Below are 57671 nucleotides of genomic sequence, written 5' to 3'. Positions count from 1 at the left end.
CTTATCTCTGTGATGCTAGCACCAACACTCGTCACTATCGTATGGATGACCATATTTGGACAAACGGGTCTCAGTCAATATACCAACCAAGTTGGAGAATTGTCAGGCGGCATTAGTGACGCCTCTCTCACCTTATTTCAGATGCTGGATAACTTGCCATTGGCTACGTTTACCTCATTAATTGCCATTGTTTTAGTGATGGTATTTTTTGTGACTTCATCAGATTCAGGATCACTCGTCATCGATACGATTACTGCTGGAGGCAAGCTTGAATCACCTATGTCGCAGCGCGTATTTTGGGCGATTGCCGAAGGCTGTATCGCAGTCGCTCTACTCTATGGTGGTGGTACTGAGGCGCTTACAACCATTCAAGCCGGCTCTGTTAGTACCGGTTTGCCCTTTACTCTCCTCTTGATTATTATGTGTGTTAGTCTGTGGTTAGGGCTACGCCGTATTTATAAAGTTCGTGAGCAGATGCTTTCTGAGTTAGAAAAGTATTAGTATTTCTGTTTAAGGGCTATTGTCTAACAAGCTATAGAACTAAAAAGCTATAGCCTGTTTAAACGTAAAAATCCCAGCCTATTAAAAGCTGGGATTTTTATTTTTTATAGCGCTATATTTTATATCAACTAACAGAAGCACTGTTAATTCCTTAGTTTCAGTAAGTTTTAATTTTAAGCTTTTATTATATGAGAGGCTTATCGCTAGCAATCATACCGTTGTTATCGGCATAAATGAACATACCTGAATTTAAGGTTAAATCACCGAAGCTAATTTCAATATCGGTCTGGCCTTCATCGCGGCGCGTTGATTTACGCGGGATACAACCTAGCGCCATAACCCCAATCTCCATCTGTGCCATATCATCGACATCACGGACGCAACCATAGACCACTACCCCAGCCCAATCGTTATCAATCGCCGCTTGTGCAATCATATCGCCTAGTAATGCGCAGCGCATTGAGCCGCCGCCATCAACGACCAATACTTTACCATCACCATTTTTATCTTTACCGTTACTATTTAGAAGCTCTTTAACGCGGCTATTGTCTTCAAAACATTTTACGGTCACGATTTCACCGCAGAACTTGTCTTTAGCACCGAAGCTATAAAACGATTTACCTTCGATGTTCGGCAAGCAGACTTGCGACTCAGGATTGGCATCCAATAAATCACAGGTAACAAAGTTTTCTTTATTTATAGTGGTCGATTCTGACATAATTATCTTCCTTGTTGTTTTTTAATAAAATATACTTAGGCTATTATTTTCGAATTAAAACTGCTTTTGATCTAACGCAACTTAGCTTACTGTTTTGCACGCGTCATCGCAAGCATCTGCTTATTCTCAATAATAGTAGTGTCAGCAGACATGGTGTCAGAATAATATTTACGACGCTCATAGGCATCTTGTGCAGTCACTGCCATAGCAATTGCCACGCGCTTGGCGGAAATGGGGTGAAGCGGTAAGGACTCTGAAACCAAGGGAGAGATGAGCTGAAAAGCTTTCTGGCTAATGCTCTCAAGCGGGCGACCTTTATGCTTACCTAGTAATAACGACGGGCGAAAAACAACCAACTGAGTAAAGTCTAACGCCGTAATAGCCTGTTCAGTTTCCGCCTTCACACGATTATATAAAAACCGGCTATCGCTATCAGCATTCATAGAGGACAATAAAAAGAAATTCTCGACCCCTTTATCTCGGCACAGCGTAGCAAAAGTGACATTATAATCGTAATCAACTTTGCGAAAAGCGTCATCGCTGCCGGCCTGCTTTTTAGTAGTACCCAAGCAGCTAAAGGCATCAGTCGTTCGACCAGCGCCCACACTAGCAAACACTTCCGTTAGATTATCAAAATCATTGACCTGATAAAAGCGCATGCTGGCATTGATATAGCGCGGCGGGCGCCGCGCAATCACAATCAAAGTCTCATAAAGCTCGCTAAGCTGTTTGATAAGGTATTGCCCTACAAGTCCTGTGGCACCGATTACAATTGCTTTTCGCTGCATATCCCATCCATCTTTTTATAGTTATGAATTACAATCATGACGTTTACAGTCATGAAATGTCATAAAGCTAATACATCGTTTGGATGTAAGTTATTTTATTATAATATATCTGCTAGCATCAATTTCATATTCTATATAAGGTACGCTATAACTGACGCTATCATTCATAATTTATTGTAAGATATTTTGTCAGATTGCGCTTTCTGAACGCTATTGGCGTCCATCAACACAACTTCTTTGAGCATTGATCATCAAATATATTGTCCTAAGCGCAATAATTTGCTAAGATAACCGCCTTTACACGTTGAAGCTGTTTAATTATTCCAAACAGCCTTGGCGCAAGCGATGACTTATCATCGACATCATATTTGACGAGACGGCTGCTCGTCATCGATGATTGTACAATTTATTCTTTATTACAATCAACTTTCATATTTTTATCTGTCTTTCATAAAGGAGATACGCGTGGCTAATACTGCACAAGCTCGTAAACGTGCCCGTCAAAATACCAAACGTCGTCAAAACTCTGCATCACAACGCTCAATGGTTCGTACTTATTTGAAGCGTATTGATGCAGCAATCGCAGCTAAAGATTACGATGCGGCAACTGAAGCTTATAAAAAAGCGGTACCAGTTCTTGATCGTATGGCTGACAAAGGTATTATTCATAAGAATAAAGCTGCTCGTCGCAAGAGCCGCCTGAACAAAACAATCAAAGGCTTACAAGCTTAAGATTCGTTTGGTTTAGATCGTACGCACAAAAAAACCTTGTCTTAGTGACAAGGTTTTTTTATATCTGTTTATAAACACGCAGACTTAGAAAAAATTATTGACAACAATTCCATATTAAGTTGGGTAAACTAGGTCCACTTTACCTCTGGCGGTAGCAGTAATTTGCTAGAATGAAATCCTGCTGCAAAATAACCCTCTAATAAAGCACTTACGGGCCGGATATAAATCTTGCCGCGCCAGACAAAATAAGCATTGGCCTTCCTAAAAGGCTTGTCATCAAACCATAAAAACACCCCTTCCATCATCTTTGGCCAGTCATTCCAATCAATCTCAGGCACATCAAGCATAACTGCTAAAAATGCAGACAATAGAGTGTCATGACTGACTGCCAGCATTAGGTGCCCTTGTTGCGGCTGATGCTGATAGAACAAGGATAAGATATCAAGCCCGCCTTGATATGCGTTTTTTGTACCCTCAAGACTGCCCTGTAAAAATCTATTGATAAAGTTAAGGACACCAATCTCTTTAAATACCACATTGGCGAGTTCAGGCTCAGTGACCAAACTCCCAGGCTCGACTAATAAAGACTGATGGGCAATATGACGCTGTAAACCGGCACCTTCTTGCATCAGCTGTGCCGTATCGATACAACGGCCAATAGGGCTTGAAATGCTGTCGACATCAAGAGAATACGGCAGATGACCTGATAGCCATCGCCCCCAAGACTTAGCCAATACGCGGCCTTTGGGCGTCAATGGTAGCTGGTAGCTGGCAAAGCCATTACCGTCGGAGCGCTCACGTAGTGAATGCCTAGTAAATAATATCAGGCGCTTATCTGTAGGCAATAGGCTAACCGAAGATATCATACTATCCGGCAGGTGTGCAGGTGCCGTCACGCTTGGACTAGGTGCTATTCGAGGCTCTGCTCGCAGCTCAGGATTAGGAGAATCAGAAAGTTTACTCATGGTAGCTAGCGTAGCAGATTTTTTGTCCAGAGTGAACGAAATACAAATTTAATAGCAATAAAGTTATTAATTGCAGAGTCATTCACTGTAAAATTGTTAGCTATAACAACAAGCTTCCTAATAAAAGCTAATACCTTAGTCAATATCAACCACCTTATCCCATGCAAATTCTATCGCAGTACTACTCACCTCATTTGGATAAGCGCGTGGATTGACGACCACTCGAGTTTTATCAATTCGATAGTCAAAGGCCTCATGCGTATGACCATGTACCCACAGTGTAGGTGCCCAAGGTTCATGCATCCAGGCTGAGAAGTCACTGACAAAGGCGGCATTGCTTGGCAAGCTGGCATACTTCTCGGAGACTGATAATGGGCTGATACTATGATGGCTCATCACCACTGTTTTTTTACCCAGCTCTTTCGATGTTATCAATGCCTGCTGTAACCATTGACGCTGCTCATTATGTAAGCGCATAGACATCTCAGGTGAGAACAAATCGCCACCGGCATAGATTTGCTTATAATCACGCATAAAACGCTTAGCAACCGCCATGGTGTCTTCATTCGCTTGATACTGATAGTCAGTCCATAAGGTACAGCCTAAAATCCGTACTTCACCAATATCAATGTGCTGGCATTGCAGGACGCGAACGCCTTTGTTATCAACCACACTATAATTGTCCCACATCGCCAGTTTTTTATCAAAATGCAGCACATCTTCATTAAAGTATTCATGATTCCCAGCGATAGTAATGACCGGCACTTGCAAGCGTTCGGCTTGTTCTTGTAGCCATGGCATCCCACTATCACTGTTTGCGGTGTCACCAGCAACTAAAACCACATCAGCATCAGTCTTAGGAATATGGCCCAACGGATGTGATTGTCTGGCATAGCTATCGATGTGCAAGTCACTTACAATTTGTAATTTCATACGATCCAATATTAATAATAAAATATAAGTTAGTGAATTTATCTAGTGTAGCATTTATCTATCAGATATTAAAAAGTAAAAAAAGACAACGTAACGGTTGTCTTTTTCACTACATATTTGAGAGCAGCTACCTATTTCTAATAACTTATCTTTAATTATAATAGCTTGTCTTTGATAGATATCTCTAACAAAACGGCTTCTTATAGACTAGATACTTTGTAGTATCTTCTGTAATTTTACTGCTGGGTCATTGGCTTGAGTAATTGAGCGCCCAATAACCAAGTAGTCAGCACCATCGTTTAGGGCTTGCTTAGGCGTACAGATACGATGTTGATCATCAGCGTTGTCGTCTGGCAGACGGATACCCGGTGTTATCAACTTAAAATCAGCACCACAGAGCTCTTTGAGTACTTTGGCCTCTTGTGCCGAACACACTACCCCATCAAGACCGGCTTGCTGAGTCAACTGTGCTAAGCGGCTGACTTGGGTATCTAATTCATCAATAACACCAATCTGTGGCAATACATCACTGCTCATAGAGGTTAATACCGTTACTGCAATCAGTAGCGTCTCATAGTTACCATCCAACAGGCGCTGCTTGGCTAATGACAGGGCATCATAGCCGGCACTGGCGTGAACATTGACCATCCAAACGCCTAAATCAGCCGCAGCCAATACCGCTTGCGCAGTTGTATTAGGAATGTCATGGAACTTTAAATCCAAAAACACTTCAAACTGACGCTGTTGCAAGGCTTGCACGACTGCAGGTCCAGAGCGCGTAAACAGCTCTTTGCCCACTTTTAACCGGCATAACATTGGGTCTAGCTTATCTGCCAATGCCAACGCCGCATCCATCGTTAGATTGTCTAAAGCGACGATAACTGGAGAAGTCATTAAGTTAGGTATGCTCGAATTGGAAGTGCTGGTATTAAAACTGTCCGAATTATTAGTCATGGATTTACCATTTTATATCGAAATTTTATATTGAAGTCGTCAAATAATTATAAATATCAGCTGTCATTACTATTGAGCTTATTTATACCTAAACAAAACTATTTATTCTTAGTCACGTTTACGTTTCGTTAATACTGCAGATTCAGCAGGATAGACGTCATTTAAACGCGAGTTATCCTCTTCTATGTGAACGGCTGTCGCACCATAAACAGCCTCTTCTACAGTAGGAGAATTAGCCTGACGGTCGATAACGGTATTGGCTTGAGTAACCTGTTCCTGCAAGTTCTTATTGAGTTTTTGCAGCCGTGAAATTTCCCACTTATTCTGTAAGACACGAAACATCAATAATGCCAGTAGCACACCAATGATAATACCGAGCATTAGGCAAAGTATTAACAATAACCCTAAGTTCATGGTCGGTGCTTGTAAAAAAAGCAGGTTCACCCCAACGTCAGTATTATTTACTAATACTAAACCAAGGGCATAAGCAAAGCTCAAAAACAATAATACAAACAGTAAAAAGCGCATCATGCATATACCTCAGTTTTAAATAAAGTAGCCGTTTATCGATAGGATATCGCTACAAGTAAGCCGCCGCAAGTGGTGAGTAGCATTTATACCATTACTTTGACATTTATGACATTGCTACTTTGTCGTTCACCGCTTCACGCAGTGCTTTACCTGGCTTAAAGTGCGGAATAGCTTTGGCCGGAACTGGTACGCTCTCACCTGTTTTTGGGTTGCGTCCTGTACGGGCACGGCGGTGGTGGAGACAAAAACTACCAAAACCGCGTACTTCTACTCGACCATCATTTGCTAAGGTATTTACCATCAAGTTTAAAATTTCGCGTACGGCGTCATCAACCACCATATCGGTTATGTTGTCACAGTTAGCACTCAAATTGTCAATAAAATCGGACTTATTAATCGCTTGCTGCATTGTTACGCTTGCCTTATTGATTGATGTTTATCATAACTATCAGGTGAGTTCAACATTGAACAGCTGATATCCACCATGTATTGAAAAACAGTTAGTGTGAATGCTCCGCTTAGGGTGTTCTCATCGACATACCTTATTATCGTCACTTAAGAGTTCACAACGTTTCAAGCACTTAGTGCTATTTTACATTTTGTTACTCGATCTTGCAAATGATAGCAGCAATTAAAACAGATAGCAGTTGAATGCTGATTATATAAGTAGAGAACTTACTCCTAGTTGTTCAAGACTTAATAAGTGATAAAATTCGGGCACAAAAAAAAGCGACCGAAGTCGCTTTTTTATTATATTGCTATCTATTAAAAACTTATTAATGATTAAGAAAGAACGGCTTACTGCATTTGTTCTTTAATCAAATCACCAATTGTTTTTGGTTGGGCATCAGTAGCTTGTGGTGCGGCAGCGCTGCTACCACCCAAGTCTTTAATCGCTTGACGCTCTTCAGCTTCGTCTTTAGCTTTGATTGACAGGCTAAGGCTACGAGATTTACGATCGACGCTAATGATTTTAGCTTCAACATCATCACCAACAGACAGATGCTTAGTAGCATCTTCAACACGATCACGCTGGATTTCAGAGGCACGCAAGTAGCCTTCGACTTCCTCAGCAAGCTCGATAATAGCGCCTTTAGCATCAACTTCCTTCACTTTACCATTCACGATAGCACCGCGATCGTTACCGACTAGGTATTCGTTGAATGGATCTGAGCTTAGCTGTTTCACGCCTAGGCTGATACGGTTAGCTTCTGCATCTACAGACAATACCATCGCTTCTACGGTGTCACCTTTATTGTAGTTACGGATAGCATCTTCGCCAGTTTCATTCCAAGAAATATCAGACAGATGTACGAGACCATCAATACCGCCGTCTAGACCGATAAAGATACCAAAGTCGGTGATTGACTTGATAGTGCCAGTGATTTTGTCACCGCGCTCGTGTTTCTTATCAAACTCATCCCATGGATTAGCTAGAGTCTGTTTGATACCTAAGCTAATACGGCGACGCTCTTCGTCGATATCAAGAATCATTACATCAATATCATCACCAACTTGTACTACTTTTGATGGATGGATATTTTTGTTGGTATGATCCATCTCTGACACGTGAACTAGACCTTCAACCCCTTCAGAGATTTCAGCGAAACAACCATAATCTGTCAAGTTAGTTACGCGTGCTTTAACAATACTACCTACTGGATAGGTTCCGCCAACGTTATCCCAAGGATCAGTACCAAGCTGTTTTAGACCTAAACTGACGCGATTGCGTTCACGGTCAAACTTCAATACTTTAACTTTTAGGTCTTGACCAACTTCAACCACTTCAGATGGGTGCTTGATACGGCGCCATGCCATGTCAGTGATGTGCAGAAGACCATCAATACCACCAAGGTCAACGAACGCACCGTAATCAGTTAGGTTCTTAACGATACCTTCGATCTCGATACCTTCTTCAAGCTTGTTCAATAATTCTTCACGCTCAGCTGAGTTTTCAGCTTCCATAACAGCGCGGCGACTTACCACAACGTTGTTACGTTTTTGATCAAGCTTGATGACTTTAAATTCCAGCTCTTTGCCTTCTAGATGCGTGGTATCACGGATAGGGCGTACATCTACCAATGAGCCTGGCAGGAACGCGCGTACTGAACCCACGTCTACAGTAAAACCACCTTTTACTTTACTAGAAATAATACCTTTTACAATCTCATCGTTATCATAGATTTTTTCAAGGACATTCCACGTCTCGACGCGTTTGGCTTTTTCGCGTGACAGTAAGGTTTGACCCATACCGTTATCGACCGCTTCAACCACAACATCAACACTATCACCAATTTCTACTTCAAGTTCGCCTTCTTCGCTTAAAAACTCTTCACGAGCGACGATGCCTTCAGATTTTAGACCGGTATCTACAGTGATCCAGTCGCTATCAATGGCCACAACAGTACCTGTAATAACCGAGCCACGCTCGATATCCAGACCCTGCTCTTCAATGCTCGCTTCAAATAGTTCAGCAAATGATTCCATTATGTCTACCTTTGTATAGCCGTAGCCTGTCCAGCACAGTACGGATCAAATTTATGGTCATATAAAATGAAAGACTGGTTTTATATCTCATATCACCATATAAAAAAAACGGTTGTTATTAATAAGCTAATATTAACTTTAAAAAATTACTTAGCTGGCTTACTAACAACAACGGTCTTATTGATTAGGATGACAGCTATCCTATCCTGATCACTGTGATTTTATACTAAAATCAGACTCGATGGGTACTTTTTTATTTTTTTACGCATCGAGGTGACGCTTATCTTTTTGTTCAATTGATTGTTACTTACATATAAACTTCAGTTTCACTATTAAGAATTATCCTGAATATTGATAAACTAAAAATAAATTCCTTTCGCCTGACAATGTGCTTTAATTTTCTGATAAACCACATCTGCATTCAACGTTGAGCTATCGATTAATAGCGCATCCTCCGCAGGCTTTGATGGTGCGGCCGTACGATTTTCATCACGGTCATCACGCTCTTTAATTGTCGTCAAAATCGCTTCAAAATCTGCTATCTGTCCCGCATTGATAAGCTGAATAACACGGCGCTCGGCACGCGCTCTAGCACTAGCTGTCAAAAATATCTTAGCATCCGCATCCGGAAAGACGACCGTACCCATATCACGACCATCTGCAACCAATCCTGAACGAGTCGCCATATCTTGCTGCAATTTTAACAAGGCTTGGCGTACTTGTGGAAATACTGCCACTTGTGACGCGTAACCGCCAACGGTCTCATTACGAACCTGCTCACCTATCGTTTCATCATTAACGATAATATCAACCCGACCTGAGTCGTTATTGAGCTGAAAGGTAATCTGCAAACTTTGGGTCAGCTTTGATAGTGCTACCTCATCAATTAGATGTTGCGCGTCGGCAGTAATTAATCCTGCTGTAAAAGCTTTTAAACCGACAATGCGATACAACGCCCCTGAGTCCAGCAATCGATAGCCTAATGCTTGCGCTAATCGCCATGCCGCTGTGCCTTTACCCGCACCACTTGGCCCGTCAATGCAGATAACCGGATAACGTAACATTTGATTATCAATAGCGTTAGCATCAGTGGCTTTATTCGGTGACGTTAAGGCGGTCATAGTTAAGGGCTTATATTTAAGTATTGATATTTTTTATTTAGGTATTAATACACTGGCGCTTAATTATTTATTGAATGGCGTATTTTCAGATCACTAAATAGGGCAATATTATAGCAAATAATCGATGCTACCACTAGCGTTGTGGTTAATATCTTATGTATCAGCAATATATTGAACACCTTTCAAATATATTATGAAAGGCTTTGCTTATTTTTCTTCGTCAATTGCCGGCGCTTACGAAAAAAGTCTTTTAATATCTGACTACTATGCTGCGCACATAACCCTTGATTGGCTCGCATATAATGATTATAAAAGGGCTGTACAGGCAGATTCATTTGACTGCCAACCATGCCGGCACGTGGCTCACTCGCTGCATATACCAATCTATCAACACGCGCATGAATCAGCGCACCAACACACATCGTACACGGTTCTAAAGTGACATATAAGGTGGTGTCTGAAGGCAATCGGTAGTTATTTAGGTTCAAACATGCAGCCCTTAATGCCACAATCTCAGCATGAGCCGTCGCATCATGACGACCGATAGGCTCATTAAAACCGCTACCAATAACTTCGTGTTCATGTATCAACACGGCACCGACCGGTACTTCCCCACGCTCGCCACCGCGCTGAGCTAAAGCTAATGCACAACCCATCCACTTAACATCCTCTAGCGTCCAAAAAGTACGGTGGCTTATCTCGTCGTCAGCAGCAGCAGTATGATAAGGTTTTAGAAACTGATACGGTGGCAAAAAATGACTCCATTGCTATTGTTAACGACTACTATTATCGACTACTGGGGCAGCTGCCAATCGATCGCTTTTTGACCATGTTGCACAAGATAATCATTGGTTTTAGAAAAAGGTTTGGAGCCAAAGAAGCCACCGCGATTGGCTGCGAGTGGCGACGGATGTACCGCCGTCAAAATCAAATGCTTATCAGTATTGATATACTTACCTCTTTTCTGTGCTTTACTGCCCCAGAGGATAAATACGGTATGTTCTGTTTGCTCATTAACAATATTAATTACTTTATCGGTAAACGATTCCCACCCAGCGTTCTGATGGCTATTTGGCTCGCCTTCACTAACCGTCAATGAGCTGTTCAATAGCAATACCCCTTGCTGCGCCCAATAAGTCAAATCGCCATGCGCTGAGTAGCTGGTATTAATATCATCTGCCATTTCTTTGAGCACATTATTAAGTGACGGCGGCTTTGGAATTGTTTTCGGTACTGAAAATGACAATCCCATCGCCTGCCCCGGACGATGATAAGGGTCTTGACCCAATATTACCACTTTAACCTCTGATAAAGGCGTCAAATTAAAGGCATTAAACATTAAATTCGTGGGCGGGTAAATACTCACGTCTGACTGATAAGCTTGCTTTAAAAATGCCCGTAAGTCATCCATATTCTCTGAGGTCAGCTCATCTGCTAACGCTGTTTTCCAGTCTTCTGGCAGGCGTACGTTGTCCAAAATAGCTTGTTTTTGGTCAGCGGTTTTATTGGTCTTATCATCTGACTGCTCATTATCAAATAATTGCATTATAATTTAACCTTATTTTTAGTTGTTTTATAGCTGGTTGCTTTTATCTAATGGCTTTATGAAAAGTTAGGATACAGGGAACTGTGGTTTATATCGCTATAGTAGCATTGGAACTGCTATCAAAACGCCTGTCTATCTCGCAATGGTAGCAAAGAATTGTATTAAGTTTCGCTATAAAATAGGCTACTAGCACAAATAATCGCGTTAAACTGTTTATAAATGACCATAAAAAAACGGCTACTAATGATAGTAACCGTTTTTTATTTACTGAATAAGCTGATAAAAACTATTTTAGCTTAAAAGTAGCTTCTGTACATTAAAAGTAACTTCACATTAAAGACAATTCTACCTAGCTGGCTAATGATTCAGAGTCTGAGTGCGGCTCATGAGTCTCAACCACTGTTAAAACAATCCGACTATCGGCTGAGCCTTTATCGCTATTTTTATCAAGGCTAACTATGTCTTGTTCATCATCAGTTTGCTCTGGCTCTAAAGTAAGATGTACCACACCGCCATTGACCAATTCACCAAACAAAATCATACCTGCCAATGGCTTTTTAATCTCATCTTGAATGAGGCGCTGCATTGGACGCGCACCCATCAGACGATCATAGCCCTTCTCGGCTAAGTATTCGCGTACATCATCGTCAATCTCTAAGGTCACTTGTTTGTCATCAAGCTGTACTTGCAGCTCAACCAAGAATTTATCAACAACTGACACCACAATCGAGGTATCAAGCGGGTTGAACTGAATAATAGCATCCAGACGGTTGCGGAATTCAGGACTAAATACCCGTTTGAGTGATTCATTATTATCACGGCTATGATCTTGCTGAGTGAAACCCATAGACGAGCGACTGATACTCTCTGCACCTACGTTGGTGGTCATGATAACGATGACTTGTTTGAAGCTAGCAACACGGCCATTATTATCTGTCAATGTGCCATGATCCATGACTTGTAGTAATAAGTTAAAAACGTCAGGATGCGCTTTTTCAATCTCATCAAATAATAAGACACAATGCGGATGTTGATTAATCTTCTCAGTGAGCAAGCCACCTTGATCATAACCTACATAGCCAGGGGGCGCACCAATCAGACGTGAGGCAGTATGCGCCTCCATATATTCTGACATGTCAAAACGTACCAATTCAACACCTAATAGATTTGCCAATTGCCGTGACACTTCCGTTTTACCAACTCCTGTTGGGCCTGCAAACATGAAGGAGCCAATAGGTTTTTCTGGTTCTTTAAGGCCAGCCCGCGATAATTTAATCGCATCAGCAAGAGTCGCAATCGCCTCATCTTGACCAAACACGAGATGTTTTAAGTCGCGATCTAAATGCTCAAGAACACCTTTGTCATCACTTGATACTGACTTGGGCGGAATACGCGCTAACTTCGCAACGATCGCTTCGATATCTGCCACACCGATTTTCATAGGTGGTTTTTTGTTTTTAGCTTTCTCCGAATCATCAGTTTTAGACTTATCATTGGCTTTAGCAGCCGCTGCCTCATCTTGCATTTCATTATCTGTAGCGGCATCATCGTCGATATCATCAGCATTAAGCGCTTGCTCTAAATCAGCAATTAAACTCTCCTCTGCATTGATATCATCAGCGTCAGGGACAACACCCAAGCGCTTATAAGCGCCGGCTTCGTCGATAACGTCAATAGCCTTATCCGGCAAGAAGCGCTCATGAATATGCTTAGATGATAACTGTACCGCAGTAATTAACGCTTCATCGGTATATTCAACGTTGTGGAACTCTTCATAGCGGGGTTTAAGACCACGCAGGATATCGATACTCTCATCAACACTTGGTTCGTTCACATCGATTTTTTGGAAACGGCGTGATAATGCATGGTCTTTTTCAAATACTTGACGATACTCGGTAAAGGTGGTCGAACCCACACACCGCAGCTCACCATTGGCAAGGGCTGGCTTGATAAGGTTGGACACATCCATATTACTGCTCATGGAAGAGCCTGCACCGATAATCATATGAATCTCATCGATAAATAAGATGGCATTGGGTTTATTTTTGAGCGCATCAAGTAACGATTTCATACGTTTTTCAAAGTCGCCGCGATACTTAGTACCCGCAATCAAAGAACCGATATCTAGGCTATAAATTACACAGCCACTCAATGGTTTTGGCGCTTTATCATTGATAATCAACCAAGCTAAACCTTCAGCAATAGAAGTTTTGCCAACACCTGGCTCACCAACTAATAACGGGTTATTTTTGCGGCGGCGACACAATACTTGAGCAGCACGCTCAATCTCAGGACCACGGCCAATCAATGGATCAGTTTTGCCTTCGGCAGCACGCTGGTTCAAGTTACTGGCAAATTCTACTAAGGGATCTTTACTGGTTTTCTCTGACGCAGTACGGCGCTCACCTGACATCGAGGCACGTGGTTCAGCAGGTTCATCTTTATCCTGACCATGTGATAGATATTGGGTTAGCTCTAAGCGGCTAATGCCTTGTTTTTTGAGCAAGTAAACCGCATAGGTATCATGTTCTGAGAACATAGATACTAAGATATCTGAGCCTTCAACCAAACGACCACCACCGATAGATTGCACATGGAAAATGGCACGTTGCAGAATACGATCAAAACTTTGAGTAGGCTGCGGTGACTGTTCCATATCTGCATCTACGGTTGGCGTGTGCTTATCAATATAAGCTTCAAGCTCCATGCGTAGACTCGAGACGTTGGCATTACAGGCAGTTAAGGTATTGGCCGCGTGTGTATTCTCTAACAGCGCCAATAATAGGTGTTCAACAGTGAGATACTCGTGCGACTTTTGGCGCGCAAGCGTCATTGCTAAACGTAAAGAGACTTCAAGATGACGACTTAACATAACGAATTCCTACGGTTATACATATCTTTATAATTTATTTAAATACTTCTTATTTAAACACTCATTAATTAAATACTTAGTTACTAAATCAGGGCGGCAGCTGGATTGTTCAAGGGCAATATTTGGTTAGTAGCGACATTATTAGAGATTTACTTATTGATCAATAACGAATATTGGGCAATAACGGTATGACGGATAATAGTTGTAATGGTAGTTGTAGTAGTGTCATTTTTAATAATAATTAACGTTAGCTTTTCTTAATATCAACATGATAGAGATTCATAGTCAATCCATTAACAGCTATTAAAATGTATCAAACTTTATAAGGGCTGCCCAGTATACGATTCAAACAACCTCATTAGGCTACTATATTGCTACGTACTGAATGAGTTAGATTAACTGGACAGTCAATAACCAGCACATGGCCTATATAAATAATGATGTATGAGCAGTAAAATATGAGCAATCAAGAGAGCATAAGTAGTTAAGTATAATTAACAGCATATAAGTAATGAGTTAGAATGTGTCAGAAAAAGCGATAAGCAATTAATAAAGGTCGGACTAATAGAAGTCAATCATTAATAATAGTTAAGACTAGATCGAAATTCACTTACGACAATATCTGTATAGCATAAATATAGACTATATATTTATATGTTAGATATCTATATATGGACAATTGTGATAAAAATCAAGTGTATCAAGTTGATTAGGAGATAAAAACAGAAGGAAATATAGAAGAAAGCATAGGAAGGAAAAGAGAAAAAACTTAGATAGATTTTACAGTGAGGTAAAGCTAAAACGCCCTACCTTATTCACCTTGGTGCGGTTCTATTTGCGTTAATAATGGATAGCCTTCACGGTGCGCCAAACTGTTGACTTTTTTGGCTTTGGTTTCGGCGATATCTTTAGGATAAATACCGGCAACCCCCTTACTAGCATTATGAATGGTCATCATAATCTCAAATGCCGTTTCAATATTGTGCCGAAATTCTGACTGCAAAATATAGACCACAAACTCCATCGGCGTGTAATTATCGTTATACATCACCACTGCATACATTGGCGGCTTAGCCACTTCAGGCTCCGCGACCATAACATCCGCTTGCGGTGAGGTGTCGCCATCAGTATCATTATCTTGTGCACGGGGCCCTGCTGGCATACTTGGAAGATGCCAGTCGCAGACTGTCGGATAAGTCGTTAATAACACTTGTTTCATAATATTATCTGTTTCATCATAGTAGGACAGTTTCAAAAAAGTCGAGTTTGAATAAAAAGTTCAGGTAGCAGTAAAGTTATTTAAAAGCAATTTGTTACAAAGGTATTTTATTAACATCCTATTATTTAGAAGTTTCTTTTATTTAGGTGTTTCTTTCTTATCGGTCACTTTATCAGCAGCAATAGGGCTGGCATCAACTTCTGGTAAGTCTAGTAATGATAATGGCATGTCATCAACCCGATCACCGAGACTCCAGTCGTATAATTGTTCTACTTGTTGATCACCAGCTTCTAAACTAAGCTTAATTTGTAATGGCTTGAACCTTGCTGGCATTACAAAGCGACCACGGATACGTACAATGCCTTCGATCACATAATTCGCAGGATCTAGCGGTACTTCTATAAAGTTATCTTTATCCTGTAAGGTCATGATTACTGTTAGATTTTTCGCCTGACCGTCATCACTAAGCATTCCCACATCGAACCCGTATTCAAAGGCACTTTCAGGTAGGGGATCAATCTTAGCACCGAGAACCTGTAGCGGCATACCGCCCTTTTCAATGAGTAATTTTGCGTATAACTCATTGAGCTGGGAGACTTGCTTATTCTCTACTTTTAACGCTCGCTGCGTCTGACGTAGTTCATCTAAATTCGTCAAACTAATCGTCAGTTCTTGCTTGGCTGTAGCCACTTGATTGGTTAGGATTTTATGGCTGATACGTAGGTCTTTAAGCTCTTTACTGGCCTGCTCATTATTAACAGCTGCTTCTTTGGTTTCATTTTGTAATGAATAATAGCCACGTTGATAGCCTAGCTTATGACCAAGCATCAACCCAACTATCGCGGTCACCAGTACTGCTACCACAAATAATGCCAGTAGCCATGTTCCTGCGCCCTGTTGACTACCGCCAACAGATTGGAAGCTTATCATACGGCGTGTGTGCTTGGGAACCAACGGTAATGGCTGTTGAGGTAAGTCAGTGGTCTGAGATAAACCAGTTGACACAGATGCGGGCACAGGACACGGAAATCGTGGCAGCTGAAAGCGCAAGCGAGGGGCATTCTTAACACGCATCTAGACAGTATCTCTTAACAGGAAAGGCGAGATATTATAACGGAATCTACAGCTAATACCTAGCATGGCGCTGTAAGCATGCTGACTTCACAGTAAAGATTCTGTGATAAATAGGCATTAGACCTTGTATTAAATACTCGATTAAATGTTATTTATTGGAGATTATTTATTAATCATGACTTATTTTAGTGTATTAAATTAGTATTATTCATGACCGTAATTGAGTGATAACCGTTATTACATAGATGACAGTTAACAAAAAAATTAAGGAACGATAGGCGCACAGTTTAACCCTAATGTCTCATCAATCCCGAACATAACATTCATATTTTGCACCGCCTGTCCTGCCGCTCCCTTGACTAAATTATCCTGCACCACTAGCACTGTCAGCTCAGCGCGGTCGTTATCTTGATGCACCGCTATACGTAAGCGGTTGCTAGCACGGACACTGCGAGTATCCGGATAAATGCCGCTTGGCATCACATCAATAAAAGCCTCTTTGGCATAATTGGTTTCAAACTCTTGTTGCCAGTCAATGTCTTTTCCGGCCTCAGTCAGCTCCATATGAATCGAGCTAAACATGCCACGAATCATCGGTACTAAATGCGGCAAAAAGCGTACGCGCTGGGTAAATTGGCTATCTAATAATTGCGCGATACCTTGCTCTATTTCTGGCAAATGACGATGACCTGTCACCCCATACGCTTTAAAGTTATCAGTGGTTTCAGCATAATTAAGCGCGATACTTGCTTGGCGACCAGCTCCTGATACGCCCGATTTAGCATCAATAACAATACGGGCCTCAATCAGGCGCGTAGCTTGCTGATTTTGCGCCTTTATAATAGGTTTTAATCCTAAAATAGCGGTGGTCGGATAGCAACCAGGATTACCGACAATTAAAGCGTTCGCCAGCTTATCACGGTTTAGCTCAGTCAAGCCATAAACGGCTGTTTTGAGCAATTCAGGACAAGCATGCGGCTGCTGATACCAATGTTCAAAATCTGCTAGTGACTGCAAACGAAAATCAGCGGCCAAGTCGATAACTTTGACCCCAGCTTGGGTTAAAGCCTCGGCTTGCTTCATTGCAACCCCATGCGGCGTGGCAAAGAATACCACATCACATTGTTGCAAGGTAGACAAAGTCTCGTCCCCTAAATCACTAAAGACAATATCAGAGATACCGCGCAAACTTGGAAATATCTCATCAGCACGAGTACCCGCCTCACTACGCGAAGTCAATAAATCAATGGACACCTCAGGATGCGCAGATAGCAGACGAATAAGCTCGATGCCTGTGTATCCTGTCCCCCCAACAATGGCTGCTGAAATCATAAGATGTCCTTGTTTAGCAAATAAACTCTACATTGAATAAATATTAACTGTTAAACAAATATCAAAGGTAGCAATACGTCAATAGCATATTAAGCATACTCATTTTTGATAAATTTTACAGCTTTTATCTTTTACAGCTTTTATATTTTATAATCATGCACCGCATCAATAAAGACTTTAGCATGATCAGGGTCAACCCACTGAGTAATACCATGACCTAAGTTTGCGATATAGCCCGTCTTTTCGCCATCAGCATAGGCACTATCAAGCATCAACTTTACTTCAGCACGGATAGTTTCCGGTGAACCATAAAGCGTTGCAGGGTCTAAGTTACCTTGAATGGCTTTACTACGCTGTATTTTTTGATGCTGTTTGCTTAAGTGACCTTGGCTTGCAATTAACACTTTGCGTGCACGGTCTAGCGGCATCGTCCAGTCAAGTCCCAACGCATCGGCTTCACTATCCGCTTGAGTATCCAGCCACAGACCACCGCCTTTGGTAAATAAAACCACTGGAATATCAGGATGACGTACTTTCAACTCAGCAACGATGCGCTTATTGTACGCATGTGAAAACTCAATAAACTGACGATGGCCTAACGCTCCACCCCAACTATCAAATATCTGTAAGATTTGCGCACCAGCAATGATTTGCGCATCTAGATAGTCAATCACAGAAACCGCAATCTTATCAAGCAGCTGATGCAAAAACTCAGGTTTGCTATATAAAAAGCCTTTAGTATAACGATAGTCTTTTGAGCTGCCACCTTCAATCATATAAGTAGCCAATGTCCAAGGGCTGCCTGAAAAGCCAAATAATGGTACTTGTCCGTTTAGTTCTGTACGGATACTCGTCACTGCACGCATGACGTAATCGAGTGAATCATTGACGTCAAGTGTCGGTAGCCGATCAAGATCTGCTTGTGTACGTATAGGATATTTAAACTTAGGACCTTCACCAGTCTCAAAGTATAAGCCTAAACCCATGGCATCTGGAATGGTCAAGATATCACTGAATAAAATCGCTGCATCTAGATCCATACGTCGTAACGGCTGCATTGTCACTTCCGTGGCGCGGGCAGTATCTTTGCACAGGCTCATGAAGTCACCTGCTTCCGCACGAGTGGCTTTATACTCTGGTAAATAACGGCCAGCTTGACGCATCATCCATACTGGCGTGGTATCTACCGGCTCGAACCGTAGCGCGCGCAGCAGTCTATCGTTTTTGAGGGGAGCAAAGTTTTGCTTAGGCGAATTATTGTTGTCTGAGGCGCTCATGCACAAATCTCCAAAATAATACAATATTGATTATTGTTAAACGTAAATAGGGGCAGAAAAAATAGATGAATTAGGTTTAAAAAAGACGAAAGTAATTATAAAAAATATAAATCTTAAAATGCCCATATGTAATTAATGCCATAAAGATAAACTCTGTTATGGCATTAATGTCTTAATATTTATTACACGTAATTGTTATTAGCTTAACCAATAATAACTGGGTTTCATAGTTCAGCTATGTATCTACATGACTTAAAAACCTTTATTACATTGGAAGATATTACATAGACAGCGCTAAGTTATCACGGTGTACCATGACCACACGTTCCTCATTATTACCAAGAATCCTATCGAACTGCTCAGTACGCTCACGAGCAACACTGCGCGCATCTGTAGACGAGAAGTTAACTTGGCCAACGGCTAAACGCTCGCCAGTATCTTGATGAATAATTTCTACCACATCACCTTCATCAAAGTCACCGCGTACTTCTACCACACCAACAGGCAACAAGCTTCTGTTGTGCTCAGTCAACGCTTTGGCCGCACCGGCATCCACAATCAGAGCGCCTGACATCCGTAAGTGAGCCGCTAGCCACTGTTTTCGGGCTTCGAGTTTGTCCTCATCATTGGTGGTTAATAATGTTCCGACTGCCTCGCCTGACACCACGCGAGTGATGACATCGTCAATAGCGCCACTGACAATAACCGTCGGACAACCGCCCATTGCTGCTAAGCGACCGGCACGGATTTTAGTCAACATCCCGCCACGGCCAAGCTTGCCACCGCCGCCGGCGATATCAAACAAATAATCGGCCAGCGCGCGCTCTTGACGTATCATTCTGGCATCAGGATCGTTGCGTGGGTCTCCTGTGAACACACCCTCTTGATCCGTCAGAATAATGTATAAATCTGCATTGACCATCGCCGCTACCATCGCGCCTAAGGTGTCATTATCCCCAAATTTAATCTCATCAATGGTGATGGTATCGTTTTCATTAATCACCGGCAGCACATGCCATTCTAATAGCTGAGTCAGCGCGCTAGTAGTATTCAGATAACGGCTACGGTTGGACAAATCATCATGCGTCAACAGCAGCTGCGAGCTCTGTATACCGTGTTGAATGAGCGCCGACCACCAAGTCTCAATCAAGCCCATCTGACCGATAGAAGCACAAGCTTGTAGGGCAGCAAGCTTCTTAGGCCGCTCTTCCAAGTTCATGCGCACAACCCCTTCAGCGACTGAACCAGAGGACACCAACAGCACCTCCACCCCTTGATTATGTAGCTTCGCAATTTGCTTTGCCCACCCGTAAATGGCAGTTCGATCCAGCCCTCGACCGTTATTGGTTAATAACGATGAGCCAATCTTGACAATAACGCGCTGAATATCAAAGTTACGAGTTTGCTTAATAAACCTTGCTTCTTCGGTCGGTTGTTCCATGTCACCTGCCATAAAAACTCCTTTATATTGCGAGGATTAATTTAAAAATGAATAGTTCTATAGGTAAGTACTTCTATAAATAAATGGATAAAAGATTCATCAAAAGAAAATGCGAGCAAACCAGCTTACACTTTCTTTAAATGAGAGTTTTCTTTAAATGGTTATTTTCTTTTAATAAAGATAATTTAAGGGGCGTAGACCACTTCGACATCATCATCGTCATCAAAGCCTTCACCATCAAAGCTATCGTCACCTGGAAGATCAGTACCTTCACGTTGCGCTTTACGAGCAGCACGATACGCTTCGCGTTGTGCTTCAGTATTACGGCGTACTTCTACTTCTAAGCGCTCAAAACGAGATTTTTGCTCTTCAGCAAAGTCTGAATCTTCTTCTTCACGCTCGCGCTCAAGCTCAATATCATTCATTAAATGATACTTTACTGGATCTACACCTGCGCCTGTTAAGGTTGAGGTGCGAAATACCATACCAGTCCAACCAAGCTCGGCTACGATATGATTGCATAGCTTATCTAATTCTTCTGCATCAATAACCTGATCGATTTTATTCAGTACTAGAATCTGTGGTAAGTTGGCCAATTCAGGTGAAAAACGTTCAAGTTCATTTAAAATAATACGCGCGTTATTAACTGGATCCGTAGCGTCAATAGGCTGTACATCAACGATGTGTAGCAAGCGGCGCGTACGTGCCACGTGCTTTAAGAAGCGAATACCCAGACCGGCACCTTCTGATGCGCCCTCAATAAGTCCTGGAATATCAGCCATTACAAACGAGCGATGGCGACCAATATCAACCACGCCCAAGTTTGGCACGATAGTCGTAAAAGGATAATCCGCAACTTTTGGCGTAGCAGCAGATACTTGACGGATAAAGGTAGACTTACCAGCATTAGGTAAACCAATCAGTCCGACATCAGCCACAACTTTTAACTCAAACTTAAGTATTTTCAGCTCACCTTCAAAACCCGATGTGGCCTTGCGTGGTGCCTGGTTGGTCGAGCTTTTAAAATGAGTATTGCCTAAACCACCATCACCGCCTTTAGCGATTAATAGCGTCTGATCAATTTCGATCATGTCACCGATAACTTCATCCGTTTCGGTATCAATAATGGTAGTACCAATGGGCACAGGTAAGAATATATCGTCAGAACCTTTACCGGCACAGTTCTTACTGTGGCCGTTTTCACCGCGCATCGCATCGTAGCGGCGGGTGTAGCGATAGTCGACTAAGGTATTGGTGTTGTCATCAGCGATAACATAAACGTCACCACCAGTGCCACCATCACCGCCATCAGGACCACCGCGCGGGACGTATTTTTCTCGGCGAAAACTGGCGATACCGTTGCCACCGTCACCTGCTTTTACCGTTACGACGGCTTCATCAATAAATCGCATGCTACGTTCCTTAAGTTACAATCTGGAGTTACAATATAAAGCTGCGATATAAAGTTACAATATGGATTCCAGTCATCGACTGTTTTTGTATGCGCGTTTACGGTCGCCTACTTTATATAATCATACTTATGCTATTACAGGTCAACGTCTACCAGTTAAGATCAGCCCACATTTATGGCAACAGCACCCGATAACCAATCAGACTATCGGATGCTGTGTGTGCGACTAGCGCTATACTCTTATAACTTTGCATATTACAAGTAACGGTAACGTCCAGTATAACATTTAAGGGCAACATTCAAACCATGCTTATAGCGCAATATCTAATATCATAGTGTCTAATAGCGCAATGCTTTATGCTGGGATTTGGGTATAACTGATACCTGCCATTTGCGTGGCTAAGCGTAGTACTTGGGTGCTATAACCCACCTCGTTATCATACCAAATATAAACAGTAGCATGGTTGTCAGTCACGATAGTGGCTTGCGCATCCACAATGCCGACATGCTTAGTACCCACAAAATCAGTCGATACCGCTTCTGTTGCATCAGTATACGCAATTTGTGACTGCCACGTATGGCTATTAGCTACTTTACGCATAAATTCGTTTAAGGCATCGGCGCTTTTTGGTGCGGCTTTTAGATTTAAGTTCAAAATCGCTAAGCTAACGTTAGGCGTTGGTACACGAATCGCATTACCGGTCAATTTACCGCTCAATTCTGGTAGTGCTTTGCCAACGGCTTTGGCAGCGCCGGTGCTGGTGATAACCATATTCAGAACCGCACTACGGCCACGGCGATCCGCTTTATGATAGTTATCAATTAAGTTTTGGTCATTGGTAAAGGAGTGAATCGTTTCTACATGACCGTTTTCGATACCATATTCATCATTTATTACTTTTAACGTTGGCGTAATAGCATTGGTCGTACAGCTTGCAGCACTAACGATAGTGTCATCGCCAATAGTGTCATTATTAACGCCATAAACGACGTTTTTAATATCACCGCCAGCTGGTGCTGTTAGCAGAACCTTCTTCACGCCTTTTGATTGCAAGTGCTTGCCAAGACCGGCTTCGTCTTTCCATATACCAGTATTATCGATGATTAAAGCATTGTCGATACCATAATCAGTATAGTCAATATCGCTTGGGTCATTGGCATAAATAACTTGTACAAAACGGCCGTTAATAAGCATGCCATTATTGTCATCGTCGACACTAACACTGCCTAAAAAGCTACCATGAATCGAATCACGCTCAAGTAATGAGGCGCGTTTGGCTAAGTCGCCAGCGGCAGCAGGACGTACTACGATTGCTTTTAGTTGTAAGCCTTTCGCACTTGATGCTTGCGAAAGTAACAGACGGGTTAAGATACGACCGATACGACCAAAGCCATATAATACTACGTCAGTCGCACCATTTACCGCGCTTTTATCATGGCTACTCGCTTGCAAAGCTTGTTGAATATCACTGTCGTTAGTAATCAGTTGTCCAACATCAACGCTCGCGGATCGAATATCATCGCTCGCAGCCAGAGCTTTGACCATTGCTAAAGTATCTGCAATAGCGATAGGTTTACTATCTTGATGACGAATGGCCGCTTTTTGATGCAAGGCCAAGACTTGACCCACTGAAGTGGTATCGATAGCTTCACCGAATAAAGTGACTTGCACGTCTTGTTCGTTATATAACTTATTAAGTAGGCCCATCAATTCGATGGCTTGTTGTTCTTGATTGTTATATTGTCTTAAACGGTCTTGATGTAATTGGCGTAAGGTATCAGCGTTGCTCACGAGAAACATCCTTATGGTCAGTAAAAATTGAGGTCAATAAAAACAATAACGTAGAAAAAATAATAGGTAGAAAAAATGGGATAAATCACTACCTAAATATGACAAATGAAATCTAGCGTTGCCGTTGTTACGATTAAATCGTCTAGATTTTAGCTCAAAACGACCCATTTTGCCAGTGATAACCGTTATTACTACTGGTGATACCAGTTACAAGTGCCTTTATTGCTACTTCCGTTGATAATCTTACGATTGACTATTGATGCTGTTGTTAATAACCACTAAACAATGAAACAGCCCCATGAGCTGTCTTTTATCATTTGCTAAATCCTATTAACTGGCAATCATCTATATAATACCCTATCAAATATCATATTAATCCGAGTATTAGAGTAATTCAAAACACTAAATCAAGGTGCTAGAATCAAGGTACTAGATTAACAGTCTGATTGGTTTGTGGTGTCAGCGTAAACTCTTTTAGGTTGTAGCCTTGTTGCTGAGCAATTTGGCGATACTTTGCATAGGTTTTCTGGCTGATATTGGGCGAGCGCGCCAGTAACCACAGATAATCTTTATTGGGCGTCCCTACCAAAGCAGTTTGATAATCACCATCACGTGCCAGCACCCAATAATCAGCATGTCCTACTGGCAACCAACGAATCCATGACGGCAAAAAAGAGACTTTTAGCTTACTGCCGGTGTTATCAGCAGGTTTTGCAAGCCCTTCAGCTTTAATACCAACGCCGTCTGCACCAACACATTGATTGAGTACTGTAATTCCTGAGCCATCACTTTTCCCCGTGTAAGTGGCGGTCACATCACGCGCACAATTACGTTGAAAATACATCGGTAAACGACCTATCTCATACCACTTACCTGCATATCGCTTCAAGTTGACATTATCGACGGTAGTTGGCGTATTTGCTGGTTTGTGAATAATTGCTGCCGGCTCTACTGCTAGCGCTGCAGTTTTATTAAGGTTGGCTTGAGCAGGCGTAGTATTAGCTGGTAATACTTGCGGGGCAGCATCGGCATAAGCAGAAAAGGCAGCTAACGGTATGATAATGGCTAATGCAATCGCCGTATGTTTAACTAGCCCATTCATAAATACTCGCTCTGGAATTTTAGTGGCGTTATCATGGGTTGTAGCCAATGAGATATTCTGATTGTTATCTGACTTATTTTTAGGTGCTTTTGTCTTATATAACTTTAATTCATAGGGCTTTGATTGGTCTTGTAGAAAGCCCTCTTGATCTTTCTGTATCTGTTCATCAACTGGAGTCGACTTTATCTCGGTAATAGCTTTTTTGTAACCATTATTGATATTGGAATTGCTTGTATGTGGACCTTCTATATTCATAGCTGACTCTTTCGTCTTGATAACACTACATTCCAGACTATTGTATGCAGCATGGGTATCTCTTAAATACAGATGTTCTGCAGGATGATGTAAATCTTCACTGACATAGTTTTTGTCATTACTTGCGCAGCCGGTCTGTTGCGTTTTATCGCGGGTTAGATAAGGAGTATTCGACTGATTAACTGGCTGCGACTGAGAACCGGTTGCCTGTTCGTCATTCCATAATGACTGAGGTAACTTATTGGCTTTCATAGTAATTCCATGGATGTTTGTGTAGATTAAAATTTTTATTAAATAATGTATTTTAATGATTCTAATTTATATTTATAATAAGGCCATCAGCTCTCTTAAAACAGTGTAGCAATGTAGGAAAACGCAACGGTTTGTAAGCAATACTGTCGTTATTCGCCACATCAAATACAGTGTAACGCTCATACAAAGTTTATGAAAAACAGTTACTTATACAGAAGCGTTATATTGCCTCATTGTTTTCTAACCCGATAGTTTCGATTTATTTTTTAGCGTAATAGCTCAAGGTTTCACCTTAATCTAGACACAGTGCTAACCGCTTAATTTATTACTCTATAAAAACTGCCGAATACCCGCAATACTGGTGGCACCGTACTGCGTCGCTTGCTTACCTTGTGCCGGTGACAGACCGCCTAATGCGATAACTGGCATATCAGCCAATTGTGCTAATGATGACCATACCTCCCATCCTAATGGCGCGTCATCAGGATGGGTTTGAGTCGCTAATACTGGGGATAAAAATATTCCAATAACGGGCGATTGTTTTTTCTCTAAGCGTATAGCAGCAAGTTGGTTGGCAACGGTAATACTATCTGCATCATGACAGCTGATTATTAGCGGTCGGTTTGAGGATAGATAGCATGAGTATTGATAATCTTGCTGGCTGCATTTGAGCGCATCTCTAGAGTAGTCAAACCACTGCAGTAATTCAGTATGCGTTAGGTGACTGGCTTTTATTGGCTGACCGGCTTGCTTATTCGTTGCTAAAATCTGGCTAGCCATATTATTAGGCAATATACTATGAATATCAGGACGTAACTCCAGCAACTGCGCCGCAATCTCTGCTGAATGTTCAGCCTTTGTGCGCACATAGACCCACGCATCTTTTGGCAGGTGCTGCTGATGATAATTTAACCATGCCTCGCTAGCGTTCGGTTGTTCGCTAAAATGCGCCAGTGGATAGCTAATCACTAACTGGGCTGGTAGCTGTAACCATGCCAAAATAGTCTGATTGGCAGCAGGTAACGGATAATTACCTGCTAGCAATTGATCTTTAGGCACCCATGCTAATGCTTGCCCTTCAAGACCATAACGGCAGTGCTGATACTGTGTAAACTGCTGCGCGGTTAGCTCTACCTTGTATACCTGTAAGCACACTTGCTTATCGCCATAATCATGATGCAGTCGCCCAAGCTTGACGACCATATGATTATTTGCCTCACTACTGACATTACTACTGGCATTGACACTGATATCAATACCAGTCTCCTCACTCACTTCTCGTATTAACGCCACTGTAGCGCTCTCATTAGGGTCTATCTTGCCACCTACAAACTCATAGCGATTGCCTTGATGCTGCGTCTGATTACGAAATCCCAGTAAATACTGCTCTTGATAATAGATGACAGCCACTGCCACATTAATCGTAGGAATGTTAGATTGGTTTAGTTCTGTTAATTCTGTAGACATTGCTATTTCCTACGCTATGAGGTGTAAGGATATTCGATAAAAATACTGTGATGTTGATATTTCTTATTTCAAGAGAAAGTGACTAATTAGTGAGACAGACACTAAATCTTGACATCGATTCGAAGTTAATTAGTGATGACTTTGGGATAAATATTAATTCTTATATTACATAAACTGACACAAAAACTAAGTTTGATTTCAATAATCGCTTGCAAAAACATCTCATGTAAATGATAATCATTATCGTAAATTAACTTATTCAGTATATTTTTATTACGCTAATCGCTATTTACTATAAATCAACACCCAGCCCGCCAAAAGGAAATAATTATAACCATGGTCATCTCCCGTTATTTGAACTGCCGTGAAAATCGTCTTCCTACGCTGCAATCACAACATTTATTTGCGCTAACTAAAGAGGTACGCATTGAGCATGAAGGCGAAGAATATCGCTTACGCTTGACCCGTAATAACCGCTTAATTTTGACCAAATAGCTCGCTAATATAAGTCTTTGCATAGTAATAATAAATAAAAAACGCCTTAATATTAAGGCGTTTTTTGTTGGATAATTTTTTGTTAGCTAAAACGACTGCCCTTTTAAAACTGCCAGCTATAAACCACATCCACGGCATTTTCTGCAGCTGACGTTGCCTCGACATAAATACGGCGAGTCAGCTGATAACGAATAGATAAGCTGTTTTGGGCATTAAAGACGCCGACGCCGTAGCGAATATATAAATCAGGAGTCACATAACCGGTAACGTTAACATTGGTATCCTCACTATTGCCCGACGCATCAACTGTTAGGCTTTGTAGACCCAGCGCTTGTCCAATTTGGTTGGTCAAACTACGAGTACCACTCAAACCAAAGCTTAGACCAGCTGCAGCTAAGTTATTGGTTACCTCAGACTTAAAGCCTTGTTCACTGATTTGGGTAGTGCTGCTATTATTTATACGACCGGTAACCAAGGCATTCATCGCTTGCTGCTGCGTAAGTCCTGCATTGTTGAAGACCACAATGTTGGGATTTTCAGTACTGCCTTTGACCCGTAAACCCACTGTTTTGCCATCAATAGTTTTTACCGCTTCAATACTCAGATTAGGCTTCATCACATCGCCATTAAAGCGCACTTGCCCATAATTCAGCTCTAGACTTTGACCAAAAATATTAACATTGGTACGACGTGATACCTGGACCACGCCTTTAGCACGCATTACTCCTTGTCCACGCTGATTAATATTCAACGCGCCGGCAAGTGGAATCACCGCACCAAAGCCACGAAAGTTAATATCATCACCTAAGTCAATACCGATATCGGCATTGATAGACCACGGTTTGGATATTGCCAATACGTCATCAATATTACCAATCAGGCGTCTGTCGAGCACCACAGCATCTTCAGTTTGGGTGATGATATCATCACTGGCTTCAGGTGGACGAATGGTCGCTGATGGCACACTAATTGCGCCTTCGATATTAACGTAACGGTCGCCTGGGCGTACGATGATGTCGATATCGGGGTTAACTTCCGCTAATAATAGTGGCGGCTGGGTCAATACTAAACGCTCACCGACGATGCTAAGCTTGGCTTGTAGCTTTTGTTGCCAGTTCACTGTACCCGTCAGCGTTCCGGTACCAGTACCACTATTAAACTTACCATCAATAATTGCTTCAGTACCACGAATCTTGGCATCGGCATTCACTTTGGTTAGGTTCACTGGTAAATCCAACATCGCAACGCGACCATTAGCCAACCTCACATCACCATAAAACTGTGGCTTATCAAGCGTGCCACCTAAGCCGCCTGCCATAGTGATATTGCCTTCAAGTACCCGCATACCGGGGAAGAAAGGTTTAAATATCGCTAAGTTCAGCTCATTGAGCACCAGAGCTCCTGAAATCGGTTTCGGGGTTTTATAAGGGTCGACGATGACTTCTGCATAACCACGCGCTCCGCCACCAGTATTGATATCCATACGTAGCTTTAGCCCTTCAGGGATGGACAGCGCGATGAGCGACACCCGCTTATACGGTAAGGTGACCGACTCGGCATCACCGTCTTGAATCAGACCGATTTTACCGTTATCGGAGTACAAGGTAGTATTAATAGTTGGCGGCTTACCACGTTGCCAGCCTACAATCGCTCTACCATCAATTTTGCCATGCCAATCAATATCACTCGGTAAGAAGACCGAAAATAGTGAGGTATCTAGCTTTTGTACTGCCAAATTAACTTGTCCACCCGCCGCTGAGGCAACGAGGTTTTCACGTAGGCACAGCTTGCCAGTCTGATCTTCAGCTTGCCAACAATGGGCCGCCAGTTGTACTTTTAAATCACCTGATTTGCCTTGCTGATTTTGTGGCAAGTCGACGATTAATTGTGCCGGTTGCAATTGATTCAAAGTGGCATATTTAGATTGCACTCGACCCTTACCAATCGCACCTGACCAACTAAGATTTTGACGATTAAAGCCACCTTTAAGCCTTGCCGAGATATCCAACTCTTCATTGGCAACCTCAAGGTCCACTATATGTGCCTGTTCCGTCCCATTAAAGGTAGCATTGACGTTTTTAAAGGTTTGTCCTGCCGCATCCAAGCCTTCAGCGCTGATAATTAGCTGGCTTGGGCTATTGGCAAGATTAACCAGTTTGCCGTGAATCCGACCTTGGCGCAGAATGAATCCCGGTAGAGCAATGCGCTCACCGATTAGATCAATATAGATAGTCGGTAACGCTTGTCCTGCTGGTTGCGACAAAGTGGCACCACCCGTCACTTTACCACTCAGCTTATCTGACAGCTGGTCAAGGCTAGTAATGTTGATTTTAGCTTGGAGCTGTTTGGCATTGCCATTAGCAGTCAGATAATTATCGCCCCAACGCAGCACCAGATTATCGGCATTTAAGCTTTCGATTAAGGCATTAACTTGCTTATATTGCCCTTTGGCATCTTGGTCTTGAAGGTGCTGGAAGTAACTTGCTAAGTCTTCTGGCAAATGTAGTTTAGCGGCTAAGCTACCTTTGGCACTGAGTGACTCACCTTTTAATATACCGCTTAGATTGATTTGTTTAAGATTGATGGTTTGCTGGGTTTTCGTCCAGCGACCGTCAGTATTTAATGAGCCAGTAATGACACTTGGGGTGTCTTTTAGGAAGTAGCCGAGGTTAAAGCGGTCCATAACTGCGCTAATATCCCAAGCGACCCCTTGACGCACATCGACCGTCCCTTTGGCATCAATACTACCCGCTGCGCCCACATGGCGGAAACGCTTAATACGAATTAACTGATCATCACCGCTGGCATCAATGGTCAAGTTGCCAGCTGGCAACTGTTCCGCATCCAGTACACCTTCAAAATCAACGGCGAAGCGCTTTAACTTACCTTTAGCATTCGGACTGTTTCTAGGTGCAGGTTGCCACTGTCCAGTGGTATTAAGATCACCAGTTAGAATAGCCGGATTGTTGGGTAGGAAGTATCCTAAATTAAAATTATCAAAGCGCCCTGCAACGGTCCAGCCGATGTCTTGGCGCAAATCAACGACGCCTTTAGCCTTCACTGCACCCGCCTCGCCAGCATAATTTAATTTACGAATACTAATAAGCTTCGGCGTACCTGCCGCATCAATCGAGAGGCGACCTTTGGGCACATCTTTTGTATCAATATTGCCATCAAAGCGCGCATCAAATACCGACAGTTCACCACCGATGATATCCACGCTAGCATCACCACTACCAGTAACACCAATAGCACGACTGTCTTGCGAGGCATCAAGCTGCGCCTGCAAATTAGCATTATTAAAGGTGATAATGTGGCGCTGACCTTTGACACGGTTTTTGCTGATATTAAGCATGCGCCCACGTGCACTGAGACGACCAGCAATACGCTCTAGTGGCAAATTACTACGATATTGTTTAGGTAATAAGCCTTTGGTTCGCGCATCAAGCTGCCACGTCAGCGGACGCTTTTTAGTGGCGAGCTGGACCTGTCCGCTACCAGTTAAGTCGCCCACGATACCTTTATAATTAAGGCGGTTGATATCAATGACGTTGCCCGCTTTGCGTACTTTTACGTCATAGTTGCCTTTAGGCGCAACATTGAGCTCGTTAATCAAGGCGTTGGCATCGACAGATAAACGTGAACCACGGACTATGACGTTGGCCTGTCCGCGCGGACTATCGACATTACCGATATTAGGTAATTGCTTACGCACTATATTTTGCCAAGTGGCATCAACATACCAAGGTGCTTTTTGCTTAGATTTTACTGGCTTTTTGCCACGTATAATTTTGGCATTAACATGCTCGCCGTCACGCTGGCGCAAGTCAGCATTGAGCTGTAAATTACCTGTGGTATTTTTTTGTTGATAATGTACAGATAGCTTGCCATTGAGCCTTTGCGGGGCATAGGCTTTATAGTCAGCATAATCGTTAGGAATGGCTTTACGAATATCAAAGTTACTGCCCGTCGCCAATACTTTGGCATCGAAGCTGCTTTTCCAATCTAAAATACCTTGCAGCAATAAACGGCCAGCAGGAACGTTGGCATTAAGACGGTCAACACGCAACTGACTATCAGCAATCACTGCGCGGCCTTGGTAATGTCCTGATGGAATGTCTTTGGCAGTCAGCTCAGTATTGATACGTAGACGAATTTCTGAGAGGACACCATCAGCAGTTACCAAACCACTTTTAAGATGGATATTTTGCGCATCGGCATAAGGGATTAGAATATCATCCCATTGCAGTTTGGCTTGGAATGGTGCACCTTCATCCAAGCCTTGAACCACAACTTCACCGCGCACATCGCCTTCATTATAACGGCTGCGAATCTTACCGACTGTTCGTTTTAAACTACCCGTTGCCGTGATATCAAGTGGATCGACGTAGGCTTTTTCTAAGGCACTAACTTCAGCAATCGCGGTCAAATCGAGTGCATAATCGCCTTGCAAGTCAATATTGCCTTTTAAGGCGCTGATTTTGACGATATCTCCATAATGCAAGTTGCCACGTCCAATAGTAACCTTAGTACCCACCCAAGTTAAATCACGGACGGTGATATCATGAATGACCATCGGCTCTTTAGTGACTTGCTTATAAACGATGGTTTTTATTTTTGCATTATCAAAGCGCAGATTTAACGGCAGCTGTAAGGTTTTATAGTCGAAGGGCTCACCAGTCGGTGGTTTTTTATTGATAATCTCAATACGTTGAATATCTGCATCACGCAGATGCACTTCTTTTGCAAAAACTGCACGCCAGCCAATTTTGACATAAGCCTTATCGACTAATATCTCTAGCTCATCAGTCGCCTCAATATCGATATCTGTCACCCAAATACCATCACGCAGATTGCCGCTACCATATTTAAACTCAATACCGGCCTCATCACTGATTTTTTCTAATATGAATTTAGTGCCCGAGTCAGTACCAGCAATATAATAAAATGCCGCGAACATAATAACCAGCAAGATAACAATCAGTACCAATAACTTGAGCACAAAAGGCAGCGGATACCAGCGGCGTACCGCACGGGCATCTCTTTGTGCTGGATCTTCAACCGGTGGTTCGTTAGGAGGCGGGATCTGATTGTTCAATATGGCACTCAACTGGGTTAAAAGGGTTCGGCATCAGCCCACTATTAATAGCACATAATGAATGGGGCTAATAGTTTTTAATGATAGCTCTTCATAACACTCATGCACAGTATATGGCTGTCGTTACAGACTATTAAGCTTAGCAGTTACTTATTTATTAGTCGTTTATAAAGGCGAGCCAATAAAGAAGTGCAGTCTAACTGGAATACTATCTTCTGTCACGCCAGCTGCAACATCGACACGCACGACGCCAACGGGTGATGCCCAGCGAATACCAACGCCGACGCCAACCTTAGTATCAGCTTTGAAGTCTTTATCGTAAGCATTACCGACATCGCTAAATAATGCACCGCGGAAACCTGGTTTAAACTCATAGTTGTATTCAGCGCTACCAACGGCGAGTATTTGCCCGCCAGTTAGATAGCCTTTTTCTATCGGCGACAGACTATTATAATCGTAGCCACGAATACTTTGGTCACCGCCCGCAAAGAAGCGTAATTTATAGGGCACTTCATTGAAGTCATCGGCCCATATATAGCCGCCGTTGAGACTACCAATCACTTGATGCTTATCACCCTCACCGAAGCTATAAATACCGCTAATACCCGCACGAGCAATCGCCATGTCAGTATCACTAAGCGCTTTATCTGCGCCGGCTTCAACACCATAATATTGGCGATAACCGCGAGTCGGATTGGCCACATTATCAACGGTGGTTTTACTCAGTCCATAGCCAAATAATAGTGCTTTTTGTTTCGGCTTAGATGAGATAAAGCGAACCGGTAAATCCTCTAAATCGGCATCATCGACACCCGTCTCCAGCTCATCTAAGCGGTAGCGGACAACATAACTGCGATCCCAGCCATTTTCACGATGAATATTGCGCGCCAATGCGGCCTTTAAAGTTTTGGTCGATAAATCAAAGTTACCTTCACCTTGATCGATGATTTCTTCTTCATAGGTCAGACGTGCTTCTAACTTATCATTGAGCGGATGCTTCCACGGTCTGCTAGCATAAACAGTGGCATTTTTATTAATTCGTGATACTGCAAGCTCTGCCCCTGCTTGATAACCTTTACGATTGATCAAATTATAATCAACCTTCGTGGTCGCCCGCACACCGGTATCGGTACCATAACCGATACCTACTTGAGCATCACGCGGCTTATCGGCGGAAACGAACACATAAAGCGGTATTTTTTTGCGGGCTTGCACTTGCTCTGGGGTTTTACGCCCTTCAAGCGTTGGTGGGACGAAGTTCTCATCAGAGATTAATATATCTTCATCAGGAAATACTTTTTTGGCCACTTTACTAATAGAGTCACTGATTTTACCTAAAATACTGTCGGTGGCACTTGTTTTTTCGTCCAGTACGCGATCGGTTGGCAAACGGCTTAAGCGATCCGCTTTTTGTTTAATAGCGAGGAGCTTGTCGTGAGTTTCTTCATCCACTTCAAACTCAATGGGCGCGATATCTTCTTCATCAACATTAGCGGCCCTATTGGCCTCAATCTGGTCATCAGCACTGTTATTGGCGCTGTCTTCAGTATCGTCGTTATCAGTATTAGTGTCACCATCAACGCTATTAGCAGTACGGGTATTGCTGTCCGTATTACCATTATTTGTATTGGCGCTGCTAATATCGTCTGTATTCGAGGCATCACGCGAACCGTCACTATTCACATCACTGTCTATAGCGCTAGGGTCATCAGTGCTTGGCGCATTATCAAATGCTAAGGTGCTGGTTTCGCTAAGCTCATCGGGTGGAACAATGGTCTCAACGTTGACAGTATTGAAATAGCGGGTTGCGGATAAATCATTACTAAATTTGGCAATGTCAGGGCGATAAAATGGGTCGCCTTCTTTGAAGTTGAATAACTGGCGTAATAATGACAGCTCAACCGGCAGTTTGTCAGGGTTTTGGGTCAGCGTACCCGACTCTGCATCATAAGTAAAAAACACCACATCATCGAACTCATAGCGATCGCCTGTATTATAAACCAGCGATACGTCAGCAGTATTGTCCGGCAAGATGATATCAACTGACTTATTAAGCCAATATTGATCAAAATAACCGTACGTGTTACTCAAGGATTCGAGTGCCGCTTTACTGTCTTTATAGACGCGGTGATTAAATATCTCACCTTCTTGCGGTAATAGGCTTTTCTCAAGCGCTTTATATTCAGGCTGCTCAATCCCTTCGCCGCGAATATCAACAATGCGGCTCTCAACGCGTACCGGCTCGCCTAACTTTTCGATAATGACATCAATCGTATCGCTGCTGGGTTGACGTAGACGTAAGGTAATATCATAGTAGCCAACGGCGCGGGCGGCCTCAAGGGCCGTTTGACGTAAGCGCGGTAAAGCGGCAGTAAAGTCAGCAGCAGATTGCACCGTAATGTCATCAAGCGCGGCTTTAATATTATTAATAGGCTGGATATCGTCGTCAGCTTTGATCAATTTTGGTGGCGCATTAACGGTACTAATATCGCTGTCAGCAGGGTTTTGCTGTAAGTAAACAGTGGTTTTGATATGCGGTAAGGCCATGTAACCTCTATTAAACAAGCGATTATAAACCCGCTTAATGAAGTTACTGCTATTACGTGCCCGAGGTTTAGATTTAGAGACTTGCTCCACACTTTCAGTGACCGCTTGCTTGTCAGTTTCTGCTTCATAATCTGGCAGGTAATCTTCGGGATTCAGAGCGTCGGCCGGTTTGTTAGGATTATCATTATTAGGTGCCGGTTTACTCTGTTGCTCTGCTAATATTTTTGTAGGATCCGATTGCTGATTGATATCGACGTCCACATCAACACGCCCGCTACTGACCGCATCGCTCACATTGATCGGACGCGCCATAATTTCGGCACTTTCAGTGCGCTCGGCGACACTTTCATCGAATCCGAGGGTGTCAAGGTTAGTCGGTGCTGGCAGATTGGCAGTATCTAAGCTGACATCTAATCCGATAGGCGACGCCCGCCCATCTAGCGTAGCAACTGGCCCATCAAAAGCGCTATTGCTATTATTGTTGTTGCCTTGATTGTTCACATTATTAATAGCCGCAAGCTCACGTTCGATTTGCTCTGGGGTCATCATCTGATAGCTCTGCTGCTGTACGCTTTCCGCTTGTTGCTGCAAATTATCGTTAGAGTTATTCTTAGATTGATTTTTAGACTGACCTTTAGAACTGTTCTTAGAATTGCCACCTAAAGTTTGCTCGTTATAATCATTTAATACTGACTGATCCACGATACCTTGTTGCACCGCTTTTTTAAGCCGTAGCGCATCTAAAGCCGCATCAAGCTGGGTATCAGCGTCTGCCATTACTGAGCTGTTGCTAGTACTGTTATTGCTACCCTTGCTGTTTGTAAGATTATTGGCCTCAGCCGCCATCGCAGGGGCAACGCCAAAGCCAACTAAGCTACTAGTAAGCGCACTAAATAACGCCGTGCGGGCAAAACGTGTGCGCGAATGAGTATAATCATACTGAGTGCACTCGCTGAGCATTGCATCTTGACTGGGTTGGGATACGCGCAGCAAATATAGTGACTTGCGTGCTCGACTTAAAGGCTGACGGCTCATGATTACTTATTTCCTATCACCTCACGCGGCACAATGATACCAACAATAGCGTTTATAAATAACGTTATAAAACCTGTCATTCAAACTTATATCGTCAAAAACAATAGTATTGAATCTACTATTAACTAATAGGATCAAAATTTACCGGTGAATAACTTATGGCATGGGGTTAATACAGAGATGTAAAAATTACAAATCATAACTGAGTTAATTATTAAATCATAGCATCTAGCGCATGTATTTCTCGCAAGGCCTTGCTATTATACGGCCTAATATCTGAAAAACCTATCTTAAATTCAGATAAGTTTTTGATAATATTCACAATAATTACTAGCAATTGATAATAACAGTACTTAATAATAATGCTACTTACTAGCTTTGCTTTATATATTTAATTCGTCTACCCCCTTCGATACTGCCCGCCTATAGGAGCCCTTATGGCAAACCAGTTTCAGTTATTCAAGCGTCGCCGTTTTAGCGCTATGTTTTTTACCCAGTTTTTGGGTGCGTTCAACGACAATATTTTTAAGCAAGCGCTAATATTAGTGTTGACCTACACCGCTGCCAGTCAGTTGGGGGTAGAAGTTAGTATTTTGAATAACTTGGCGGCGATGCTGTTTATTTTGCCCTATTTCTTATTCTCGGCATTAGCAGGACAAATTGCTGATAAGTTTGAAAAGTCGAAGCTAACCCACCTTGTTAAACTGCTAGAACTAGGAATCATGGTAATTGCAGCGGTGGGCTTTGTATTTGAGTGGTATGCGCTCTTGTTTGTGGCCTTATTTTTAATGGGTACACAATCTACCTTTTTTGGGCCTATTAAATATGCTTATTTGCCGCAAGCGATGAAAGAAGATGAGCTGGTCGGTGCCAATGCGTTGTTTCAAATGGGTACGTCGCTAGCGATTTTGCTGGGTATGATTATAGCTGGCGTGTTAACGCAGCTGCTGCAACCATTATATTGGGTGAGCGCGGTTGTGTTGATAGTGGCAGTATTGGGTTATGTGGCAGCACGCTCTATTCCCAGTATGCCAGCGATGCAGCCCAATCTAACCATCAACTGGAATATTATTACGACCAGCTTGGCGACGGTGCGCTATTTATATTCATTGCCATTTTTATTCTTTGTGATTTTGGGTAATAGCTGGTTTTGGTTTTATGGCGCGACGTTTTTGACTCAAACGCCGGAATTTAGTAAGGTCATTTTACACGGTGATGAATCGGTGGTTATTTTTCTGCTGACTTTATTCTCAGTTGGCGTTTCTATTGGCTCATTACTGTGTAAAAGCTTAACCAAAAATCAGGTTAGTTTGCGCTTATTACCTTTTGGGATTGCCGGTTTAAGTGTTTTTGCCATTGATTTATACTTTTCTTTATCGGGATTGAATATTAATTTTAATAGTGTTGATACCAATTCCCTATTAGGTATCAGCGATTTATTCAATATAACGGGTAGCTGGCGCGTATTTGCTGACTTATTCTTCTTAGGTTTTAGTGGCGGCTTATATATTGTGCCCCTATACGCTTCGATGCAGGCGTATGCACCCAAAAGTCACCGCGCACGCATCGTCGGTGCGAATAATATATTTAACGCCATCTTTATGGTCAGCTCGGCCATTTTTGCGATTGTACTATTAAATAGCTTGAGCATGACGCTGCCGCAGTTATTTTTAGTCACCGGTTTAATCAACATTGTTTTTGGTTTATTTTTATATATGAAGCTCAATAAATATCTAAAAAATGCAGTCGTACAAACACATGATAACGTGGCGAGTCCACAAGACTAATTTTATAAAACCAAATTAATAAAACAAGTTAATAATAAGAAGCCACCAGTTCTACGGTAAAGGGCGCTAAATAGATAGACAGTTACACGTGTGACAGATAAATATCAGTAAGCTGACAATTTTCATGCCGATAATTAGGATTGTTTGCTATAGTAATGGCTATTAATAGATTTAAGCTAACAGTATCAAGGTTATATTATAAAATATGACTTTTTATTCATCATAAATAAAGCCGTTATGAACACTACCATCAGGAGCTAACTATGGCACTGCCTTCCTTATCCAAAGTTGATCACTTATTACTTGGCGTTGATAAGGCGCTGCGGGCGGTTGTGCACCACTCAAACCCTAGCACGCGCCCCCTTCCGGTCAGTAACGATAAGATTCCTGAACTGAGCATTACCGAGGCGCGCCATGTAGCGGGGCTGATGCGTATTAACCATACAGGCGAGGTCTGTGCACAAGGGTTGTATCATGGTCAAGCGTTTAGCGCCAAAGACAATGACGTTAAGCAAGCCATGCAACAATCAGCGCAGGAAGAAGTGGATCATTTAGTTTGGTGTGAAACCCGTTTAGACGAGTTGGGAAGTCATCCAAGCATATTTACGCCGCTATGGTATGGCATGTCATTTGGCCTTGGGGCAGTAGCAGGGGCAGTTTCTAACGAGTTTAGCTTGGGGTTTGTCGCTGAGACCGAAGCGCAGGTTAGCGAGCATTTACAAGACCATATCGGACAGCTGCCGCCGCAAGATACGCGCTCACGAGAAATACTGGCGCAAATGGATATTGAAGAGTTACATCACCGTGAGTTAGCACTCGCAAATGGCGGCGCAGCATTGTCCCCGCCTGTTCGCCATACTATGCGCTGGATGGCCAATCGCATGAAAGCCACCGCTTACCATTTATAATTCATGTGGCTGAACCATTTATAATTCATGTGGCTGAACCATTTATAATTCATGTGGCTGAACCATTTATAATGCTTGGCTAAGCTACTTTTAACAATCCTATTACTGTTTAACAATTGAGAGCATTAAGGTCAGTTTGCTAGGGTAACGAAAATATATACGATTGTTAAATCTATTTCTTCTTTATCAGACGACATACTCATTAACCCTTCTTTATTAACCAAGGTAACTATTTTTATGAATGCTATGAGCCAGCCTAACCACCCTAAGAAATCGCCTAAGTTTGCGACGCTAACCGCCTTAGCAGCAGCCTGTACTATGATGCTATCTGCGCCTGCTATAGCCGCGACTGACACGGCAACCGCTGTTACTACTAGTACCGCACCAAATGCGATTGACTCTAGCAAACGCGTTATCCGCCGTGCAACATCTGATAGCACCACTAGTGACAGTACCGCTAGTGATACAGCCAGCACTGTCGATCCAGTTAATAACGTAAGCCAACCGGTTGAGTTCATATCAGGAATACCGATAGCCACAACCACAGCGTTTTCAGCTTCAATGGAAGCGCCTCGCGTTTATCCACCTACTCCTATTAGCAACAAGGCAGTCAGCAGCACCAGACCAACAAATAGTACGGCAAACAACAGCGCTGGAACCAATGTCAGCCGTGGTCAACTGCCGGGTAGCCCTATTCCACAAGCACGGGTCTCAGACATAAGCTTTGTGCCAACCGTACTAATCGCGCAAAAACAGCGTGGCACTGAACAATTGGATGTCAGCTTACTCGATGACTTTATTGAAAACGTGTCCCCTAACGCACGCCATTATCCACCAAATTTCCCTAACCGCACACAACGTTATTATACCCGCGAAAAAATTAAGACGTTCGCAGATTGGATCGACCCTTATGCGCGTGCGCCCGATGCTTCATTTGATGTCTTGCTACGTGCAGCCAAGATTAACGGTATGGGCCGTAACCTAGATTTAGGATCTGACTTTGCGATACGCGGCGGTCAATATATAGATCGTGCTATTAAAAATGATCCAAAGAGCGGTGAAGCGAACTTTCTATATGGCTTGATGCTATCAGAAGGGGGCGGTTTTAAAGAAGGTAAAAAATATCTAGACCGTGCAGTGGCTCTTGGTTATACCGAAGCGGAACAGAGTTTGGCACAGTCGGACTTGTTGAGCGACCGTCGTAACGAAGCTCTAGATCGTCTGCGTCGTCTTGAGCAGAAAGTACCTGACAACAGTATTATTCGTCAGCAAATTAAGCTCATTGAAGAAGGTAAATACTATATCTGGGATTTGTCTGCCCCTAATATCAACGTTAAACCATCGATATAGCAATAAATGCTCAATTATCAGCACGGTGCAGCTGTTAATTAACATAGCACTACCGTTAAACGTTAGATTATAAGCGCGATCGTTTTATGTTGATATAATATCAATGATAAATCGCTCGCGCTTTTTTATGGTCACTACAAAAACTACCTTAGTCATTAGAAACAAGCATTTATTAAACCCGTTATTGAATAACTGGCATTGGAAATTGACGAATGTCTAACGGTAATCAATTGTTTAACACCCAAATATTAGCCTTCAGATATGAACCTTTAAAGACGATTTTTAATGAATAGATGGTAACTCACAGACTTTTAATAGAATAATATTTTGATAAAAGGTAGGCTAACCTTAACCTTAACATTAGCTACCGATAACGAGTCTACTAATTACCTCCACCATCGTTTCCATCTACTGAGACTACTTATGGCATTTATCAGCCCTATTACTGCCGCGACTGCGTCCACTACAACCAAGCCAATGTTTAGCATCAAGCTAATAGTATTACTACTGGCCACGGTGCTGCTTGCTGCCTGTAGTACAGTATCAGTGAATAAACAAGCGTCGTCCAAGACCATTGCTGCGCAGCGCGGCAATATTGTCACTGGCAATAAACTCAGTAGTGATACCGCATCGACCTTATTATCTGCAGGTCTCAATGAGCAAGCTTGTATGCAGCACTTCGATTTATGCTTAGCACAGCTCACTGACAGTATGCTAAATAATCACTATCGACCCGCACTCGCTATCTTCGCTGAGCTACACTATGCAAAAGCAAAACAACTGGCCAAAGCACAAGACTGCCGGGAAGCGCTGGCACGTCCACCGATCGACCCTTATTACGCTAATGCAGCTTTGACCGCTACACAAGTCGAAACCCAGCAGAAAAATACCAATAGTTGTTTAGTTAACTATCAAGGTCGACTGTTCGATGCCATCAAGTCCAGCTATACTTATCTATTTTATGACCGCCTAGAGCATGACTTTGAAGGGGCGGAGACGGATAAATCCCAGTCACGCCCGCCAAACCGTATACCTAACGAGCTTGATATTCAAACCCAAGATATCTATAACGCGGCCAGTAACGATGTGCTTACACAGTTATATGAGTCCACGGACAACGCGAATACGCTAATGCGTAATACTTCGGATATCAAGGTCACGTATCTGCCGACCATAACGACGCTGGACGATAGCAATCAAGCGGCCATTGCCAATAATACGCCGCTACGTGGCAAGCCTACCGATCAGATTAATGTCATGAAGATGCAGGTGGCTAATTATGATCTTAATGTTTACCTGCCAAACGAAAACAATTATTTGCAAAATGCCCACGAGCAAGCCTCTGCCTTGGCAGATTTGGTTTCGACTTATGAGCTGCGTCTCTCCGGCCTCAACTCCATCAGCAAGCGACCCGGTTTAGGTATTAGCTTGGTGGCGTCACTCGACGACCGCTATACCACGACTATCCGCCAATTATTAGTGTCAACGCTATCAGGCAGACTCAATAAAGAGACCACCACCGGTAGCATGAATGACAGTAAAGCCAGTTCGCGAATTTATCCGACGGGGCATTTATTAATGACTGGTTTGATTCAGCCTGCGGGTGCTAGTGTCCTTGATGTGCTCAGTAGTGAGCAGCTCGATATTCACTTGTATAACCCTTACCGTAGCGAGAGCGTCAATATCTTGGGGGATGACTATCCACTGGCGGCCAACTTCTCCGCCGGTTACGGTCTATGGCTGGCAGAAAACCAGCTTGATGGCGTAGGCTATCTAAGCCTTTTGACTCGCCAGCAGGAAGCCAGCTTGCCTAAATTATTTATGCTAGAGCCCTATGATCCTGACAAGCGCGTACTCATCATGCTACATGGTCTGGCGTCAAGCCCAGCAACTTGGGTAAATTTAACCAACGATATTTTTAATGATGACAAGCTGCGCGACAATTACCAAGTATGGCAAATTTTTTATCCTACCAATTTGCCTATTTTAGAAAATCGCTATCAAATCCAGAACTTACTTGAAAGCACGTATCAGCAGACGGATCCTAGTGGGCAGAATAAGGCCAGCAAAAACAGTGTGATTATCAGCCATAGTATGGGGGCAATTATCGCCCGTATGATGCTATCTGATGATAATTTGACAAAAAACCTCGATGCATTGGACGATAAAAATATGTTCTCAAGCAGCAATAGACGACAAATCGATAACATGCTAAAACAGGAGTTTGGTCAAGCAGAGCTGGGCAAACGCTTCGAGCTTGAAACCTTACCTCAAGTCGATACTGCCGTATTTTTATCCGCGCCATTCCAAGGCACCGATTATGCCGACCGCTGGTTTACGCGTGCCCTACGCCGTATTATCTACTTGCCAATAAGTTTGGTAAAAACTGTCACTGATAACTTGGCAATGCTTGCTACCCAAGGGGATTTGGCACAAAATCCATTAGGCGCGTTATATCTGCAAAATGGTGCCAGCCAGTTAAGCAATAAATCGTCATTTATTCAGCTGACTAAAGACATCACTATCAATAAGCGCATCACTTATCATTCAATCATCGCTAATAATGATGCGGACATTATCCAAGGACTGGCGCAGATGCAGCCCAATGGCGTAAAGATTGACTTGTCACAAGCCTTGCCAGAAGGTGGCCAAAATGCCAATACCACCTCGACCAGTAATCATACTGCCGATAGGACTGCCTTGCCTAGTGAGCCATTGGTCGCAGCGGTTACTGTCAATGAGGGTATCAGTCAAGCGTTAACCGCGCAATTATCCGATGGCATCGTGCCTTATACCAGTGCGCACCTTGATGGCGCGGCTTCCGAAACGGTCATCAGTGGTGGTCATAGCATCCAAGCTAACCCGCAAACCATCCTAACCTTGCGCCGTATTTTGCACCAGCAGCTACAGCATTAAGCTCATTAGTAACTGGCATTAAGCAATGAATTGCTTTCATGATTTTCCAAAAAACCATGAAAAATGCTGTGAGAACAGCTTCTGATTGTTAATAGTTACTCAATGACTACTCAATAGGTATGTGCTGATAGCAGCGCATTACTTGCGAGACGTTAAGGGAAAGCGCATAATATGTAAACTACTATATTTTAGTAACACTATGATTTAATAGTTAAATAGATTAAATATTCTTTAATTTATATGGATGTAAATTATTTACTTCAGCTAAACAGTTTTTGGCTAAACGGGCTTTAGCTAAGCCACATTTACAGCTAAATAATAATTGGCTATTGCTCGTAATGTTTATCGCCTTAATTGACGGACGGTTACGGACAGTTACTGGGGCGTATCATGGACGCTAGTGCCAGTCAGCTAACAGATAAGGGTAACGATTTATGTTCGCTACATTCATGGTCAGTCAACTGGATGCGCTGATGCTTGCACGCATTCAGTTCGCATTTGTTATCTCCTGGCATATTGTTTATCCCGCCTTTACTATCGGACTTGCCAGTTGGTTGACGGTTTTAGAATTCCGTTGGCTTAAAACGGGTGATCCTATCTATGTTGAAGTTTATAAGCACTGGATAAAAATATTTGCCGTCGTCTTTGGCATGGGGGTGGTATCTGGGATTGTCATGTCCTACCAGTTCGGTACCAACTGGGCCGTTTTCTCCGATAAAGCCGGTAACGTCATAGGCCCACTATTGGCTTTTGAAGTCTTAACCGCATTTTTCTTAGAAGCGTCATTCTTGGGTATCATGCTCTTTGGTTGGGGCCGCGTTAGTAAACGCATGCACTTTGCAGCAACCGCCATTGTCGCCATTGGTACACTGATATCAGGCTTTTGGATTTTATCTGCCAACAGTTTTATGCAGACCCCGCAAGGCTTTATGATGGGCGCTGATGGACTACTATATCCCACCAACTGGTTAGAGATTATCTTTAGCCCTTCATTCCCCTATCGCTTTGCACATATGATGACAGCCGCATTCTTGACGACTGCTTTTGTCGTCGGTGGTATCGGCGCTTACTATATCCAGTCTAAAAAACATACTGAACACCGTCAGCACGGTCGTGTGATGTTGGGTATGGCAATGATTATGGCAATATTTGTTGCGCCTACACAAATACTACTTGGTGATATGCACGGGCTTAATACTCTTGAGCATCAACCCGCTAAAGTTGCCGCCATGGAAGGTCTTTGGGAAGATGAGCGCGGCGCTCCACTTGTCCTGTTCGCTCTCCCTGATCAAGAAGCACAAGAAAATAAGTATGAAGTTAAAATTCCTTATCTTTCAGGTTTGATTCTGACGCATTCATTAGATGGCGAAGTTAAAGGACTGAAAAACTGGGCACCAGAGGATCAACCGTACGTTCCTATTGTGTTTTGGTCGTTTCGTGTCATGGTTGCTATTGGCTTTTTGATGTTATTTGTGGGCCTATTTAGTATTTATAAATACTTCAAAAAACAGCAGTTTGATCCTGAAAGCAAATGGTTCCACCGCTTATGGATGATGATGATGCCACTTGGTTTTATTGCCTTACTGGCTGGTTGGTTTGTGACTGAAACAGGTCGTCAGCCCTGGACAGTATATGGTGTTATTCGTACCGCTGAGAGTATGTCACCGGTTGCTGCACAGCAAGTAGCAACTACTTTGATTGGCTTTATCGTACTCTATGTCTTTGTCTTTGGTGCGGGTACTTTTTATATTCTAAGCTTAATTGCTAAAGGGCCGCAAAAGTACGAAGATCCTGGTGATGATAATTTCTATGAGCACTCTGTGACTGAAGGTCAGGGACGTACCCTAAGTGGCGACAGCAACGCTACTGAAAATACCAAGCAAGATCAATCGCAGGGTTGGGATAAGCCCGCAAGCGATAAAGAAGACGGAGGGTTACGCTAATGTTTAACTATGGTAATGTATTAGATTTACCCTTAATTTGGGCCGGCTTAATCGCCTTATCCGTCCTTATTTACGTGCTACTCGACGGCTTTGACTTGGGCTGTGGTATTTTATTCCCATTTGCCGGCTCCGATAAAAACCGTAGCCGCATGATGAACTCTATCGCCCCATTTTGGGACGGTAATGAGACTTGGCTAGTCTTGGGTGGCGGTGGGTTGTTCGCCTCATTCCCAGTGGCTTACGGTATTATTATGAGCGGTTTATATCTGCCGGTTATCTTTATGCTGTTTGGGCTAATCATGCGCGGAGTCGCCTTTGAGTTTCGCTTCAAAGCCACCACACACCGCTATGTTTGGGATATATTCTTCTCTTTCGGCTCCATCGCTGCCGCCTTCTTCCAAGGAATAATGTTGGGCGCGTTAGTACAAGGAATTGAAGCCAGCAATCGCTTATATACCGGCGGTCCATTTGATTGGCTCACCCCCTTCTCTGTAATTTGCGGTATCGCACTTATTATCGGCTATGCTCTACTTGGCTCGACTTGGCTGATTATAAAAACTGAGCATAAGTTACAAGTATGGGCACGAAAAGTATCTGGCTGGATATTAAGCGCTTTAGTATTAGCGATGGTTGTAGTAACCATCTTTATGTACTTCTCAGACATTGATGCGCTTGAAAGCTGGTTTACCTTGCCAGGACTATTATATTTAGCACCAATGCCAATCATTGTACTTCTACTGTTCTTTTTGATGCGTAAGGACCTAAATACTGAGCGCGAATATCGTCCGTTCTTATTAACGGTGGCCCTGTTCTTAATGGGTTATATTGGCGTTTGTTTTGCAATATTCCCTTATATCGTACCGTATCAAATGACGATTTATGAGGCAGCCGCTGCCGATACTACGCTATCATTCATATTGATTGGTGCCGTTGTTATGATTCCCATTATCTTAAGTTATACCGCCTTTGCGTATTATACTTTTAAAGGTAAAACGGATCATGAGCATATGTATTAAAGGTCATTGTTAGGAGTTGATTATGAAAAAGCTCAGTAAAAAACAATCACAATGGGCATGGTTTGTTGGCTTATACCTCGCCGGATTTTTGACTATTTTTACGATTGCACAGTTGATTAAACTCGCAATGGGCGTTTAGATTAGTATCTTCAACTGGTTTTAATCAATCATACGAAAAACGCAGCGCTGATAAATCATCAGCGCTGCGTTTTTTTGTTTAACAGTTCTATGGTTAAGCTTTCCTTTCAGGTAGGTTAAGCGCCACGATGAGTCCCAACACCTTTGGTTTCGATAAAAGTATTAACCTGCATTAAGCGCGCCTCTGTGCCCACATCAATCCAATTGTCAGTAACGACTTCTGCTGTTACCTGAAACTTAATCATGGCTTTTTTAAGTAATGGCGCGAGAGCTGCCGATTGACCGGTTACCAATCCATCGACCAATCTCGGTGACAGCACACTAATACCAGCAAAGGTATATTTATCCCCATCGCCAATTGGCTGCTCACTAGCCAAGCCATTATTAATGGCAAAGTCGCCACCATCATTATGCTCTGGATTATCAATCAATAATAAATGCGCACGCTGATCCGCTCCTAATTCATAGTTTCGCAATTGCGCAAAATCAAAGGTCGTCCAGACATCGGAATTGACCAAGATAAAGGGTGCATCTTGCAATTTACCGGTTTGTAAAGCATGAAAAATACCACCAGCGGTCTCAAGCGGCTCATCATCTTCTACTGACCAATGCAGAGTGACTCCATATTGCGAGCCATCGCCTAAGGTGTCCATTAATTTATCCGCAAGCCATGAGGCATTAATAGTAATATCTGTGATACCTACCGCTTGTAGTGCTTTAATATGCCAAATAATTAATGGTTGTCCGCCCACTTCAATTAAAGGCTTAGGAGTCTCAAGGGTCAGCGGACGTAGACGTGTGCCCTTACCCGCCGCCAGAATCATTGCTTGCGTTATTGCGGACATGACCGCTCCTTATTTTAATGGCTATAATTTTTAAAGCTGTTCAGTTTTAAATAGAACAAATCTTAAATAATGCTAAAACTTTGATGTTTAAATATTACTAATTAAACATCGCTAAATATACTGCTGCACAAACTTACGTTGATAGGCTGGTAGCGCGTTATCCTGTATCCAACTATTAAATGGCAATACCTCACACTTGATATCCTCACTGCCATGGGCACCGAGCCACTCCAGCTCAAACATTAAATCACGCATGACTTTAGGAACATCAGCCAAATAGCGGTCTTTACCATCACGCTCAGATAGACGGATAAAGATTCCCAGCACCTTTAAATGGCGCTGCACGCCCATGACATTGACGTCATTTTCAAACTGCTCTGCACTACTGACAGTAGCTAGTTCAGCTTGCTGCTGCAATTGCCAGAAGTCATGAATCCAGCGCGATACTTGGGTTTCCGACCATTCTACATAAGCATCGCGCACTAATGATACCAAGTCATAGCTATAAGCACCAATCACGGCATCTTGAAAATCAATCACCCCTAACCGCGACATATCTGCCTCATCTTGCATGAGGTTGCGACTGTGATAATCACGATGAACAATGACCTGTGGCTGCGTCAAAATCTCTGCTACTAACGCCGCTTTTAGATTATCCCACAATGTCTCATCAAGACTGACACCAATGAAAGGGACGAACCAATCACTAAACAAGTCCATCTCACGGCTCAGCATTGCCGCGTCGTAATTGGGCAACGGGTGTTGTACCGTTTCTGACTGTGCTTCTGTTTCTATTGCTGCCGGTAGCTTTTGTAGCGCGACTAGAGTCTGCATCGCTAATTGATAATAGTCATTAATTTGTGCAGGTGTCGCACTAACTAATAAATGCGCAAACTCAATCATACCGAAATCTTGTAATACCAAAAACCCTTTTGCCACGTCTTGTGCTACTAACTCCGGCACATTTATCGCCGGCATCATCAGCTTAGCCACATTGATAAACTGCTGCATCGCATCTTGCTCGTCAGCTGAATCCATGACAATATAGCGCGCCGCGTTCGCACCATTGCTATCCAGCAACTGAATGCGATGGTATCGGCGGGCACTAGCATCGCCCGGCAAGCTATCAAGAGTGAAGTCTTGGTTGACAAAAACTTGCTGCAACCAATGTTGTAATTGCTGCTGGCGCACATCGGTATTAGGGGTATTAGCGTCGGGCACGTCAGGTGTTAATAGCGTTTTATCTGTCATATCTTTATTTATCATATAAGCGCATCGCAGGTTAAAGTTAGTCGTTAATAATTAAAATAGTGATAAGTCAGGCAAATACTTGTTAAAATGGCGAGCAGTTTTAGTGTACTTGGCTTTTTTATTGCTTTTGTAGTCTGGTTATAATCAGGGCGCTGGACACAAATAAGAAAAAACGCCTTGCTACGCCATAAAATTTGGTGAATAGTGTAGCTGATTTGGTTTTTTTTGACTATGATAAGTCGTCAATAGTTAGAAAATGACAGACTATCTAGTCATAGACTAGCATCTATAGCTCGTACCTTGTGCTATTAACAGTGCGATAATAGTGCAAAGCGCTGATTTACAGCTGATGTATTAACAGTCTTATTACTACTGAACCCTCTACTATTATAAGCAATCAGAAGTTAATATAATGCGTTGGCATTATGCTAGTACGCTTGCCGTTTGGTTTCATAACAATGAAAACCTCACTTCATTGAATCCAAACCGCAATCCATTAGGCTTTGCAATCATAGGTGTGCCCTTGTTATATTCTCCGCTTTACCAAAGCATCCGTTTGATTTTATTTGGTGCCTTAAGCTTGACCGTGAGCGCCACTGCCACAGCAAGTCTTGATATACAGACGACTAAGCCGTTGATAACTGCTAGTACCAGCACCGCCAGTAATAATGCTGGCGCGGTCATTAATAAAGATATTAATACTGATACTTACATCAATGTTGTTTCCGATATCAACGACGCTGATACTTATATTGAAGATAGTGATGCGTATATTGATCATCATACCAATGCAGACGTTATTACTGAAATCATTGAGAATACTGACAAGACTGCTGTCCAATCATTAGATGGTACTGGCGTTAACAATAACGTCAAAACAAGCAAAAATAACAAGCGGACGCGCCAAAGTGTAGGCAAAAAATCAACAGCTGATAACAGCAAGCTTGATGTTAGTGACGAGAGTATCCAAGAAAGCTTGCTACGCTTAGCAGAGTTTTATGAATCAAAGCCTGATACTGATGTTAATACCGTTACTCATCTTAATACGGATACGGTTAACAATGCACAGCCGCGCCCTACCGATGGTAGCAGTACTCGTATTCAAAACGATAGTCAGAACAACACCCAAAATAATAGCCAAAGCAACATTCAAAAAAGCGCCCAAAGCAATGCGCAAACCATTCCAAAATTAGGCACAAATTTAAATTTACTACCAAGCTCAGTAGATAGCGCCCAGCGTTGTGAAGGCCAATGGGTCTATCCTAGTCGCAATCCCAATTATCAACGCGCCGTCAATAATGGACAGTCGCCAACTAATTTAAACGGTATTCCTAATAATCAAGCGCCGCTATTTACTGAGTCTGATTATGGGTATTATGATAATATCGATTATGCTGAATTAGCAGGTAATGTCATTATTGATCAAGGCACTCAGCATATCGAAGCGGATAAAATCGTGCTGGACTTAACCAGCGGTGTCGCTGCCGCTCAAGGTAAGGTGCTGTTTACCGATCAGGCAACTGGTAATGGAGATAGAAACAACGGTAACCAATCTAACGGAACGATGTCACAAGTTGCGTCCGCCAATAATAAAAACATCCTTACTGAAGAAGCATCGCAAGGCGGTTTAATTGGGGTGGCTGATAGCCTGGCTTATAGTACAGAGAATGGACAATCAACCGCTTATGGTGTGGCCTTTGCTAGCGTACCTCTACAAGCGCACGGTTATGCCAAACGTCTTAATCGCCCTAATAAGAGTCAATACGAGCTTGATAATGTGATGTTTAGTACCTGTCCGCCAACGGATCGTAAATGGCAACTTGAAGCCAAAAATATCGACTTAGATACTGATACTGGACGTGGCAAGGCCTATGACACCACCTTCCGCATCGCTGATATACCGGTATTTTACTTGCCCTATTTTAACTTCCCTATCGACAGTCGACGCAGTAGCGGGTTTTTACTACCCAGTGCCAGTGTGGGTAGCAAAAGTGGCCTTGAGATTGATCTCCCTTATTATCTGAATTTAGCGCCCAACTACGACGCTACGATTAATACCCACGTTTATACCAATCGTAACCCTATGCTCTCAGGTGAGTTTCGCTATCTGACCGAGAACTATGGCGAAGGTATTTTTAACGGCTCTTATTTACCTAATGATAGAGAATATGATGGCGAAGACCGCAGTAGCTTTTTTTATGATCACTATTGGTCATCGAATAGCATTCCACGTCTAAGCGGTGATGCCAAATATAGCTATGTGTCCGATGAAGACTACATTAATGATTTTGATACCTTAGGCTTGTCAGATAATACCCTGAACCTGCCACGGCGCGCGCGTCTTAACTACTATAATGATTATGTTAATGGTGAACTAAAAGTCGAAACCTTCCAAACGCTTAATGCCTTTACTAATACTGGCGAAGCGTTAGAAGATAAAGACAAACCCTACTCGCGTTTGCCGCAGTTGACCTTAAACTACCGTCTACCGTGGGCTGAGAGTTTCGATATTACCGGTGTTCATGATTCCGCTTATTTTAAAAAATCTATCGACGATGGCTCAGAGGATGAAAAGAGTGGCGTGCGGGTTTATAACAAGCTGAGCGCTGCTTATCCTATTGAGTCTGCATGGGGTTATATCAAACCAGAACTGAGCCTACAGCATTTATATACCTCTTATGACCAAGACAGCTTGGCAGATAATGAGCTGAGCAAAGAAGATGGCAGTCAGTCGGTGTTTGTACCGCAAGCCAGTATTGATGCTGGTCTTCATCTCTACCGTGCCGGCTCACCGTTCGGTGCATTCGACGACTCCTTGGGTGGTTACCAAATGTTAAACCCACGGATTAAATATACTTATTCACCCTTTAAAGACCAGAACGATATTCCTAACTTTAATACCCGCATTGCCTCCATCAACTATGAGCAGCTGTTTTCAGACAGCTGGTTCTTAGGTCATGATCGCCTGCAGGATTTGCATGCCTTTACGCCTGGTATTAATTATCGTTACATCGACGCAACGGGCGTGACACGTTTTGATGGTAGCATTGCAGAGCAATTTTACATCGATGATGGTCGAGTGACGTTAGAAAACCAACAACCAGTTTTCACTACCTCAGCTTCTGGCATGGTCTGGGATGCCAGCGCCCAACCTTATAATAATGTTTGGGTTGATGTCAGCGGTGCATTCACCAATAGTTATGACTTGAATTACATTACCACTGAGCTGCGCTATCAGCCATCAGACAACAGCTTATTTAACGTCGGTTTTGTCAAGCGTCAGCGTGATGACAATACCAATCAGTTGCCGCTATCTGCCTTTACCGCCTCAGCAATCTTCCCTATGAATAACAACTGGCGGGTGCTGGCGCAGGGTCAGTATGATTATCGCCGTAATAAAATTCTCGACTCACTAGTCGGCGTTGATTATGAGGATTGTTGCTTTGGTTTTGCCGTTTATGGTCGCCGCTATTATAATGACTTGAACGTGAAGGACAAACCCACACAAGCAATTATGGCAGAGATTAGACTAAATGGTTTGGGCAGTGCCAGTAGCCGCTTGACCCGCCTGCTATCTGATAAAGTCCTTGGCTTTGAACCAGTACAGACTGCGTGGAAAGACTAATAGACAGATGACAAAAACAATAGATAATGTATTTAATACATAAAGCAGTTTAATAAATTGAGTCCAAACGAACACTGAGCATTTATGTATCAGTTATTTACATGACAACATTGTGGACAATACCATCTAAAGTATGGTGGCTACGGTTGATTAACCACCACCCGATGCGATGACATTGATGAGGAGCATCATGAGAGTTTTTTCTTTACGCCCAACCAGCCGTGCAGTACTGTTCTCTATCGGTATGAGCACAGGCTTTATGCTCAGTCTCAACGCGCAAGCGGCGACCGTTAGACCTGCCGCTAATGCCAGCGTGCAAGCTGGTGCCGATAACAATAGACAAAACAGTAGCCAAAATGGCACCACTCGTCTCACACTAGCAAATAGCACCGACGGTCTCATCGCACTGGTTAATGACAATGCTATCTTAAAAAGCGATTTGATTGCTGCCATTAGCCAAACCCAAGCGCGTGCGCAAGCCGCGGGCGAACCGCTTGCTAACTCAGCACAGCTGCAGTCTGAAGTCTTAAATGCGCTTATCCTACGCGAACTACAATTATCATTAGTCAATCGTGTCGGCCTCAAGCCTGATGAAACCGCTATCAATCAGCGCCTTGCACAAATTGCTCAAGCGGAAGGACTGACCAGCCTAACCGATCTACAACAGCGTTTAGATGCCAGTCAAGCGGGCAGCTATGCTACTTTGCGCGCCCAATTGATGGAAGATGCCGCCATTCAGTCTTTGCAACAGCGTCAAATCTCCAGTCGTGTACGCATCAGCGAGCAAGATATCGATGCTTTTTTGAGCTCTCCAGAAGCCAAGCGGCTGAATCAAAGTGAATATCAAACCATCCACGTGCGCGTGCCATACATAGATGACTATAACCGTCTATCGCAATCCCAGCGTGATGAAGCACTAAAAGTTGCGCAGGCTCTGCGTACACGTCTACAAGCACCAAACGTCGATGTTGCCGCTGCCATCGCTGCTGTTCAGGGTAGCTATCCAATCGAGCTACAAGGTGGCGATATGGGCTTTCATAAAGCCGCTGCCCTACCTACAGAGCTATCAAGTGAGATTACCAAGCTTGCTGTCGGTGCTGTAAGTATGCCGCAGGTGACCTCTGAAGGTATTGATATTATCAAGCTTGCCAACAAAAAATCCGGCGATACCATGCTAATACCGCAGTGGAACACAAGTCACATCTTGGTTAAAGTTGATGAGCTACAAACTGACGCGCTTGCTCAACAAAAGATCGATGATTTGTACGAGCAGCTACGTCAAGGGGCTGATTTTGCAGGATTAGCAGCGACTTATTCAGATGATCCCGGCTCAGCGGGGCGCGGTGGCAATCTTGATTGGGTCAGCGAAGAAGATATGATTGGACCGTTTGAAGCCGTTATGAAAAATACTGCGGTCGGTGAATATTCAGAACCCTTCAAAACTCAGTTCGGCTGGCATATATTGAAAGTTGAAGGCCAACGTCAACAGGATGTGAGCGATCTATATCGCCGTAATATGGCACGCCAAGCGCTCTTTCAACGCTTAGCCCCACAAGCGAAAGAAGATTGGCTACAAGAGCTACGGGCTGGTGCTTATATTCAAGTGCTTGAGTAGGTTTTAAGGTTACCATTGCCGACGGGTTGTTTATTTAACTTATTACTTTAATATTGAATAAAAAATTAAATAATAAAGGGTATATGCAGACGCATATACCCTTTATTATTGCTTAATAACTCCAGTATTATTAGCAACGTTAAACCAAGCTTTCCCGAAACTGGAGACACCCTCAATAGTCTATTATGAACGGTTGCGTTATATCAGTCTAATTTGGGTGGTTTATTAACTCGATTAGAGAGTAAAAAACTGGTTCCATTAAAGCTTATGGTTATTAATAGATTTGTTCTTACTAGGTGACCTCTTTATACTACGGCAACCAAAACAACAAAAAACTGTGTCCGCAGCTAAGTTTGTATTAACATCAATCATATTAATATTAAGCCAAGCAGATAATATAGACAACTACGGTCGATCTTTAGCGGTTTAGAGGATGTTTATACTCGTTCTAACAACAGTATTAACGCTAGGCTTGCCGCTTTGAGACAGCTTAAAGGATAGAGACATGGAAGGTTTCGTCAGTACAGTAAATGGAATTATTTGGAGCCCAGCATTGATTTATCTATGCTTGGGCGCTGGTCTATTCTACTCCATTATGACTCGCTTTGTTCAATTGCGGCTTTTTGGTGAAATGCTACGCTTAATATTTAAAGGTAAAGCCAGCGCCGATGGTATTTCGTCATTTCAGGCACTCACGCTATCCTTAGCTGGACGCGTAGGTATGGGCAATATCGCTGGGGTAGCGGCAGCTATTGGCTTCGGTGGTCCAGGTGCAGTATTTTGGATGTGGGTGGTAGGGTTCTTGGGGGCTTCTACCGCTTACGTTGAATCTACACTTGCACAGATATATAAAGAAAAAGACGTCATCACCGGACAATATCGCGGTGGACCCGCTTACTACTTTGAGCGTGCGCTCGGGCAGCGCTGGTATGGGGTGGTCTTTGCGATTGCGGCTCTAATAGCTTTAAGTATATTCTTGCCCGGTATCCAGGCAAATGGCGTTGTCAATGCCGTGACGCAAGTGATGGGCGAAGGCACGACCATGAATATTTTGGGCGCAGAATTTGGGTCTATGCGTTTGGGCGCATTGGCGATTATCCTTATCGTCTTTGGTATTATCATTTTCGGTGGTATTAAGCGCATTGCAACCTTTACCGAGTTTGCAGTGCCATTTATGGCTATCGGCTACATTATTTTAGCTTTGATTATTATGTTTAGTAATTTCGAGATGATACCGCAGGTGTTCGGTATAATCATTGGCGACGCATTTACCGCGCAAGCGGGCTTCGGAGCAGCGATTGGTTGGGGTGTCAAACGTGGGGTTTACTCCAGCGAAGCGGGACAAGGTACAGCTCCTCACGCTGCTGCTGCTGCTGAAGTTGATCATCCCGCACAGCAAGGTTTGGTACAAGCGTTCTCCGTCTATATCGATACGCTATTGGTCTGTTCTGCAACTGCATTTATGATTTTAACCATGGGTACTTATAACATTCAGGGAGCGCTACCTGAGGGCCAGTACTTGGTACAAAATGTAGTCGCTGGTACTGAAATCAATTCGCCAGCTTTTACACAGATGGCGATGGAATCTCTATATGGTGCCTTCGGTAACACTTTTATTGCTATTGCCGTATTCTTCTTCGCCTTCACCACCATTTTGGCCAACTATTATATTGCTGAAGTAAACGTGGTCTATCTAACTCGATTTATTAGTCCTAAAGCCAATAAAATCGGACTCTTTTTAGTCAAAATACTAATGATGATTATGATTGCCTATGGCGCTCTCAATTCAGCAGGTTATATTTGGGCGATTGGTGATATCGGGGTTGGTCTCATAGCTTGGCTTAATATCGTTGGTATCTTGATCATCTTCTTCATCGCGCGTCCAACCCTGAAAGTCCTTAAAGACTATGAGGCACAGCGTAAAGCTGGAGTAACACGTTATACCTTTGATCCCGCTAAATTCGGTATTAAAAATGCACCCTATTGGGAAGCGCGTCATCTTGAAGAACAGCAAACGCTTAAGGAAGACCTACTACGTAAAGCACCTAAATGATACTTTTTATAGTAACTGCTATTAGATAATCACTCATAATCAAATGAGCCTAATTAAAAAATCCCGTGACAACAAGGCAAATAGTACTGATTACTACAAATTTCTTTATAGCTACTAGCATTCTGCCACTGGTTCAGCACCTACTGCAGCCCATCTGCGGCTGTTTTATCTGCGTTTGGATTTTTCGGCAGTATCGGTTACTGGTCTATCAGTTGCTGCACTATCCGTAGCCTCTGGCATGTCCGCAGCTATGGTCGCCTCTTTAGCCTTATCAGCGCATCACTTGTGATCATCGGAGCCGTTTCTTCAACTGCCATATCTTCGGCTTCAGGGCCATTATTACGAGCAAGCTCTGCAGCGTCATCGCCCCGATCTAATACCATGACTTCTTTTGAATCTGCAGCAGTTCTTTCTTTTTCATTACTACAAGTACTAACACCAATAAGGGGAACTACGAGTGTTGTATATAATGCGGCTCCTAATGGTTTATTCAATACTATTTTTTCATCTTAACATCCTCAATAAAATTGGCATAAAAACGTGACAATGCCTCTTATTAACGTAAAATTAGCTTAGCATAGACTTAATTTAAATCATTATAGTCAGTAGGGATTTTTTCTATTTTTATTAAGACTAATGAACATGTTATGGGCTGCATAGGATTGTGTAATAGTTAAAAAAATAAGTAACCCCTTACAATCGTGTTTACCCCAACAAAGAAATTAGAGCACGGTAACGATCTAAAAAATCTTTATCAAACGACAAACTAACATATAATAAAAAGCCCGAACCTAGGGCGATGAGTTCGGGCTTTGACATTTTCTGTTATTATTATTTTTATTTCTTCTTCCCTAGTGACTTATCCTAAGTCGTGAGCATTAGCTATAAGACAGTGGCTGACCTATTCTTAATTGCTACCGCCTCAACACCGCATCCGTGCTTATCCTTGTGCTGATGAGGGTATTGTAAGGTAATACCTTATGTACGACTAGACGGTAGAAGCCCTATTTTCTGTAAGCTTTTGCTTACAAGCTGTCTAACGGAGCGAGCATCCATTTTAGTATGGTACTTTTAATACAGTAGCTTTAGTATAATAATTTTAATACCATGATTTTGAGGCAGTATTATTAATTGCTCTTTTCATATTCTGCATGTGCTTTTGAGACTTTAGTGCCTTCTCTTTTACCTTCTTTTATTTTTCTTCTCTTTGGTATCTTCAGTTTGCACAGTTAGGGTATTTGTTCTTGTTTGCTATTTCATTCTGATTCATATTGTAAAGTAGTTAGCACCGGAAAATGGTCAGAAGCGATAGAAGGTTGACGCTCAATACCTAGAACCGTAAAACAAGCGCTATGGTGACATTGGATGCAAGCAATATAGCCAAATGGCGCGGCCACTTTGCAGGCGTAGCTGAGTATAGATGGATGGAATATCATCCACCATTAATCAATTAACCGTAGGCTCTATCAGCTCAAGCTGAGAATATAGGTGCATGCCATACAGGTTATCGAGCGGCACTTTGACGGTGTAAGGATAATCTGGCTCAATTGAACTTAGTGCGTTCTGCCATTTTTGATCACTTTCCAGAGTAACTAAAATATCAGGCTGTTTTTGATTAACTAGATTGACCAGCTTTTGAGTTTCATCATTAGGTGTTAAGACGTTTGAAACCATAATTTTCAGCTGATGCGCCCCGCCTTCAGGCCTATCTTTGGCGCTTTGTACTTCTTTTTTCCATATTTTAGTATAAGGCAATACCATTCGCAGCTGAAATATCAACGTCACACACAAGGCGATAAATAGCAACCACTGCCCCAGCTCCCACTGCTGCCAAAACAGCAGCATTCCCAGCCACGCAATTATTCCCAGCACCAAAATTTGAATGCGCGGAAAGTCGATGCTGCGTACCCACCAGTTATCGAGTGGTAGCCAGCTCCAAGCTGTGACAAAGGCAATCAGCCCTGCCAGAATCTGTACGCCATAATATAAAAGGGAAGAATTCATAAATTTTATTGACCGTTTATTAAAGCAATGACGATATCCATTACCAAACCAAATATAAATATCGTTTGGCACTCTATTACTATTCTATTTTAATCTAGTAGCCAGCACTTACTTTAGTACTTCAACCAACTATCGCCTACTACTTGCCTATGATTATCCTATACTTATCATCGAAATATTACGTTTATTATGGGCGCAGCATAGCGAGCGCATTCGCGATATTTACTATATTTCCTCAACTAATATATATACAGTATAAACTAGGGCGTGTCATC

At 42.7% G+C, this 57671-nt stretch carries 40 protein-coding genes (1 of these 40 running past the window's edge); 13 read left to right on the top strand and 27 right to left on the bottom strand.

Annotated features, from left to right (window positions below):
- Positions 1-501 carry the 3' portion of a BCCT family transporter gene (locus tag JMY06_RS04095; RefSeq protein WP_201616396.1) on the top strand. Its footprint begins 1134 nt before the window's first position, so only the last 501 of its 1635 coding nucleotides appear in the window; its start codon lies beyond the left edge, outside the window; its stop codon occupies positions 499-501.
- Positions 502-685: 184 nt separating this feature from the next.
- On the opposite strand, the gene rraA is transcribed toward JMY06_RS04095, so the two are convergent.
- Together rraA and JMY06_RS04085 are read right to left on the bottom strand one after the other, a co-directional pair.
- Positions 686-1219, bottom strand: coding sequence for a ribonuclease E activity regulator RraA (gene rraA, locus JMY06_RS04090; protein ID WP_201528633.1), 534 nt, complete (start codon positions 1217-1219; stop codon positions 686-688).
- Positions 1220-1305: 86 nt separating this feature from the next.
- Positions 1306-2007 (bottom strand): NAD-dependent epimerase/dehydratase family protein, encoded by a 702-nt coding sequence (locus JMY06_RS04085; protein WP_201528635.1) that lies wholly within the window; start codon positions 2005-2007, stop codon positions 1306-1308.
- 465 nt (positions 2008-2472) lie between these two features.
- Between JMY06_RS04085 and rpsT the strand changes: the two genes are divergently transcribed.
- Positions 2473-2739: a 30S ribosomal protein S20 gene (rpsT, locus tag JMY06_RS04080; protein WP_201558851.1), complete on the top strand. Its 267-nt coding sequence runs from the start codon at positions 2473-2475 to the stop codon at positions 2737-2739.
- 128 nt (positions 2740-2867) lie between these two features.
- On the opposite strand, the gene JMY06_RS04075 is transcribed toward rpsT, so the two are convergent.
- From JMY06_RS04075 to JMY06_RS03985, 19 genes are all read right to left on the bottom strand, one after another.
- On the bottom strand, positions 2868-3704 hold the full coding sequence (locus JMY06_RS04075) for a histidine phosphatase family protein (RefSeq protein ID WP_201616393.1): 837 nt from the start codon (positions 3702-3704) through the stop codon (positions 2868-2870).
- A 135-nt stretch (positions 3705-3839) separates the two neighbouring features.
- Positions 3840-4637, bottom strand: coding sequence for a metallophosphoesterase (locus tag JMY06_RS04070; RefSeq protein WP_201616390.1), 798 nt, complete (start codon positions 4635-4637; stop codon positions 3840-3842).
- A gap of 207 nt (positions 4638-4844) precedes the next feature.
- Positions 4845-5531, bottom strand: a complete 687-nt coding sequence (gene pyrF, locus JMY06_RS04065) for an orotidine-5'-phosphate decarboxylase (RefSeq protein WP_413786882.1) — start codon at positions 5529-5531, stop codon at positions 4845-4847.
- A 168-nt stretch (positions 5532-5699) separates the two neighbouring features.
- Entirely contained in the window at positions 5700-6119 is a 420-nt protein-coding gene (locus JMY06_RS04060) for a lipopolysaccharide assembly protein LapA domain-containing protein (RefSeq protein ID WP_201528657.1), read from the bottom strand.
- Positions 6120-6225: 106 nt separating this feature from the next.
- The gene (locus JMY06_RS04055; RefSeq protein WP_201528643.1) at positions 6226-6531 is read right to left on the bottom strand and encodes an integration host factor subunit beta; all 306 of its coding nucleotides are present in this window, start codon (positions 6529-6531) and stop codon (positions 6226-6228) included.
- Between the two features lie 389 nt (positions 6532-6920).
- On the bottom strand, positions 6921-8612 hold the full coding sequence (gene rpsA / locus JMY06_RS04050) for a 30S ribosomal protein S1 (protein WP_201528659.1): 1692 nt from the start codon (positions 8610-8612) through the stop codon (positions 6921-6923).
- Between the two features lie 356 nt (positions 8613-8968).
- Positions 8969-9673 (bottom strand): (d)CMP kinase, encoded by a 705-nt coding sequence (gene cmk / locus JMY06_RS04045; protein WP_201616525.1) that lies wholly within the window; start codon positions 9671-9673, stop codon positions 8969-8971.
- Between the two features lie 248 nt (positions 9674-9921).
- Positions 9922-10482 (bottom strand): tRNA adenosine(34) deaminase TadA, encoded by a 561-nt coding sequence (gene tadA, locus JMY06_RS04040; protein WP_320157843.1) that lies wholly within the window; start codon positions 10480-10482, stop codon positions 9922-9924.
- 41 nt (positions 10483-10523) lie between these two features.
- Positions 10524-11276, bottom strand: a complete 753-nt coding sequence (locus JMY06_RS04035; RefSeq protein WP_201528645.1) for a uracil-DNA glycosylase — start codon at positions 11274-11276, stop codon at positions 10524-10526.
- Between the two features lie 349 nt (positions 11277-11625).
- The gene (gene clpA, locus JMY06_RS04030) at positions 11626-14148 is read right to left on the bottom strand and encodes an ATP-dependent Clp protease ATP-binding subunit ClpA (RefSeq protein ID WP_201616387.1); all 2523 of its coding nucleotides are present in this window, start codon (positions 14146-14148) and stop codon (positions 11626-11628) included.
- A gap of 811 nt (positions 14149-14959) precedes the next feature.
- Positions 14960-15367, bottom strand: coding sequence for an ATP-dependent Clp protease adaptor ClpS (locus tag JMY06_RS04025; protein ID WP_201529095.1), 408 nt, complete (start codon positions 15365-15367; stop codon positions 14960-14962).
- A 138-nt stretch (positions 15368-15505) separates the two neighbouring features.
- On the bottom strand, positions 15506-16441 hold the full coding sequence (locus JMY06_RS04020) for a hypothetical protein (RefSeq protein ID WP_201616385.1): 936 nt from the start codon (positions 16439-16441) through the stop codon (positions 15506-15508).
- A 264-nt stretch (positions 16442-16705) separates the two neighbouring features.
- On the bottom strand, positions 16706-17773 hold the full coding sequence (gene argC, locus JMY06_RS04015; RefSeq protein WP_201616382.1) for an N-acetyl-gamma-glutamyl-phosphate reductase: 1068 nt from the start codon (positions 17771-17773) through the stop codon (positions 16706-16708).
- Between the two features lie 140 nt (positions 17774-17913).
- Positions 17914-19050: a uroporphyrinogen decarboxylase gene (gene hemE / locus JMY06_RS04010; protein WP_201616379.1), complete on the bottom strand. Its 1137-nt coding sequence runs from the start codon at positions 19048-19050 to the stop codon at positions 17914-17916.
- Positions 19051-19330: 280 nt separating this feature from the next.
- The gene (gene proB / locus JMY06_RS04005) at positions 19331-20503 is read right to left on the bottom strand and encodes a glutamate 5-kinase (RefSeq protein WP_201529089.1); all 1173 of its coding nucleotides are present in this window, start codon (positions 20501-20503) and stop codon (positions 19331-19333) included.
- Positions 20504-20676: 173 nt separating this feature from the next.
- Positions 20677-21903, bottom strand: coding sequence for an Obg family GTPase CgtA (gene cgtA / locus JMY06_RS04000; protein WP_201529087.1), 1227 nt, complete (start codon positions 21901-21903; stop codon positions 20677-20679).
- A 354-nt stretch (positions 21904-22257) separates the two neighbouring features.
- Positions 22258-23703, bottom strand: a complete 1446-nt coding sequence (locus JMY06_RS03995) for a glyceraldehyde-3-phosphate dehydrogenase (protein WP_201616377.1) — start codon at positions 23701-23703, stop codon at positions 22258-22260.
- 412 nt (positions 23704-24115) lie between these two features.
- Entirely contained in the window at positions 24116-25303 is a 1188-nt protein-coding gene (locus JMY06_RS03990; protein WP_201616375.1) for a lipocalin family protein, read from the bottom strand.
- A 330-nt stretch (positions 25304-25633) separates the two neighbouring features.
- Complete coding sequence (locus JMY06_RS03985; RefSeq protein ID WP_201616373.1) at positions 25634-26770, bottom strand: NUDIX domain-containing protein; 1137 nt, start codon at positions 26768-26770, stop codon at positions 25634-25636.
- 336 nt (positions 26771-27106) lie between these two features.
- Here JMY06_RS03985 and hemP point away from each other — a divergent pair, with 336 nt between their 5' ends.
- Positions 27107-27265: a hemin uptake protein HemP gene (hemP, locus tag JMY06_RS03980; protein WP_227672156.1), complete on the top strand. Its 159-nt coding sequence runs from the start codon at positions 27107-27109 to the stop codon at positions 27263-27265.
- A gap of 103 nt (positions 27266-27368) precedes the next feature.
- Here hemP and JMY06_RS03975 read toward each other — a convergent pair whose 3' ends face one another.
- Together JMY06_RS03975 and JMY06_RS03970 are read right to left on the bottom strand one after the other, a co-directional pair.
- On the bottom strand, positions 27369-32366 hold the full coding sequence (locus JMY06_RS03975; protein ID WP_201616519.1) for a translocation/assembly module TamB domain-containing protein: 4998 nt from the start codon (positions 32364-32366) through the stop codon (positions 27369-27371).
- Positions 32367-32528: 162 nt separating this feature from the next.
- Positions 32529-35945, bottom strand: coding sequence for an autotransporter assembly complex protein TamA (locus tag JMY06_RS03970; protein WP_201616370.1), 3417 nt, complete (start codon positions 35943-35945; stop codon positions 32529-32531).
- A 437-nt stretch (positions 35946-36382) separates the two neighbouring features.
- Here JMY06_RS03970 and JMY06_RS03965 point away from each other — a divergent pair, with 437 nt between their 5' ends.
- The 7 genes from JMY06_RS03965 (at position 36383) to JMY06_RS03935 (ending at position 46004) form a co-directional block, all read left to right on the top strand.
- Positions 36383-37732, top strand: coding sequence for an MFS transporter (locus tag JMY06_RS03965; RefSeq protein WP_201616363.1), 1350 nt, complete (start codon positions 36383-36385; stop codon positions 37730-37732).
- A gap of 263 nt (positions 37733-37995) precedes the next feature.
- Entirely contained in the window at positions 37996-38640 is a 645-nt protein-coding gene (gene coq7 / locus JMY06_RS03960; protein ID WP_227672154.1) for a 2-polyprenyl-3-methyl-6-methoxy-1,4-benzoquinone monooxygenase, read from the top strand.
- A 237-nt stretch (positions 38641-38877) separates the two neighbouring features.
- Complete coding sequence (locus JMY06_RS03955; RefSeq protein ID WP_201616361.1) at positions 38878-39990, top strand: tetratricopeptide repeat protein; 1113 nt, start codon at positions 38878-38880, stop codon at positions 39988-39990.
- Positions 39991-40413: 423 nt separating this feature from the next.
- Positions 40414-42906 carry a lipase family alpha/beta hydrolase gene (locus tag JMY06_RS03950; RefSeq protein WP_227672153.1) on the top strand — a complete coding sequence of 831 codons (2493 nt, stop codon included), beginning with the start codon at positions 40414-40416 and terminating at the stop codon, positions 42904-42906.
- Positions 42907-43340: 434 nt separating this feature from the next.
- A complete protein-coding gene (locus tag JMY06_RS03945; protein WP_227672152.1) occupies positions 43341-44849 on the top strand; it encodes a cytochrome ubiquinol oxidase subunit I in 1509 nt (502 codons plus the stop codon).
- Positions 44849-45865: a cytochrome d ubiquinol oxidase subunit II gene (gene cydB / locus JMY06_RS03940; protein WP_201529068.1), complete on the top strand. Its 1017-nt coding sequence runs from the start codon at positions 44849-44851 to the stop codon at positions 45863-45865. Before JMY06_RS03945 ends, cydB begins: the two co-directional genes overlap by 1 nt.
- A 22-nt stretch (positions 45866-45887) precedes the next feature.
- Complete coding sequence (locus JMY06_RS03935) at positions 45888-46004, top strand: DUF2474 domain-containing protein (protein WP_201529066.1); 117 nt, start codon at positions 45888-45890, stop codon at positions 46002-46004.
- 115 nt (positions 46005-46119) lie between these two features.
- Here JMY06_RS03935 and murU read toward each other — a convergent pair whose 3' ends face one another.
- Positions 46120-46848 carry an N-acetylmuramate alpha-1-phosphate uridylyltransferase MurU gene (gene murU / locus JMY06_RS03930; protein ID WP_201616359.1) on the bottom strand — a complete coding sequence of 243 codons (729 nt, stop codon included), beginning with the start codon at positions 46846-46848 and terminating at the stop codon, positions 46120-46122.
- Between the two features lie 111 nt (positions 46849-46959).
- Positions 46960-48099, bottom strand: a complete 1140-nt coding sequence (locus JMY06_RS03925) for a phosphotransferase (RefSeq protein ID WP_201616507.1) — start codon at positions 48097-48099, stop codon at positions 46960-46962.
- 412 nt (positions 48100-48511) lie between these two features.
- Here JMY06_RS03925 and JMY06_RS03920 point away from each other — a divergent pair, with 412 nt between their 5' ends.
- The 3 genes from JMY06_RS03920 (at position 48512) to JMY06_RS03910 (ending at position 55392) form a co-directional block, all read left to right on the top strand.
- On the top strand, positions 48512-51724 hold the full coding sequence (locus JMY06_RS03920) for an LPS-assembly protein LptD (RefSeq protein WP_227672150.1): 3213 nt from the start codon (positions 48512-48514) through the stop codon (positions 51722-51724).
- Positions 51725-51914: 190 nt separating this feature from the next.
- Positions 51915-53339: a peptidylprolyl isomerase gene (locus JMY06_RS03915; protein ID WP_201616357.1), complete on the top strand. Its 1425-nt coding sequence runs from the start codon at positions 51915-51917 to the stop codon at positions 53337-53339.
- A 505-nt stretch (positions 53340-53844) separates the two neighbouring features.
- Complete coding sequence (locus JMY06_RS03910) at positions 53845-55392, top strand: alanine/glycine:cation symporter family protein (RefSeq protein WP_201616355.1); 1548 nt, start codon at positions 53845-53847, stop codon at positions 55390-55392.
- Positions 55393-55640: 248 nt separating this feature from the next.
- Here the strand turns inward: JMY06_RS03910 and JMY06_RS11870 are convergent, their stop codons facing one another.
- Complete coding sequence (locus JMY06_RS11870; RefSeq protein WP_265087866.1) at positions 55641-55775, bottom strand: hypothetical protein; 135 nt, start codon at positions 55773-55775, stop codon at positions 55641-55643.
- Between the two features lie 1063 nt (positions 55776-56838).
- Positions 56839-57396: a hypothetical protein gene (locus JMY06_RS11955; RefSeq protein WP_320157842.1), complete on the bottom strand. Its 558-nt coding sequence runs from the start codon at positions 57394-57396 to the stop codon at positions 56839-56841.
- Positions 57397-57671 lie beyond the last annotated feature (275 nt).

Source organism: Psychrobacter urativorans (genome assembly GCF_904846675.1).
In the GTDB taxonomy this organism is placed as follows: domain Bacteria; phylum Pseudomonadota; class Gammaproteobacteria; order Pseudomonadales; family Moraxellaceae; genus Psychrobacter; species Psychrobacter urativorans_B.
The sequence above is the reverse complement of the archived record's forward strand: the minus strand, read 5'-3'. Positions and strand labels throughout refer to the sequence as shown.

Coding starts and splice junctions, on each gene's coding strand:
- cgtA (WP_201529087.1), bottom strand. CDS start 21,903: ATGCGATTTATTGATGAAGCCGTCGTAACGGTAAAAGCAGGTGACGGT.
- JMY06_RS03970 (WP_201616370.1), bottom strand. CDS start 35,945: ATGAGCCGTCAGCCTTTAAGTCGAGCACGCAAGTCACTATATTTGCTG.
- coq7 (WP_227672154.1), top strand. CDS start 37,996: ATGGCACTGCCTTCCTTATCCAAAGTTGATCACTTATTACTTGGCGTT.
- JMY06_RS03925 (WP_201616507.1), bottom strand. CDS start 48,099: ATGACAGATAAAACGCTATTAACACCTGACGTGCCCGACGCTAATACC.
- JMY06_RS03990 (WP_201616375.1), bottom strand. CDS start 25,303: ATGAAAGCCAATAAGTTACCTCAGTCATTATGGAATGACGAACAGGCA.
- JMY06_RS04055 (WP_201528643.1), bottom strand. CDS start 6,531: ATGCAGCAAGCGATTAATAAGTCCGATTTTATTGACAATTTGAGTGCT.
- JMY06_RS03985 (WP_201616373.1), bottom strand. CDS start 26,770: ATGTCTACAGAATTAACAGAACTAAACCAATCTAACATTCCTACGATT.
- JMY06_RS03995 (WP_201616377.1), bottom strand. CDS start 23,703: ATGTTTCTCGTGAGCAACGCTGATACCTTACGCCAATTACATCAAGAC.
- hemP (WP_227672156.1), top strand. CDS start 27,107: ATGGTCATCTCCCGTTATTTGAACTGCCGTGAAAATCGTCTTCCTACG.
- JMY06_RS11870 (WP_265087866.1), bottom strand. CDS start 55,775: ATGGTATTAGATCGGGGCGATGACGCTGCAGAGCTTGCTCGTAATAAT.
- pyrF (WP_413786882.1), bottom strand. CDS start 5,531: ATGACTTCTCCAGTTATCGTCGCTTTAGACAATCTAACGATGGATGCG.
- murU (WP_201616359.1), bottom strand. CDS start 46,848: ATGTCCGCAATAACGCAAGCAATGATTCTGGCGGCGGGTAAGGGCACA.
- hemE (WP_201616379.1), bottom strand. CDS start 19,050: ATGAGCGCCTCAGACAACAATAATTCGCCTAAGCAAAACTTTGCTCCC.
- JMY06_RS03950 (WP_227672153.1), top strand. CDS start 40,414: ATGGCATTTATCAGCCCTATTACTGCCGCGACTGCGTCCACTACAACC.
- JMY06_RS03945 (WP_227672152.1), top strand. CDS start 43,341: ATGTTCGCTACATTCATGGTCAGTCAACTGGATGCGCTGATGCTTGCA.
- JMY06_RS04020 (WP_201616385.1), bottom strand. CDS start 16,441: ATGCGTGTTAAGAATGCCCCTCGCTTGCGCTTTCAGCTGCCACGATTT.
- JMY06_RS04035 (WP_201528645.1), bottom strand. CDS start 11,276: ATGCAATTATTTGATAATGAGCAGTCAGATGATAAGACCAATAAAACC.
- proB (WP_201529089.1), bottom strand. CDS start 20,503: ATGGCAGGTGACATGGAACAACCGACCGAAGAAGCAAGGTTTATTAAG.
- JMY06_RS04070 (WP_201616390.1), bottom strand. CDS start 4,637: ATGAAATTACAAATTGTAAGTGACTTGCACATCGATAGCTATGCCAGA.
- JMY06_RS03935 (WP_201529066.1), top strand. CDS start 45,888: ATGAAAAAGCTCAGTAAAAAACAATCACAATGGGCATGGTTTGTTGGC.
- JMY06_RS04025 (WP_201529095.1), bottom strand. CDS start 15,367: ATGAAACAAGTGTTATTAACGACTTATCCGACAGTCTGCGACTGGCAT.
- JMY06_RS03920 (WP_227672150.1), top strand. CDS start 48,512: ATGCGTTGGCATTATGCTAGTACGCTTGCCGTTTGGTTTCATAACAAT.
- argC (WP_201616382.1), bottom strand. CDS start 17,773: ATGATTTCAGCAGCCATTGTTGGGGGGACAGGATACACAGGCATCGAG.
- JMY06_RS04075 (WP_201616393.1), bottom strand. CDS start 3,704: ATGAGTAAACTTTCTGATTCTCCTAATCCTGAGCTGCGAGCAGAGCCT.
- cydB (WP_201529068.1), top strand. CDS start 44,849: ATGTTTAACTATGGTAATGTATTAGATTTACCCTTAATTTGGGCCGGC.
- JMY06_RS11955 (WP_320157842.1), bottom strand. CDS start 57,396: ATGAATTCTTCCCTTTTATATTATGGCGTACAGATTCTGGCAGGGCTG.
- JMY06_RS03955 (WP_201616361.1), top strand. CDS start 38,878: ATGAATGCTATGAGCCAGCCTAACCACCCTAAGAAATCGCCTAAGTTT.
- cmk (WP_201616525.1), bottom strand. CDS start 9,673: ATGTTACGTTATCCGGTTATCTGCATTGACGGGCCAAGTGGTGCGGGT.
- JMY06_RS04085 (WP_201528635.1), bottom strand. CDS start 2,007: ATGCAGCGAAAAGCAATTGTAATCGGTGCCACAGGACTTGTAGGGCAA.
- rraA (WP_201528633.1), bottom strand. CDS start 1,219: ATGTCAGAATCGACCACTATAAATAAAGAAAACTTTGTTACCTGTGAT.
- clpA (WP_201616387.1), bottom strand. CDS start 14,148: ATGTTAAGTCGTCATCTTGAAGTCTCTTTACGTTTAGCAATGACGCTT.
- JMY06_RS03915 (WP_201616357.1), top strand. CDS start 51,915: ATGAGAGTTTTTTCTTTACGCCCAACCAGCCGTGCAGTACTGTTCTCT.
- JMY06_RS04060 (WP_201528657.1), bottom strand. CDS start 6,119: ATGCGCTTTTTACTGTTTGTATTATTGTTTTTGAGCTTTGCTTATGCC.
- JMY06_RS03965 (WP_201616363.1), top strand. CDS start 36,383: ATGGCAAACCAGTTTCAGTTATTCAAGCGTCGCCGTTTTAGCGCTATG.
- JMY06_RS03910 (WP_201616355.1), top strand. CDS start 53,845: ATGGAAGGTTTCGTCAGTACAGTAAATGGAATTATTTGGAGCCCAGCA.